The sequence below is a fragment of the Kosakonia sp. MH5 genome, from assembly GCF_009935945.1.
Lineage (GTDB): Bacteria > Pseudomonadota > Gammaproteobacteria > Enterobacterales > Enterobacteriaceae > Kosakonia > Kosakonia radicincitans.
On sequence record NZ_QODH01000001.1, the window covers coordinates 860937 to 917334 of the forward strand.

Here is a 56398-nt window from a genome sequence, read left to right on the forward strand (position 1 = left end):
AATCAGCGGCGCGGAGCCTCATTACGAAGCACCGAACGCCACGGCAAACCAGGATTATGAGCGCGACGGCAAGAGCTACAAAATCGTTCAGGATCCCTCCCGTTTCAGCCAGGCTGGCTTAGCCGCCATTTATGATGCTGAGCCGGGCAGCAATCTGACCGCCTCCGGCGAAGTATTCGATCCTATGCAACTGACGGCAGCCCATCCGACGCTGCCAATCCCAAGCTACGCACGTATCACCAACCTGGCGAACGGCCGCATGATTGTGGTCCGCATTAACGATCGTGGACCGTTTGGCAACGACCGAGTGATCTCGTTGTCGCGCGCGGCAGCGGATCGCCTGAATACTTCGAATAATACCAAAGTGCGTATCGACCCGATTATCGTCGCTCAGGATGGTTCACTTTCCGGGCCAGGCACTGTCTGTACTAAAGTCGCGCAGCAAACCTACGTGCTGCCTGCACGTCCCGATCTCGGCGGCGGTCTGGGCAGCGCCTCCTCTGCTCCGCAACCTGTACAGCCGCAGGGTAACGTTCAGGCCATCAGTAACGATTCACTAAAAAGCGACAATGCTACTGGCGCGCCGGTAAGCAGCGGCGGATTCCTCGGTGCACCGACACCGCTCGCCAGCGGCGTGCTGGAAGGCAGTGAAACAGCGCAACCGGCCGCAACCACGACCACGACGCCGGTCGCGCAAACCGCCACGCCGGTGACGCAAACCGTGATGCCAGCAACCCGCACTTCGCCGGTTACTGCGCCTGGTTCTGTTCAGGGGCACGTGCAAAGTTCTGTCGCCGCCAGCAGTGCAACAGCCGCCGCCAGCAGCGGTTATATGGTGCAGGTCGGCGCCGTCAGCGATCAGGCTCGCGCGCAACAGTATCAGCAGCGCCTGGCGCAGCAGTTCTCTGTACCGGGCCGCGTGACGCAGAACGGTGCGGTATGGCGCGTTCAGCTTGGGCCATTCAGCACCAAAGCAGACGCCAGTGCATTGCAGCAGCGGTTGCAAAATGAAGCACAGTTACAGTCTTTCATCACTGGCGCGCAGTAATTGGGTAAGATATCTGACTTTGTCAGCTTGTGTAAGCAGCATTAACAAAGTCATGCTTAAAGTCAGATGCCTGCCGATATAGCTTTTGCTATAGTAAGGCACTTTTTTTAACTCCATCACGGATGTCGTTGTTCGACCATGAAGACCACTTTTTCCGTTCGTTTTATGCAGCGCCTGGCGCTCACCACCGCGCTGACCGCAGCATCTCTTACCGCTGCCCATGCCGATGATCTGAATATCAAAACCATGATCCCAGGCGTTCCGCAGATTGATGCGGAATCTTACATCCTGATCGATTACAACTCCGGTAAAGTGCTGGCGGAACAGAACGCCGATGCGCGCCGCGACCCGGCGAGCCTGACCAAAATGATGACCAGCTATGTCATCGGCCAGGCGATGAAAGCGGGCAAGTTTAAAGACAGCGATTTGGTGACTATTGGTAACGATGCATGGGCGACCGGCAACCCGGTATTCCGTGGTTCTTCGCTGATGTTCCTGAAACCAGGCATGCAGGTGCCGGTTTCTCAGCTGATTCGCGGTATCAACCTGCAATCCGGTAACGACGCCTGTGTGGCGATGGCCGATTATGTTGCGGGCAGCCAGGACGCTTTCGTCGGTCTGATGAACAGCTATGTGAATGCGCTCGGTTTGCAGAACAGCCACTTCCAGACGGTTCACGGTCTGGACGCTGATGGTCAGTACAGCTCCGCACGCGATATGGCGCTGATTGGCCAGGCATTAATCCGCGACGTACCGAACGAATACGCCATCTATAAAGAAAAAGAGTTTACCTTTAACGGCATCCGCCAGACCAACCGTAATGGTCTACTGTGGGATAACAGCCTGAACGTAGACGGTATCAAAACCGGCCATACCGACAAAGCGGGTTATAACCTGGTGGCTTCGGCAACAGAAGGCCAGATGCGCCTGATCTCTGCCGTCATGGGCGGTCGTACCTTTAAAGGCCGCGAGACCGAAAGCAAAAAACTGCTGACCTGGGGCTTCCGTTTCTTTGAAACTGTCAGTCCGCTGAAAGCCGGTAAAGAGTTCGCTTCTGAGCCAGCCTGGTTTGGCGACAGCGATCGCGCATCGTTAGGCGTCGATAAAGACGTTTATCTGACTATTCCACGCGGCCGCATGAAAGATCTGAAAGCCAGCTATGTGCTGAACACCAGCGAACTGCACGCGCCGCTGCAGAAAAATCAGGTTGTTGGTTCCATTAACTTCCAGTTAGATGGCAAAACCATCGAGCAACGCCCGCTGGTGGTGTTGCAGGAGATCCCGGAAGGCAATTTCTTCGGCAAAATCATTGATTACATTAAATTGATGTTCCATCACTGGTTTGGTTAAAAATTGAACACTTGAAAGTGTGATTTCCGTCCCCATATACTTAGCATCTCAGAAAAACTCCTGCTCATCCGGCAGGAGTTATTATTTTTTACGCCGGAGCTGACATGAAAACCAATCTCAAAGAACTGCTTGAATTCCCGACACCCTTCACTTACAAAGTGATGGGTCTGGCGAAGCCAGAGCTGGTTGATCTGGTGGTTGAAGTGGTACAGCGCCACGCGCCAGGTGATTACTCCCCGCAGGTAAAACCGAGCAGCAAAGGCAATTACCACTCGGTATCCATCACTATCACTGCCACCCATATTGAGCAGGTTGAAACGTTGTACGAAGAACTCGGCAACATCGAAATTGTGCGTATGGTTCTGTAATCGTTTGACGTTACCCGGAAACATTCGGGTAACGTCTTCGCTGTGATATACTCCCCCCACTCTTTTCTCCGCCGGAGATGCCGTTTTGTCTCAGGACACCATTCTTATCCGCAATCTGGGCCTGCAATATTACGAGCCAGTGTCCCAACAAATGCATGACTTCACCGATACCCGCGACGATACAACGCCCGATGAAATCTGGCTGGTAGAGCACTACCCGGTGTTTACTCAGGGCCAGGCCGGTAAAGCTGAACACGTTCTGGCGCCCGGCGATATTCCGGTGATCCAGAGCGATCGCGGCGGCCAGGTGACCTATCACGGGCCAGGCCAGCAAGTGATGTACGTGCTTATCAACCTGAAACGCCGCAAAATTGGCGTACGTGAGCTTGTTACGTTGCTGGAAAATACGGTGATCAACACGCTGGCGACGCAGGGTATCAATGCGCAAGCGCGTGCTGATGCGCCGGGCGTTTATGTACAAGGGAAGAAGATCTGTTCGCTGGGTTTGCGTATCCGTAAAGGCTGTTCATTTCATGGGTTGGCATTAAATATCGACATGGATCTGGCGCCGTTTATGCGCATCAATCCGTGTGGCTATGCCGGGATGGAAATGACGCAGGTCAGCCAACTGACGGAAAATATTGAGGTGGATAAAATAAGGCCAATTCTTGTTCAGCAATTTTTAGCGTTACTAAACAATCCACCCCATCAATATATAGGTGCTTAATATATCATGTATTTTGGCCCGCATTTCGTGCGGGTCGTTATTTAATTGGCATGTTAGCGCTTTACAACAGATGCCTTATTCTCTATTTTCAACCTACCTGCCTTGTCTGGCTAATATGCATTACGGTGCTATTCCGGGCTTCGTATGCGTGCTTCAGGCCAGCCATTTTGAGCGCAATGTTCGCATCACGGTGAAAAATCTACGTAATGATGATGCAGGACAGGATGTTAACTCAAATTAATAATCAACTAAAAAAACAAATTCAACTATCATTCATATTGCGAATGATTATGGAGCACAAGCGTGGATAATAATAACCAACCGGAAAAGCGAATAACCGTGCGCCCTGAAGATGATAAGCCGCAAATCTTCCGGACGCTGCGCAATATTGATCTCAACTTACTGACGATTTTTGAGGCAGTATATGTTCATAAAGGGATCGTTAACGCGGCAAAAGTGCTTAACCTCACGCCTTCAGCTATTAGCCAGTCGATTCAGAAACTGCGCTTAATATTTCCAGATCCGCTTTTTATTCGTAAAGGCCAGGGCGTTACGCCGACCGCCTATGCATCGCATTTACATGAATATATCAGCCAGGGGCTGGAGTCGATCCTCGGCGCGTTGGATCTTACCGGTAGCTACGACAAACAACGTACCATTACGATTGGCACGCCGCCGTCCATCGGCGCATTAGTTATTCCGATTATCTTTCAGGCTATTAAAGAAAACGCGCCGCATCTGATGATGCGTAATATTCCGGTAAACGACGCAGAAAGCCAGCTTAGCCAGTTCCAGACGGATTTGATTATTGATACGCACATTGCCAGCTCGCGCACGCTCAATCATCACGTGTTGTATAGCGACCGGATGATGCTGGTGTGTCGTAAAGGGCATCCTTGTCTGAATGGGCCGATCAACGAAGAGGTTTTGCAAAAGTATGAGCACACGCTGCTGATGCTGGAAGGGCAAAACCTGAGCGGGCTACGTCAGCGTGTACAGGATCTCTTTCCGGAACGTCAGGTGAGTTTCAGCAGTTACAATATGTTTACTATTGCAGCACTGATCGGCAACAGCGATATGCTCGGCCTGATGCCAACACGTTTGTTCAAACTCTTCAGTGGTTGCTGGCCGCTGGTCGAAATCGATTTTCCGCCGCTTAGCAGCGAACGTCTCGATATCTCCCTGTATTACAATAAATTGAGTTTGCGCGATCCAGTGCTGGAGAATGTCATCAATGTTATCCGACGGGCTTTTTAACGCCCGTTCACCCCTGGTGAAAGTACTAACGCTTGCTGGGCGTTTGGCACAAAACAACAACTATTTTACAAATTGCCCCGCTGTCAGGCTGCTTTCTACTCGCCGATAATGGTATACTGCGTGCACGTTAATTCAAAAATAGTTGATAAATACAACATTTCCTTGAATTGAAATACTTACTTCGTTATCCGCAACTGGAACACGCACGCTATGAGTAAACCCATTGTGATGGAACGCGGTGTTAAGTACCGCGATGCCGATAAAATGGCTCTTATCCCGGTTAAAAACGTGGCAACCGAGCGCGAAGCTCTGTTGAGAAAACCGGAGTGGATGAAAATCAAACTCCCGGCAGACTCTTCCCGTATCCAGGGGATCAAAGCAGCCATGCGTAAAAATGGGCTGCACTCTGTGTGTGAAGAGGCATCGTGCCCGAACCTTGCTGAGTGTTTCAACCACGGAACGGCCACCTTTATGATCCTCGGCGCCATCTGTACACGCCGTTGCCCGTTCTGCGATGTGGCGCACGGCCGTCCGGTGGCACCTGACGCTAACGAACCACAAAAACTGGCGCAGACAATTGCCGATATGGCGCTGCGTTATGTGGTTATCACCTCCGTTGACCGTGACGATCTGCGTGACGGCGGTGCACAGCATTTCGCGGATTGCATCACCGCAATCCGTGAAAAAAGTCCGTCCATCAAAATTGAGACACTGGTTCCGGACTTCCGCGGTCGTATGGATCGCGCACTGGATATCCTCACCGCAACGCCGCCAGACGTGTTTAACCACAACCTGGAGAACGTGCCGCGTATCTATCGCCAGGTACGTCCAGGTGCGGATTACAACTGGTCACTGAAACTGCTGGAGCGCTTTAAAGAAGCGCATCCGGAGATCCCAACCAAATCAGGTTTGATGGTAGGGCTTGGCGAAACGAACGCTGAAATTATCGACGTGATGCGCGATCTGCGCCGCCACGGAGTGACGATGCTGACGCTGGGGCAGTATTTACAGCCTAGCCGCCATCACCTGCCGGTCCAGCGCTATGTCAGCCCGGACGAGTTTGACGAAATGAAAGAAGAAGCGCTGGCAATGGGCTTTACCCATGCGGCGTGCGGCCCGTTCGTTCGCTCTTCCTATCACGCGGACCTGCAGGCAAAAGGCATTGAGGTGAAGTAACACCTGCTTACACTCCAGACAAAAAAACCGGCCTCTACGCCGGTTTTTTTTCGCCTGTCGGGGCGGCTCACTCTTTGTGAGTGAGTTTTTCTGCTGTCACTTCGTCAGCGTCTTTCTTCGCAGCATCGTCATCATTCATGGCTTTTTTGAAGCCTTTGATGGCCGCGCCCAGATCGCCGCCCAGCGTACGTAACTTCTTGGTTCCAAACAGCAGAACAACCAACGCGGCCACGACCAGCAGCTTGGTAATACTAATTTCACCCATAGATACCTTCTTTCGTAAAACAGGCTGTATAAAACGTCATTATAACCTGACTTCATTAACGGTCATTCGACGCGCGCACACAATAGCAATCTGTAACGAGATGAATCAAGCATTGTTTAAAAAAACATCACAGGAGTTGCGGCGGCGCAAAGCGTCGGTTCTGTAAAACAGGAAGTTTCTCTCGCGTTTGCGCCACGCGGTCTGCAGTGACATCCGCATAAATTAGTTGTGGTGCTTCAGCTGCCGCAGCAATAGTTACGCCTTGCGGATCGATAACCCGACTCTGACCAATATTCTTGTTGCCACACTCCCCGGCGGCCACCATGTAACAGGTGGTATCCAGCGCCCGCGCAGACAGTAATGTCGCCCAGTGCTGCTCTTTTAGCGGCCCTCGCACCCATGCGGCAGGCAGAACCAGCAGTTGTGCGCCAGCAAGCGCCAGTGCCAGCGCCAGTTCCGGAAACCGCAAATCATAACAGGTCATCAACCCGACCTTCATTCCGTCAATCTCAATCAGCGGTGGCAGAATGTTGCCTGCATCCACCCGTGCCGACTCCTGCATACTAAATGCATCATAGAGATGGAGCTTTGCATACTGTGCAATGATTTCCCCCTGGTATAACGCCACCAGCGTATTGACTGCCCGTCCTTCCGAGGAAGGCACATGCACCGTCAGTATGGTGGTCATACTGTTCCGACGACTCTCTTCAAGTAGCAAATGCAGGAAGCCACCATCCAGCCTCTGCGCCGATTTTACCGAAAGATGGGGGTCTGCATCATCCCGGGCCAGTAACGCCTCTGGCAGCACAAGCAGCGATGCCTGTTGCTGTGCCGCTTGCGCCATCAATTCGACACAAGTTAATGCATTAGTTTTCCAGTCCGGTGTAACGGCAAACTGCCCGGCTGCAACAATCATCGTTTTCCCTCCGCTGTGCCGTCATAGCCAGAAAGTGGCTGCGGCGCTAAACTCAACACTCTAGCAAATCAAATAGCAGGATTTCACGGTGTTACAACTCCTTTTAGCGGTATTTATCGGTGGCGGTACAGGTAGCGTTGCGCGCTGGATGCTCAGCATGAAGCTAAACCCGGCGCATCAGATCATTCCCCTTGGCACATTAACCGCCAACCTGATGGGCGCTTTTATTATTGGCATGGGGCTGGCGTGGTTCAATCGAATGACACATATCGATCCGGTGTGGAAAGTGCTGCTTACCACCGGCTTCTGTGGCGGGCTGACGACATTTTCCACCTTTTCGGCTGAAGTGGTGTTTTTGTTGCAGGAAGGTCGTGTCAGCTGGGCGTTGTTGAACGTAGCAGTTAACCTGCTGGGATCGTTTGCGATGACTGCGCTGGCTTTCTGGCTCTTTTCGGCCGTTAATGCAAACTGAAGGCAAAAAAAACCCGCCTTATCAGCGGGTTTTGGAATTCTTGCTTACGTAGCTGAATTAAACAGGCATTACGTTTGCAGCAGAAGGGCCTTTGGCACCGTTAGTGATTTCAAACTCAACGCGCTGACCTTCAGCCAGAGTTTTGAAACCATTGCTCTGGATTGCAGAGAAGTGTACGAACACGTCTTTGCTGCCATCTTCCGGAGTAATGAAACCGAATCCTTTGGATTCATTAAACCACTTAACGTTACCTTTAATCTTAGACATCAAAATTACCTTTACATGAAAAAACGACACAAATGCTGTGTCGGGTATCAGTACATCAATTGTGGCGACCTTTGTCCAGTCGTTATTCGCTAAAAAGTGATAAATGTCGCTAAGTTTTGTTCTTTGACGCTTTATTCCGCATTTTTTGTACTGCTTAAGAACTGTGCAGAGCATCATCCGCTGGCCAAATCAGAACTGAAAGCGCATCCACGCGAAGTAAACGTTTCCGTTATTGTAAGTTCCTGGGATGTAGGTCATCTGGAATGTTGCCGGCCCATAGCCAATTGAAGCCAGCGGTAACAGCACCGGAATCGGAATGTAATGCCAGTTATCGCGTGCAGTCACGCCTGCGGTGTAACCGAGTCCGAGACGAAAATTATCATCCGCCAGTGGTCGCCAGGTTTTCTCCCAGCCATAGCCGCCAATCGGTTCCCATTTGTTAAACGAATCTTTAAAGGCCATCAGGTACAAGCCGTGCCAGTTGCCTTTCTCATCCCAGCGATCCTGACCAAATCCGGCGCCCCATGGGCGTTCGTTATAACGGTCGGTTTTCTCCTTGTCATAAGCAAAACGCGCATGCCAGGTAATAGCCGGTACATAGAGATCGTAATGCTCTGGCGCTTGCCAGGTTTGCTTTACGTTGTCGGTAAAATCGGAGAACCAGGACTGCTGGGCTGCGTGCGTCAGGGAAACCACCGAAAACTGACAAAATATAGCGAAGAGTGTGAAAATTTTATTTTTAACAGACACCGTATGCATTCCATTTTACGTATTGACGTATAGTCTGTAGCAGGATATCTGAATAAACTCTTAACGAAATCAGATTAATTCTGAAAACATAGCGAAAATTCCTTATTCCGCTAATCATTTTCAGGTTAAATACAATATGTTACGCCGCAACAATATTGCGGCGTACATTTTCTTAGCGTCGACGATGCAACAAGTAATACACCGCCGGAATGACCAGCATCGACAGTAATGGCGCAGTGACCATACCGCCGATCATCGGCGCAGCGATACGGCTCATGACCTCTGATCCGCTGCCACTGCCCCACATGATGGGCAACAATCCTGCCATAATAGTCGCGACAGTCATCACCTTCGGCCGCACACGCAATACGGCCCCCTCATGAATTGCCCGCAGCAACATCTTATTTCCTCCCTGCGGATCGCATTGACGATATTTATCCAGTGCGTGGTTCAGATAGAGCACCATAATAACGCCGAACTCCGCCGCAACACCGGACAGCGCAATAAATCCAACGGCCCCGGCAACGGATAAGTTATATCCCAGTAGCCACAATAACCAGACACCGCCAATCAATGAGAAGGGTAATGTCCCCATTATTAACAGGGCATCGGTGACACGTTTGAAGGTAATAAACAGCAAGACAAAGATAATCATTAACGTTACCGGCAAGACGATCTTCAGCTTCGCCGTTGCACGCTCCAGATATTCAAACTGACCGGACCACGACAGTGTCACACCTTGCGGTAGCTTAACCTGCTGCGCCACTCGCTGCTGCATCTCTTCAACGGCGGATTTTAAATCTCGTCCGCGCAGATCGACGTAAATCCAGTTGGACAGGCGCGCATTTTCGCTTTTCAGCATCGGTGGCCCTTCCGTAACTACGATATCGGCCAGCTCACCAAGTGCAATCTGGCTGCCATTCTCGGTTATTACGGGTAATGTGCGCAGATCATCGACGTTATCGCGTATTTCACGCGGATAACGCACATTAATCGGGAAGCGTTCACGACCTTGCAGCACTTCGCCAATATTTTCCCCACCCACCAACGTGGAAACCAGTGATTGCAGCTCTTTCACCGAAACGCCATAACGCGCGGCCTGCGCCCGGTTGATGTTGATATCGACATAGCGCCCGCCCGCCAGCCTTTCCGCCAGTGCCGAAGTCACTCCCGGCACGGTTTTCACAACCTGCTCGATTTGCTGCGCCACGCGCTCGATATCGGCGATGTTATTACCGTTCACCTTTATGCCGACCGGGCTTTTAATACCGGTCGCCAACATATCCAGGCGGTTACGGATCGGCGGTACCCAGACATTCGCAATCCCCGGAATACTCACGGTCTTATCCAGCTCATCAACCAGTTTCTCCGGCGTCATTCCAGGGCGCCACTGGTCACGCGGTTTAAAGCGGATGGTCGTTTCCACCATGGTGAGCGGCGCAGGATCCGTTGCCGTCTCCGCCCTTCCCGCTTTACCAAACACGCTTTCCACTTCCGGCACGCTTTTGATCAGCCGATCGGTTTGCTGCAACAAACGGCTGGCTTCACGGGCGGAAATCCCCGGTAGCGTCGAGGGCATATACAATAAATCGCCTTCATCGAGCGGCGGCATAAACTCACTGCCCAGACGACTTAACGGCCACAGCGTCGCCACCAGCAACAGCAGCGCAATGCCCAGCGTCGCTTTCGGCCATGCCAGCACTTTATCCAGTAGCGGCTCGTACAGACGGATCAGAAAGCGGTTAATCGGATTTGCTTTTTCATCGGGGATTTTGCCGCGAATAAACAACCCCATCAGCACCGGTACAAGCGTGATCCCAAGCCCTGCCGCAACCGCCATCGCCCAGCTTTTGGTAAATGCCAGCGGGGAAAACATGCGCCCTTCCTGCGCTTCTAGCGAAAACACCGGAATAAATGACAGCGTGATGATCAACAGGCTGCAAAACAGAGCAGGACCAACTTCCACCGCCGCCCGCTCTGAACAGCGCCAGTAATCAGCACTCGTCGGTTGACGATCGGGGTTATCATGTCGCCACTGCTCCATCACCTTATGCATGTTCTCGATCATCACAATCGCGGCATCCACCATGGCGCCAATGGCGATGGCAATCCCTCCAAGCGACATTATGTTGGCGTTGATGCCCTGATAGTGCATCACAATAAACGCGCCAAGAATCCCCAGCGGCAACGAGACGATGGCCACCAGCGCAGAGCGGAAGTGGAACAAGAACAGCGTACAAACCAGAGCAACAACGATAAACTCTTCAATCAGTTTATGGGTGAGCGTCTCAACCGCATGCTCAATCAGCGTTGAACGGTCATAAACCGGTACGATCTCCACCCCGGCGGGCAGCGTTTTCTGTATTTCACCCAATTTGGCTTTAACGGCGTGGATAGTATCCAGCGCATTTTTGCCGTAACGCATGACGATAATACCGCCTGCAACTTCCCCTTCGCCGTTGTACTCCGCCACGCCGCGTCGTAGTTCCGGCCCCAACCGCACCGTCGCCACATCTGAAAGCATCACCGGCACGCCCTCGCGGCTGGCGATCACTATCTGACGAAAATCCGACAACTGCCGCAAATAGCCGGTTGTACGCACCATGAACTCGGCTTCGCCCATCTCCAGCAGCGCGCCGCCGCTCTCCTGGTTCGCCGCCTGCACCGCATTGACAATCTGTTCATGGGTAATATTCAGCGCCCGCATTCGTGCCGGATCCGGCACAATCTGATACTGACGTACCATCCCGCCAACACTGGCAACTTCCGCCACGTTCGGCACCGTTTTTAGCTCGAACTTCAGCGTCCAGTCCTGTAAAGCGCGTAGATCCGCCAGATTGTGCTTACCGCTGCGATCAACCAGCGCATACTCATAAATCCAGCCAACGCCGGTAGCATCCGGCCCCAGCCCGACGTTCACCCCGGCAGGCAGCGAGGACTGGATCTGGCTTAGATTCTCCAGCACCCGCGATCGCGCCCAGTAGAGATCGGTATCGTCCTCGAATAAAACATACACATAGGAATCGCCGAACATCGAATAGCCACGTACCGTTTTTGCGCCCGGCACGGAAAGCATGGCAGTGGTGAGCGGATAGGTGACCTGGTCTTCAATAATTTGCGGCGCTTTGCCCGGATAGCTGGCGCGAATAATCACCTGCACATCCGACAAATCCGGTAGTGCATCGAGCGGTGCGCGTTGAACCGCCCAGATCCCCCAGCCGGTCAGCACCAGAGCGGCCAGCAGGATCAACAAGCGGTTGCGCAGCGAGGCACGAATAACGGCAGCGATCATTTCATCTCCTCCTGCATCGGCATCAGGTGAGTGATAACTGCGCCCTCTTCATCATCCAGTACAAAGCTGAACATCACTGTCTCGCCCGGCTTGACACTGGGATCGGGTTGTTTGAGCACGAAGTCCATCGTCATCGCTCCCCAGTTCAGTGCCGGAATGGGTTGGTGCGACAGGGTAATACTGCCTGCTTCGATGGCTTTCACCACGCCGGTTCCTTCATAAGTCTCGACTTTTTTCGCCGCTGGCTGTTGTTGCGCCTGCTGTTCCGGCAATGCACTGCGCAAACTGGCTTCCGAATCAATCAGGAACTGGCCGGAAGTGACCACGTTGTCACCTTCCTTGACGCCGGACAGCACTTCAGTCCAGCCTTGCGCCGTGCGCCCGGTCGTCACGTTTGCCGCCTGGAAGTGGCCATCGCCCGTAGCCAGCAGCACACGGCTGGCAGCCCCCGTTGCAATCAGCGCCTCTTCCGGGATCGCCAGCACTGCCGGTTGCCGTGCAGATTCCGGCTGCGTTACGGTGAGAAACATACCGGGTTTGAGTTTTTGCTGCGGATTATCGAGCACAATGCGCGCTTTCAGCGTACGGGTGGTGGTCTCCAGTTGCGGCAACAATTCGCTGACGCGGCCATGAAACTGCTCGCCCGGCCAGCTTGCAGAAGTTGCTATCACTTCGCTGCCTGCACTGAGCGCCTGTGCCTGGCTTTGCGGATAATCGACAACCAGCCACACCGGATCGAGGCTGGCGAGCTCAAACAGGGTTTGCGTGGCGGCCACTTGCGCGCCTTCACGGGAATCCAGCTTGACCACGTAACCGTCGCGATCGGCGCGCAGCGTCAGGCGGGTTTGTGGTTTCCCACTGCGCTCGACAGCGCGAATAATCGCTTCCGGCATAAACTGCAATGCCAGACGTTCGCGGGCAGCACGCGTCAGTTCGCCATCTCCCAGGTGGCGTACCGCCAGATACTCCTGCTGAGAAGTCGTCCATTGTGGGATCCACAACTGTGCCAGCGCTTCGCCTTTTTTCACCCACTGCTGCGGCGCACGGACAAACAGTTTTTCTACCACGCCCGCCGCCGGAGAAGGCACGCTCTGGATGCTGCGCTCATCGGTCGTTACTGTGGCGAACGCAGAGAAGGCGCTGCCGAGAACGCGTTTTTCCACTTTTGCCGTGGTCATGCCGAGATTCTGCTGCTGCTGCGCACTCACGCTCACACCGCCGCTGGCCGGGGCTTCATCGGCATAACGCGGTTTGAGCGGCATATCCATAAACGGTGATTTACCGGGTTTGTCAAAACGCTGATCCGGTACCATTGGGTCGTACCAGTAGAGCACTTTGCGTTCCTGCGCTTGTTCGCCGGATGCGGCAGGCGCGGTGTGTTGCCGCCCGATAAAATAGCCTGCGCCCGCTGCGAGACATGCGGCGATCGCGACAGCCAAGAGGGTCTTCTTCATCACATCAACTCCTGCGGGATCAACCAACGGATCGCGGCCCATTTCTGCGCCATCTCTTTCTCGGCCTGATTAACGGCCAGCTCGCTGTCGAGGACGTTACGGCGCGCTTCCAGCAGCGCCGACAAATCCGACTGCCCGGAACGATACTGGGCTGCCAGCAAGGTGGCGCGCTGACGCACCATCGGCAGCACTTCATCGCGCTGGCGCATCCACAGCGTTTGCGCCGCGTTGTACTCAGCAATCAGGGAATGCAGTTGCGCCATATGATCCCGCTCGGCCAGCGCCAGTTGATCGTTGGCCTGCATGGTGCGCGAGACATCCGCAGCGTGATCTTTATCCTGACGATGGGACTGGAACAGCGGCAGGTCGACGGTGAACATCACCCCGGCCATATCCTCGTAACCTTCAGCGCGACGTCCGTACCACACTTCAACTTCCACATCCGGAATGGCCGCAATCGCTGACTCCGCCGAACGCGTTTTCGCGCTGTTGGCGGCGCTGGCGGCAGCGACAATGTCAGGATGCTGAGCAATGCCCTGCTCCAGCGTTTTTTCATCGGCAGGCAAGCGTTGATAACGAGGAAGATCGCCAGAAACGGCAGTCACCGTCTCGCCGGTAAGCTGCATCAAGCGGGTTTGCGCCAGTTGCACATCACGTTCGGCGAGGGTGACTTTGTCGCGCATCGCGCTTAAGCCCACGCGAAATGCCAGCACGCTGTCCGGCGCGGCATTACCTGCGCCGACGCTGGCGCGCTGTGCGCCCTGCTGGCGTTCCGTTTCTGCCAGCAGCTTACGCGCGGTTTGCAGCGCCTGTTCTGACAACGCCAGATCGAGCCACGCCTGCGCGGTATCACGCTGTAAATTAGCGCGCACCACTGAGGATTTGGCACTGACGCTCTGCGCTTCGGCCAGCAGGGTTTCGGCTTTGCGGTCGCGTTTTTCCGCGCTGACGTACTGCTGCATGATGCCGATCCGCTGCATAGTCATTCCCTCACGGGTTAAGCGGCGGTCATTGTTGCCCTGCACCGGCACGTTTTCGATACCAAATTTCAGTTTTGGATCCGGCAACTGGCGGGCGGAATCCGCCATCGCATCCAGTGCCTGCGCTTCATTACGGTTGGCGGAAAGTTCGGCAGAGTAGCGTTCCGCGGCGGCCAGGGATTGCGTCAGCGTCAATGGCTCCGCCTGCACGGCGGAGCACATCAGTCCGAGCAATACCCCACCGAGCCGCAGACTCAGTGAGTATCGTTTCATTGTCGCTCCCGGTTATTTTTGTGGCGTCAATGAAACGAGCTGGTAACCGCTCTCACTCTGAACAAAGGTGAAGCTCACCTCGTCGCCCACTTTTACCGCAGGCAACGCGCTGCCCTGCGCCAGTGCAAATTGCATGGTCATTGGCGGCCAGTTCAGCGCCGGAATAGCAGCGTGAGCGATGGAAACAGAATCGGCGGTGAGTTTTTTGATGGTACCCTGGCTCTGGTATTCCTGAGCCTGAGCCTGCATTGCCGCATGTTGCGACATATCGTGCATGCCGTGCATCGCATGCATATCTTCCGCCTGAACAGCGGAAACGGAGAACAACAGCACGCCAGACAGCATGCACAGTACATAAGAACGCATAATAAGACTCCTGTTAATCATAAATTAAATAAAATTCAATGAATTAACAGTTGTCTACTCCCTGAACCGGCAAAAACGGATCGTTGCCGGCGGGCCTGCGGCGGGCGGGGTTAATGACCAACCCTCATCGACGACGGGGGAACAAACCGGCGTAACTTCAGCCAGCGTCAGTGAAACCGGCAGCGCCACCAGAGGCGGGTGGCCGCTATCCTTCTGTGCTGCATCCGGCACGCAATGCTTTTCGCACAGCGGGGATTTCATCATGTCCATACGCGGTGTCGTATCCGACATCATCATATGGCTTATGTGCTGGGTTACTGCTCGCGATTCGTCAACCTGCAAGTCGCAGTGATGAGAAGCAATCGCCACCTGACTCTGGATTAATAGCCAGCCGAACGCCATCAGCAGCATCAACAGATGCCGCTTCATAAAGCGAATTCGGTATAGCCATTCAGCGTGCATAAAACACCAGGTCCGTGGGAAATTAACGGCGAGTATAAGCAGCACTATTTTTATTTTTAAAGATATTTTTAGCAAATTTACGTCTGGCGCTGTATTGAAACCTAAATAACCAAACTAATTAACTAGTTTTTATCATTTAAAATACAAAATTATCGTAATGCATTCGCTTAACTTATCAACCAGCCATTATTTATTCTGTAGATTGATAGCAAATTCCCGCGATATTTCCCTCAACATCACGCTTCATTGATTTTAATCATCTACGAACCGCACGTTATTCGGCACATTGCGTTGCTGATTTTTTTACTTACTTATCTTTCAGGTCAACCTCCGGGACCAATAACATGACTTTAACATTGATCGAACTGCTGATCGGCGTGGTGGTGATTGTCGGCGTTGCGCGCTATATCATCAAAGGCTATTCCGCCACCGGCGTGCTGTTTGTCGGCGGTCTGGCGTTATTAATCGTCAGTGCGCTGATGGGGCACAAAATATTACCTGGTAGCGCCACCAGTACCGGTTACAGCGCCACGGATATTGTCGAATACATTAAAATCCTGCTGATGAGCCGCGGCGGCGATCTCGGCATGATGATCATGATGCTGTGCGGCTTTGCCGCCTATATGACGCACATTGGTGCGAACGATATGGTGGTCAAGCTGGCTTCGCGCCCGCTGCGTTTTATCAACTCACCTTATTTGCTGATGATTGCCGCGTACTTCGTTGCCTGCCTGATGTCATTGGCGGTGTCGTCCGCCACGGGCCTCGGCGTGCTGCTGATGGCAACGCTGTTCCCGGTGATGGTCAACGTCGGGATCAGTCGCGGTGCGGCAGCGGCGATTTGCGCCTCGCCAGCGGCAATTATTCTCTCGCCCACTTCCGGCGATGTAGTGCTGGCCGCGAAAGCCGCCGAAATGCCGCTGATCGATTTTGCCTTCAAAACCACACTGCCAATCTCGATTGCGGCGATTATCGCCATGGCAATCGCGCACTACTTCTGGCAGCGCTTTCTCGATAAAAAAGAGCACATTGTCAGCGAAATGCTGGATGTGAAAGACATCACCACCACGGCGCCGACGTTTTACGCCATTCTGCCGTTTACGCCAATTATCGGCGTGCTGATTTTCGACGGTAAATGGGGCCCGGAACTGCACATCATCACCATTCTGGTGATCTGTATGTTGCTGGCAGCAGCGCTGGAATTTTTACGCAGCTTTAATACGCAAAAAGTCTTCTCCGGGCTGGAAGTGGCATATCGCGGTATGGCCGACGCCTTCGCAGGCGTGGTGATGCTGTTGGTCGCCGCCGGGGTTTTCGCCCAGGGCTTGAGCACCATCGGCTTTATCCAGAGTCTGATCTCCATCGCCACCTCTTTCGGTTCGGCAAGCATTATTCTGATGCTGGTACTGGTGATCCTCACCATGCTGGCAGCAATGACCACCGGTTCCGGTAATGCGCCATTTTACGCCTTTGTCGAGATGATCCCGAAACTGGCCCATGAATCCGGCATCAACCCGGCGTATCTGTCGATCCCGATGTTGCAGGCATCCAACCTCGGTCGCACCATCTCTCCGGTTTCCGGCGTGGTGGTCGCGGTGGCCGGGATGGCGAATATTTCGCCATTTGAAGTGGTAAAACGCACATCAGTTCCGGTGATGGTTGGCCTGATTGTAGTGATTATTGCTACTGAATTTCTGGTTCCGGGGGTTGCGGTTCATTAATCAACAATAAACGCCACTTATGAAAAAGCGCCTGCCCGGCGCTTTTTTTATGCTTTAATAACTCATAGTAATTACCCGGACTCACCCATCAGGAAATGAAATGATTAAAAAGGGACTCTCCATCGGCCTGTGCGTTGCCGCCATCCAGCTCTCTTCTGCGTACGCAGCACCGCTCCAGCCCGAACAATATGGTGATTTCGATCGCTATGTGCTGGCACTATCCTGGCAGACCGGATTTTGCCAGAGCTTGCATGACCGCGGGCGTAGCGAACCCGATGAATGCCGTCTGCAAAAAGAGCCCGCCAATAAAGCGGATTACCTGACGGTACACGGTCTGTGGCCAGCTCTGCCGAAATCCATCGCCGTGCGCGGCGTCGACGATCGTCGCTGGATGCGTTACGGCTGTGCTACCCGCCCGGTTCCCAATATGCCGGAAGCCAGAGCCAGCCAGAAATGCGCCGCAGCGGAAACCGGTTTATCGCTCGAAGTGGCGAATAAACTGAATGCCGTCATGCCCGGTGCAGGCAGCAATACCTGCCTTGAGCGTTATGAATATGCCAAACACGGCGTCTGTTTCGGATTCGATCCGGATGACTATTTCGGTGCGATGGTGCGCCTGAACACCGAAATCAAAGCCAGCCCGCTCGGCGTTTTCCTCGCAGAAAATTACGGAAAAACCGTTACCCGCGATGCATTCAACGCAGCCGTCGCCAAAGCCTACGGCGAGCAAAGCGTGAAAGCGGTGAAGTTGACCTGTAGCGGCAATCCGGCGTGGCTGACGGAGATGCAAATCGCCATCAAAGCCGATGCCATCAATGCCCCGCTGGTCAGCGGTTCCTTTTTGCCGCAGCCGCATCCCGGTAACTGCGGGAACAGTTTTGTGATTGATAAAGCGGGTTACTGAGCCGACGATCGGAACATTCATAATTCCGGCAAATGTGCGCCGCATCACTTCACACCGGGCCGCGCTCTCAGTATCATCCGTTGTAGACAAACCCTCGCTGCCCGTCGGCGAGGGTTTTTCTTTGGATCAATCAAACGACATGGAGTAACTGATGTCCAGACCTGCCATTATGATTAATGAGCGAGACGCCGAGCGTCTTGACCGGTTGCTGGAGCAACCTGATTATGCCAGCCTGCCGGTCGCGGATGCGTTGAATGATGAGCTGGATCGCGCTCAGATGTGCGCGCCGGAAGCGATGCCGCACAATGTAGTAACAATGAACAGCACGGTGAAATTCCGCGAACTGAAAAGTGGTGAAGAGCGGGTGCGCACGCTGGTGTATCCGGCGCAGATGACCGACAGCGCCACGCAGCTTTCCGTGCTGGCTCCGGTTGGCGCTGCGCTGCTCGGTTTACGGGTGGGTGACAGCATTCACTGGCAGTTGCCGGGCGGCACCACCACCGATCTTGAAGTGCTTGAGCTGCTTTATCAACCCGAAGCAGCAGGCGATTTCAGGCTTTAATTCCCGCTGCTTTTTCCGCAGAGGATGCGCCCGCATCCTCTTTCCGTTCCCGCCATCATATTCTTCATATTTGCCATATACGCAGCAAAAAATTCACGCCCTTTATGGTTCAATCAGCACAACATAACCCACAGGGAGAAGCGTTTATGTATCAGACCATTATTATGCCGGTTGATGTTTTCGAAATGGCGCTGAGTGACAAAGCGGTGCGCCACGCTGAGTTCCTCGCCCAGCGCGAGGGCGTTATTCATCTTCTGCATGTATTACCCGCTTCCGCCAGCATGAGTCTGCACCGTTTTGCTGCCGATTTGCGCCGCTTCGAAGAGCATTTGCAGCAGGAAGCGCAAACCCGCCTCGACACCATGAAGACCCATTTTTCCATTGAGCCGTCACGCGTGCGCACCCATGTACGTTTTGGCAACGTGCGAGATGTGGTCAATGAGCTGGCCGAAGAACTGCTCGCGGATATGGTGGTTATCGCCTCGCGCAATCCGTCAATTACCACTCACCTGCTCGGCTCCAATGCCGCCAACATCGTGCGCCACGCGCATATTCCGGTGCTGGTGGTGCGGTAAATATTGTTGGGTTGCCGGATGGCGCTAATGCCATCCTGCATAAAAAAAGAGGCTACCCGAAGGTAGCCTCTTTTTTTTATGCAGGTATTGCTTACTTTCTTATTTTGCTTATGCAGTCTTAGTGCGAATCAGGTAATCAAACGAACTCAGAGAGGCTTTAGCGCCTTCACCGGTTGCAATGATGATCTGTTTGTACGGCACCGTGGTGCAGTCGCCTGCAGCAAACACGCCTTTCACGCTGGTTTCACATTTGGCATCAATGATGATTTCGCCCATGCGGTTGCGCTCAATCGCGCCTTCCAGCCAAGTGGTGTTCGGCAGCAGACCAATCTGGACAAAAATCCCGGCCAGCGCGACCTGATGTACGTCACCGCTGATGCGGTCACGGTACTCAAGGCCGGTCACTTTGCTGCCGTCGCCTTTCACTTCGGTGGTCTGCGCGTTCAGAATGATGTCGACGTTTTTCAGGCTGCGCACTTTATCCTGCAATACCTGGTCGGCTTTCATTTCCGGGGCGAATTCCAGCAGCGTCACGTGCTCAACAATCCCCGCCAGGTCGATAGCCGCTTCCACGCCAGAGTTACCGCCGCCGATCACCGCCACACGTTTGCCTTTAAACAGCGGGCCGTCGCAGTGCGGGCAGTAGGTCACGCCTTTGGTGCGATACTGATCTTCACCCGGAACGTTCATGTTGCGCCATTTCGCGCCGGTCGCAATGATGATGCTGCGAGCTTTCAGCACCGCGCCGGACGCGGTTTCAATCTGGTGCAGACCGCCTTCAACTGCCGCCGGGGTCAGTTTTTTGGCGCTCTGGCTGTCAATCACATCCACGTCGTAATCCGCTACGTGCGCTTTCAGTGCACCCGCCAGTTTCTGGCCTTCGGTTTTCGGTACGGAGATGTAGTTTTCGATATCCACGGTATCCAGCACCTGGCCGCCGAAACGCTCGCCCATCAGGCCGGTACGAATACCTTTACGCGCAGAGTAGACTGCCGCCGCCGCGCCCGCCGGGCCGGAACCGACGATCAATACATCGTAAGCGTCGCGTTTGTTCAGCTCTTCCGCCGCACGTTTTTCCGCGCCGGTATCGATTTTGGCGACGATTTCCGTCAGCGTCATACGCCCCTGGCCGAACTCTTTACCGTTCACGAACACCGCCGGAACGCCCATTACGTTGCGATCGGTGATTTCGTTCTGGAACGTACCGCCGTCAATCGCCGTATGTTTGATGCGCGGGTTCAGCACGGCCATCAGGTTCAGCGCCTGGACTACGTCCGGGCAGTTATGGCAGGAGAGCGAGTAATAGGTTTCAAATTCAAAGTCACCGTCGAGATCGCGGATCTGCTCCAGCAGCGCCTGCGCCTCTTTCGACGGATGCCCACCGGTCCACAGCAGTGCCAGCACCAGTGAGGTAAATTCGTGACCCAACGGCGAACCGGCAAAGCGCGGGCCGCTGGTTGAGCCTGGGTTGGTGATCAGGAATGACGGTTTGCGCACCGCCAGGCTGTTGTCTTCTTTAAAGGAGACTTTGTCAGACAGCTCAGCGATTTCGCCCAGCAGTTCTTTGATTTCTGCCGATTTCGCGCTGTCATCCAGCGTAGCAATCAACTCAACAGGTTTAGTCAGTTTCTCAAGGTAAGCCTTGAGCTGGGTTTTCATTGTGGTGTCGAGCATTCTTAATCCCTCGCTTAAAACATCATCATGCAAGCCGCGTTGTTCTGGGCTGCATCAATGCAACTTGCATCATGGTGCTGAATAAAACGGGCACCAAAAGCACCCGTTTGTAAGATAATTTCCCCAGTATTTCGCGTCAGAGCAAGGCGACCAGCCTGAAAGTACCCGGCAGCTTACATCAGTAAGTGACCGGGGTGAGCAGGTGACGCCAACGCCGTAATGACGCAGGGAAATTTAGATTTTGCCGACCAGGTCCAGAGACGGAGCCAGAGTCGCTTCGCCTTCTTTCCATTTAGCCGGGCAAACTTCGCCTGGGTGAGAAGCAACATACTGAGCCGCTTTGATTTTACGCAGCAGATCAGAAGCGTCACGGCCGATGCCTTCAGCGGTTACTTCGATGGCCTGGATGATGCCCTGCGGGTCAACAACGAAAGTGGCACGGTCAGCCAGACCTTCGTTTTCACGCATGTTTTCGAAGTTACGGGTCAGGGCGCCAGTCGGGTCGCCGATCATCGCGTATTTGATTTTCGCGATGGTTTCAGAGCTGCTGTGCCACGCTTTGTGGGTGAAGTGGGTGTCGGTAGAGACAGAGTAAACGTCTACGCCCAGTTTCTGCAGCTCTTCGTAATGGTCAGCCACGTCGCCCAGTTCAGTCGGGCATACGAAAGTGAAGTCAGCCGGGTAGAAGAAGAAGACGCTCCAGCGGCCTTCAGTATCTTTCTCGGTTACTTCGATGAACTCACCGTTTTTGAACGCCTGGTTTTTGAAAGGTTTGATCTTGGTATTAATTAAGGACATCTATACTTCCTCCGTGTTTTCGTTGGGGTGTAAGTTAACGAACTTTGTTTGATCGAGCCAATGCGTTTGCTTTATCAAATCAATAAGCGTTAGCTAACAAACCCTAACGAGCAACCATGTGAACGGCTGATTTGCCAAAAGTAAAAAGGCCACCGCGACGGGTGGCCTCGATACCTGAAATACCCGTGGGTGCTTCAGCGCCAGCAAGCTGGCTATGCGTTGCGCTCATAACCTAAAGGCCATCAAGCTGTTCGATTAGAACACTGTGGGCGGCTGACGACAACGTTTCATTTCGCGATCCTGCCGATGATTGTGATAGGTTTTCCCTAAGTCGAATATTAACCATTTAATTAGTAAGGATTTTTATGCTTAAGCGCCTGTTAATGCTGACGTTGCTGCCGCTGACCCTGCATGCTGAAGAGTTACCTGCTCCGGTAAAAGCCATAGAAAAGCAAGGCATCACCATCATCAAATCCTTCGATGCGCCGGGCGGTATGAAGGGATATCTCGGTAAATATCAGGAGATGGGCGTTACCATTTACGTCACGCCGGACGGTAAACACGCCATCTCTGGCTATATGTACGACGAGGCGGGCACCAACCTCAGCGAGAAGTTAATCACCAAAGAGATTTACGCCCCGGCGGGCCGCGCGCTGTGGCAGCAGATGGAAAAAGCCGACTGGATCCTTGATGGCAAAAAAGAGGCGCCGCGCGTGGTGTACATGTTCGCCGATCCGTACTGCCCGTACTGCAAACAGTTCTGGCAGCAGGCGCGTCCGTGGGTGGAATCCGGCAAAGTGCAGCTGCGCACATTACTGGTTGGCGTGATCAAACCGGAAAGCCCGGCGGCCGCTGCGGCGATCATGAGTGCGAAAGATCCGGCGAAAAGCTGGCACGATTATGAACAGTCCAACGGCAAGATGGCGCTGACGCTTCCGAAATCCGTGCCGCCGGAGATCATGAAAAAGCTCAATATCAACCAGAAAATCATGGACGATCTCGGTGCGAATGCCACGCCAGCGATTTACTACATGAATGAAGATAACGTGTTACAGCAGGAAGTGGGCTTGCCGGACGCGGAAAAACTGAAAACCATTATGGGCGAGAAATAACGGCGACGCAGACCGCGCCGCCGGGAAGCATTACAGCTTACGCAGGCGCTCTGCCGCTGCCAGCAGCGTCGATTCCTGTTTCGCGAAGCACAGGCGAATCAGCTTGTGCGGGAAGGGATCGGCGCAGAACACCGACAGCGGGATCGCCGCCACGCCCACTTCTTTGGTCAGCCACTGACAGAAACTCACGTCATCTAGATCGGAAACCGCGCTGTAATCCGCCAGCAGGAAGTAAGTCCCCTCGCACGGCAAAATCTCCAGCTTGCTGTTGCTGAGCGCATTCACCAGCACATCGCGACGTGCGCGGTAAAATTCCGGCAACTGGCGATAATGTTCCGGTTCGGCGCGCAGCATATCCGCCAGCGCCAGTTGCGCCGGGGTATTGACCGAGAAAGTCAGATATTGATGTACTTTGCGCAATTCGGCGCTGATGGCGGCAGGCGCGACGCAGTACCCCACTTTCCAGCCAGTCATATGATAGGTTTTACCGAATGACGATACCGCCACTGCCCGCTCGCGCAGTTGCGGATGCGCCAGCACGCTGGCATGGCCCTCTTCGGCAAAACAGATGTGCTCGTACACTTCATCGCTCAGCACGTAGATTTCACGATCGGCAATCGCCTGCCACAGCGCGGCAAAATCCGCTTTGCGCCATACCGTTGCCGACGGGTTATGCGGTGTATTCAGAATCACCAGCCGCGTACGATCGCTGAGCTGCGCGGCAAACTGCTGCCAGTCAACGCGAAAGTGCGGCGGCTGCAAAGCAATGCGTTTCAGCACACCGCCAGAAAGCTCCACCGCAGGCGCGTAGCTGTCGTAGCTCGGGTCAAAACAGATCACTTCATCACCCTGACGCACCAGCGCAGTGATCGCCGCATACAGCGCTTCTGTCGCCCCGGCGGTCACCGTAATATCGGTGTTCACATCCGGTTTATGGCCGTACAGTTCCGCCGTTTTATCGGCAATGGCTTCGCGCAGCGCCTGCACACCGGTCATCGGCGCGTATTGATTCGCCCCCTGCGCCACATGAAACGCCAGCCGCTCCTGCAAATAGCGCGGGCCGTCGAAATCCGGGAAGCCCTGCGACAAATTAATGGCGTTGTGCTGCTGCGCCAGCGCGCTCATTTGCGTGAAGATGGTGGTGCCTAAAGCGGGGAGTTTACTTTGCGGAATCAATGCGTTATTGCTCATCGTTGTGTGCCTGCTTGTAATACGCGTGTTGCTGCCACTATAACACGATGTTAGCATTTGGCAATCAAGACGCTTAGACGTCTATACGATAACAATATTCCTTATAAGGAAGGGTTATGACAGACCACCTGCAACTCCAACAACTCGTCGCCGCCTGCCACTGGATCGGCGCGAAAGGCTGGGCGCCCGCCACCGGCGGTAACATGTCCGTGCGCCAGGACGCCGACTGGTGCTGGCTGAGCGAATCCGGCAAAGACAAAGGCAGCCTGACGACAGCGGATTTTTTGCAGGTTTCCATTGCCGATAACCACGCGCCCTCCGGCCGCAAACCCTCGGCGGAAACCGGCCTGCATACTTTGATTTATCGCCTCTACCCGCAAGCGAACGCGGTGCTGCATGTGCACACGGTGAACGCTACGGTGCTCTCACGGGTGGAGAAATCCTCTGCCCTGTTGCTGAACGGCTTTGAAATGCAAAAATCCCTCAGCGGCCAGACCACGCACCTCGACACCGTGCCGGTGGCGATTTTCGATAACGATCAGGATATCGACGCGCTGGCCGCACGCATTGCCGACTATGCGCAGACGCACCCGCTGCGTTATGGTTTTCTGCTGCGCGGCCACGGGCTGACCTGCTGGGGGCGCGATGTCGCCGAAGCTCGTCGCCATCTGGAAGGGCTGGAATTTTTATTTGAATGCGAAATGCAGCGTCGCCTGCTGGAGAGACCATGATCCGCGCTATCGTTACCGATATTGAAGGCACCACCAGTGACATCCGCTTTGTGCACAACGTCCTGTTCCCGTACGCCCGCGAGCGTCTGGCCGGGTTTGTCACCGCAGAGCAGTACAAAGAGCCGGTCAGCACCATCCTCAATAATCTGCGTGAAGAAGTGGCGCAACCGGAGGCAACCGCCGCCGAACTGATCGAGGTGCTGTTTGCCTTTATGGATGAAGATCGTAAATCGACGGCGCTGAAGGCGTTGCAGGGGATCATCTGGCGCGACGGCTATGTGAATGGCGATTTTAAAGGCCATCTCTACCCGGATGTGCTGCCTGCTCTGGAAAAATGGAAAGCACAGGGCATTGATCTGTATGTATATTCCTCTGGCTCAGTGGAGGCGCAAAAACTGTTATTTGGCTACAGCGACGAAGGTGATATTACTCATCTGTTCAGCGGATATTTCGACACGCTGGTCGGCGCGAAACGGGACGTGCAGTCGTACCGCAATATTGCGACGCAAATCGGGCAGCCGCCCGCTTCCATTCTGTTCCTCTCCGATATTCATCAGGAGCTGGACGCGGCCGAAGCGGCAGGTTTTCGCACCACGCAACTGATTCGCGGCGATGATGACGCAGCCAGCCATCATCACCAGGTTAACTCTTTCAGTAACATTAAGCCGGAGCAGATCCCTTCATGAGCGCACTGACGATTTATACCGACAAAGATGCCAGCACGCCGGTGTGGCACAGCACAGAGGCCAGTGAAATTCAGCAGCAGCTAAACGCCAAAGGCGTGCGTTTTGAACGCTGGCAGGCGGACCGCGATCTGGGCGCCAACCCGACGCCAGAGACGGTGATCACCGCTTACCAGCATGCCATCGACAAACTGGTGGCCGAAAAAGGCTATCAGAGCTGGGATGTGATCAGCCTGCGCGCCGACAACCCGCAAAAAGAGGCGATGCGCGCCAAATTCCTCAACGAACACACCCACGGTGAAGATGAAGTCCGCTTCTTCGTTGAAGGCGCGGGCCTGTTCTGTCTGCACATCGGCAGCGAGATCTACCAGGTGCTGTGCGAGAAGAACGACCTGATTTCCGTACCCGCCGGCACCCCGCACTGGTTTGATATGGGATCGGAACCGAACTTCACCGCGATCAGGATTTTCGATAATCCCGAAGGCTGGATTGCGCAATTTACCGGGAGTGATATTGCGGAAGGGTATCCAAGGTTGGCGTGATTCATACCTAACACAGAATTTAGGCCGGATGAGCGTTAACTCCATCCGGCATTCTAATTTTATATAGGTTCCAACCAACTTTCATTTATCGACCGACATAAAAGGTCATTCTGATAAAAGTTGTTTAATTTATTGAAACATAATCACATCCACACTTTTATTATTTTTATCTGACATTCATTGTCCCAAGCTAAGTTTAAGATTCGGATAAACAGATATTACAGGATTTTCGACAATCCCAGGATCTTCCAATACTGTTCTAGCTTGGGAGCGAATATCGGATTTATATGTTTCAAGCTTTGGCACTAATGTATATATACTTGTAAAATCCAAAATTATTATTCTGAAATTCCCAACATCAAAAGGGATATTATCTCCCTTCCTAACAATCTGAATAACTGGTAACCGAGAGACATGTCTCAGAGCCAATTCATAAAAAACATTGGGGTTATGAAAAGAAAGATCTACAATTACCAACTTTGATCTTAATATATATTCAATGATTTGATTGGTAATTAGCCCGGGCTTATCAATAGAATCAGCTCTTACTAATTTCAACCCTAATGGTTCAATAGCTGGCTCGACAATAGAACCAAGCAACAAATCTGAATGCTTCCGATGCTCAGAGTCTTCTGCTCCAATAGGCGTAATATAAAAACATGTTGTATCAAAATTAGAGTTACCAGAAGTGACAACAGAAGAAATTTCTTGTGTCAGAGAACTATCCTGAATTCCTGGAGGTTGTATTACTTTACTTGATGTAAAAGATTTAACCTCTGATGAGATTTGTGATTCGATAATATGCTCGATACTAACTAGTCTTGCAGCTCCTGATAGGGTCTGCAAAGCACCACAAAACTCTGCGTTAACTATAAATATGTCTACGAGTGTGTCAATAGAACTGTCAAGGACTTCATTTTCTTTTAAAATATCAGCCAATACGGATTTTGCGGGTAATTTATTACCAACAAATTTCTGATACAACTGATTCAAAGGTTCAACATTCAATATAGCAATTTCAATTTTAGCTTTGATTTTGCTGATAGCATCGCTACTCTCACTGAATAATGCAACCCCAGCAGCAGTTAATTCTAAATATTCTGCCTGATATCCTCCTTTTATTAAGCCATATTTATTTGTATTCGATATTAAAGTTCTGGAGGGACCACTATCTGGAGAACGATTGATTTGATCAAAAAGAGTTACTCTTCTGACCTTATGTCCCATGCCTAACTCATAAATAGAGGCAGCAAGCTTAAAACATTCCTGTACTGGGCACAGTGGATATGGAACAATTTTACGTGTCCTTTTTTTTTGACTTTCTTTAGCTTCAACATTAACTTTTTCCGGCTGATTCGATTCTGACATATCGATTTCCTTTTAAATAAAAAAATTAATATATTCTGAAAAATCGCCATGCAATCAATACTAGCCACCTTCTATGATTAAGTTTCCATACTGGGGACTTTAATAACCTATATGATAAAAAATTTTTGCAATTAAACTCACAAAAAGAAAAACTAGCTCCTATAAAATTAAAGGCAATTCTATATATCATGTTTTAGAACATGTCATAAAAATCAAATTTACTAAAGCCATATCCACATACTATATGCCACTATAACCACACCATACCTTATATCTAATAATTCATGTAATATGATTTTCTTTATCTTTCTCGCTTAAGATCTATACTTCGGCGATCCAACTCCCTGCGCAACAGCCGCTTAATCCACCCTGCTTTGTTGTCATCACCATCTTCTTTCATCGCGATAGCCAGTCTTTCTGATAGATCAGCATCCAGACGGAGTTGCACAACGTGCCTTTCTTTTTGGTTGTCTTTGGTTGACATTGGTTGCCGCTCCTGTATATTTTACATGCTGGTGTTCAATGTACACCAATGTAGTGAATTTAAAAAGCAACGCCCCGAAGTGCGGGAACACTGTCGAGGCGTCTAACCACATCATTACTGGAGGTAATGTATGGCTGTTGCCAATGGTACCACGTACGGATATTTAAAGCCCAACCCCTTCTCTCTTAACGCTTTTGTTTGCCTGTCTGTTGTTCGTCTCTCCGCTTCGCGGGAGGTGCGCAATGCTGCCTGACACCGATATCCTCTCCTCTGAACTGCGCGATATTTTCCGGAAACTGGATCTCTCGCAGCTCAGCGCGGAAGAGACTTTTCAACTGGCGAACGGTTGTGAAGAACACATTGCCGGGCTTTGCCATGGTCTGCACTTTCTGGGCAAAACCTTTGTCTCGTTTGCAGACAGCGACGTCCTGGAGTTTTCCCGCGAAAGCCTGTGCCAGTTGGGCCACGGGTTAAAATCCGCCGCAACCCTGCTCCCGGCGTTGATGGAACTTCATCAAATCACTGAACGAAAAATTATCGCAGAGGATTATCTGCTCTAACCCGACATGGCTCCCACGGCGCGCAGTCAACGTTTTTGGGAGCCTGCTCGGTTTTTCATTTCACATCCCTTGCGACAGATACCTGGTTTGAGTTGCAATTCGCGCTGTCTGATCTTATCGTTATGTACGGATTTTATCCGTACGTAAACTGATAAAGATTATTGGCTGGTCTGTATAAATTCAGGCCGCCGGGGAGAGAACCGCTATGCCCGCACTGAAAAAACAGCGCATAGATCTGCGACTAACGGATGAGGATAAGAAAATGATCGAAGAAGCGGCGGCAATGACCAATCAGACGGTCACACAGTTTCTGGTTAACAGCGCTTCTGAACGCGCCGCGGAAGTGATTGAACAGCACCGTCGCCTGATTCTCAGCGAGGAATCATGGAACAGGGTTATGGATGCTATCGAAAACCCACCAGCACCGAATGACAAACTTAAACGCGCCGCAAAACGTCTGCAAAACATGGAGTGAATCGTGGACAACCTGACCATTGAGATGTTCTCAGGAGAGACAGAGTATGAAACAGGAGGTTTTGATTGTGGTGAGGTATCGCTCAACGCTTTTTTAACCAACCATCTCAAACGCCAGCATGATGGCAAAATTTTACGTGCCTGGCTCCTTGTGACGAAAACGCCCAGGCCGCGCATTTTAGGCTATTACACCTTGTCTGGCGGCAGTTTCGAGAAAGAACAACTGCCCACGAAAACGCAGCAAAAAAAGGTGCCTTATCACAATGTCCCCTGCGTCATATTAGGTCGGCTCGCTATTGATAAATCACTCCAGGGAAACGGCTGGGGAGAAATCCTGGTGGCTCATGCTATGAGGGTGGTTTACACCGCCTCACTTACCATCGGCGTATATGGATTATTTGTCGAAGCACTCACTGGCAACGCCAAAAAATTCTATGAAAAGCTGGGCTTCATTCCGTTAGCCGATGGCAACCAGCATTCACTGTTCTATCCAACAAAGTCTATTGAACGCCTGTTCGAAGAGTAAGCTATCTCCAGCGGCAGTGGGTAACGCCGTTCGTTAACGTATCCCCTGCAATATATCCCCTGGCTCCAGGCCCACCAATCTCGCCAGATGCACAAACTCAACCACATCTAACCTTCTTTCACCACTCTCAATTTTGGCGATAAAAGATTGCGGGCGACCAAGCGCTTCGGCAAGTTGCGCCTGAGTAATGCCTCGTTCTTTACGGGCTTTTTTGAGCGCGATGATCACGCGCTGGTACTCTTCTGAATAGACGGATGCCATTTGCTCCACTCTTTTTTCACTATTGCGAAATCTCATTTTCATGAGCGCCTTTTACCCCAAATGAAACAACCAGTCAGAGAGGCCTCTGTTTTTACCGCGGCGCTTTCTGCGTATTTACGGTAGCTAATCGTTTCTCGCAATGCCTTTCGACCAAAAGGTGTGATCCGCGCAGAATACACCGCGTAGCCCGCTGGCAATCTCCCCCTCCACCAGCAACACTCCTTAAGCCAACAGACAAAAGGAGCGAAACATGTCGGGTGATTTTTACTGGATCAATGAACCGCAGCAGTGGCGCGAAGCGCAGGGCAAAATCGAGGTGCTCACCGATGGCAACACCGATTTCTGGCGCAAAACCTGGTACGGGTTTGAGCGCTTCAGCGGCCACGGTTATGTGCGTGATGTAGCGGGCGATTTCACCTTTCAGGTGCGGATCCAGGCGCATTTTTCCGCGCTGTACGATCAGGCGGGCGTGCTGTTGGTGGCGGATGAGCAGAACTGGTTAAAAGCCGGGATTGAGTTTAATGACGGCGCGCCCGCCATCGGCAGCGTACTAACGCAGGGCTTTTCGGACTGGGCGACCGGTATTTTCACTGGCGACGCGGGGGATTTCTGGCTGCGGCTGAGCCGCAAAGGCGACGCATTGCGACTGCAATACTCCACCGACGGACGCGTCTGGCCGCTGCTGCGGCTGTGCCATTTTCCCCATCCGCGCTGTGCGGTCGGCGTGATGTGTTGCACGCCGGAGCGAAGCGGGCTGGCAGTGAGTTTTACTGAAATGGCGTTAACGCCGCTGCTGGAGAAAGATCTTCACGATCTCAGCTAATGTTTTGCCCCGCCTTCTCTGCTCACAAAATCCGGCCAGTCCGGTTTCCCTGAATAACGTAGCTGGCCGGTAACACGCTTCTCTAAAAAGCACTCAGCGCATTACCTGCCGATGGATAATCAGGTAGCGTTAATCATTATTTTTATACTGCACCTTAATTATATTTCAGTAACGCTACATTGGGTTGTTAGTAATATGTAAAGATGTAGAATATATTTATCAAAAGAAATCAAAAACACGAAAAATATATTATACAGGCGACACCGTAAAATCCTCCCGGACATATTTACCCTTTGTATTATATGGTTTTTTTTAATCGTTAATCAGGAATAAAACAAAAACGATTTTTTATTTTTTTAACCATGAAGATTTCCCTTTAGTCGCCGATAAAAATAACATCACCCCTGGAAATGGAATGTATCTGAGGACGTTATGACTATTTTAAAAAAACTGCTATTTGTTTTTGCCATTACCTTTGTCGCCATGCTTCTGCTCGGCGGCTTGAGTATTCGCGCATTAGACAAAGCTCAAGAACGCTTTGATTATGTTATTGATAATAGTCTGCCAAGTATCAGTAAACTCAGCGAGGCACTACAGCATCGCGAAGAGGCAAGGCGGCAAATTCTGATGTCATTGCTGCTTAATGATGAAGCCGTTTTTACTAAACATATGGCGCAAGCGAAAGATGAGTTGAATAAAACCAAAGCGATATTTGAATATTACAAAGCGAATTTAATCAGTGATGATACTGATGCCCGGCAACTGGCCAGCACACAACAATCTTTTGCTGATTATGCGCAGAAATTAGAATCGATGACAGGCGTTTACCACCGTGACGGTATCGAGGCTGCTCGGCAGATGGTGTCGGATGGTGGAATTATTGCCAAGGCTTCCTCTGCATTAAGTGCGAATATCACGGAAATGTTGAAGCGCAATTATAATATCGCTAAGGAATATGCGGCGAATAACCATACGCAGTATCAAAATACGTTCTGGTTATTAATTTCAACGATTATCTTTTTATTAGTACTGATTGCCGTATTTGCCTCACTCATTCTTGGCTATCTAAATAAAGGATTGAAAAACCTACAAACCAGTATGGGCACTATCAGCGAATCACTGGATTTAACCCTGAAAGTGGATCTCGATAAAAAAGATGAACTGGGCGCGACTGCGGCGAGTTTTAATGGCCTGATGGAAAAAATCCGCAATGTATTGAGTAGCGTGAAAGAGGCCAGCAGTGAAGTCGATACCGCCGCCAGTGAAATCGCCAAAAGCAACGACGATCTCTCTTCACGCACAGAATCACAGGCGTCCTCGCTGGAACAGACTGCCGCCAGTATGAACCAGCTTTCAGCGACGGTGAAACACAATAAGGACAACGCACAGGAGGCGAATGTCTTTATTGGCCGTCTGCAGACGATGATGAACGAAAATCATCGCGAACTGAGTTCCCTGCAAAAATCGATCGACGATATTTCCGCTTCATCGGCGAAGATCTCTGAAATCACCGACATTATTGACAGCATCGCCTTCCAGACCAACATTCTGGCGCTCAATGCGGCGGTGGAAGCCGCCCGCGCGGGCGAACAGGGCAAAGGCTTTGCCGTTGTGGCGGGCGAAGTGCGTTCGCTGTCGCACCGCTCATCCGTTGCGGCACGGGATATTCGCGGGCTGATCGATGAAGCGATTAAGAATGTCAGTGAAGGGGTCAGCTATGCCTCCAGTGTTACTACGCGGATGAATAATGCGCTGGGTGCAGTGGATGAAACCACATTGCTGATTAATCAGGTGAATAACTCATCCAGCGAGCAGAGCCACGGTATTGAGCAGGTGAATATTGCCGTCAGCCAGATGGAAGGTAACCTGCAACAGAACGCCGCAATGGTCGAACAGATGGCTACCGCCGCCAATTCGCTCAGCCATCAGGCCGGGAAGCTGCTGAATGATGTGAATGCGTTCAGGTTGTAGCCGAAATGCCGGGTGGCGCTCGCGCTTACCCGGCCGGTTGTACTCAGAATACGGGGTAACAGCAGTGCAGAAGATCGGGTTACTTTATTGTCGCGAAGCCACCAGCACCTGCAAGTATTTCAGGCAACTGCCGCCCCATTTCATTTCCATATCGCGGTACAGTTCTTCCGCCAGCCGGTACTCTTCTTCGCTGAGGGGAGCATCCGCTTCAATGAGGTAATCGCAGATCGTTTCAAAAGCCAGCCCGCTTTCGTTGTAATCCACATAATCGATGGCAAATTGCAGCCTTTCAGCGTCCACACGCCCGAAAAAGCGCGCGCCAAAGGCTTTCACTCTTACATCCATCATCGCACTTCTCCGCCTTTATTCGTCACCAGTGCCGCTAACGCCGGAACCGACACCGCAATCAAAAACAATACAACACTGATAGCCTGGCTCCCCCTCTCGCGCCAGTTGCCGAGCAGCACCGAGAGCAGAAAAAACGCTGCGCCGCAAAATAACATCGTCACACCAAATACGCGGTTCGCCCGATACCAGGCCGCTTCATCACGCAGCGTAAGCGCCGTGCGCACACCGTAAAAACGGTTCGGTTTAATGCGCTGCCACGCCAGCGGGATCGCCAGCGCCATCAGAACCAGGCAACCGATGCTCAGGTAAACAAAGGTCTCGTTCATGGGTGAAGCTCCTTTCCCATTGCGGGCTTTTATCGTTATCCCGACAAAGGGATAAAACCCTTAATATCCCCAGGTCGGGATATTGCGCCCTGGATGACGAAATAAGAACCCACAAATCCTGGTGGGTGAATTTCACAACACGCACGGCTGTCACTGCAGCCGACAGTAGCAGATCGACTGCTGTGCAAGAAAGGCGTTGCCGGATGGCGCGCTTATCCGGCAAACCGGGTTACGCTTGCTGTTCCCGCTGGCGATGAATTCCCATTGCCAGCACCTGCGCCGGGTCAAACAGCGACAGGCTCTCAACCTGCGATAACAGCAGCACTTTGCGGAAATCCAGCGCCGGGCGCGGCCCGGAAGCCAGCTCGATATTGTGTTCGGCGTACCACGCGCTGTAGTTGTGCTCGACATGCAGATCCAGCGTCTTTTCATCGCGATAGCCGCTCAACATCGGGATCAGCACAATGTTGTTCGCATCGCCGCTGTCAAACGTAGCAGTGTGGATCATACCGATGTAAATGCGCTGCGACTTAAGCGTTATCCACGCCAGATCGCCCGTTTCCATACATTGATAAATCAGCCCTTCCACGCCGTTGGCGCGTGACAGGTGTTTATACAGTTCACGACGCCCGGAGCTGTCCAGCCGCGCGCTGCCGGACCAGTTTGATCGCCAGAGACAAAACAGAACGGCAAAAGCCAGCATAATCACCACCGGCGCCTGAATGCCTAAAAAGCTCCAGTTCATAAAACTCATGTGCAAGTGATGCTGTTCGGCGCCAAATTCCGCAGGCAGTTGGTTCATCACGGTGGAAGCGATTAACAGACACAGCCATAGCAGCGCCGTGGCCAGAATGCCCTGCAGGACAAAAACGCAGCCATAAAGCGCCACCAGAAAATAGACATCCCAGCCGAAGCTACGTTTGAATTTAAAGCGCGTGGAGAGATCGTGCGAGGTATACCAGTAGCCGCAAACCATTAATACCATGAAGATGGCGGTTCCCATATTTACGCCCTCTTCAATGCGTCAACATGACGTTTAAAATCGTCCTGCACCTGCTGACAGTGAATATTCACCGAGGTATTACCGTCGGCATCAACAACAATACGATCGCCATCTTCAATCGAATCCTGGATCTCGCTATGGCTCATCACCTGCAATAACCGATCGGGACTGGCAAACAACGAATACAACATTTTTTTCATTCATCACCTCCGCAGTCAGTATAGAAACCGACTGCGGATTATGTGTTTTTTTATCCGAACAGAAGCAAATAGGGCGTGATGAATGACCAGCAGTGCGCCGGACGCTTACGCCATGAATAGCGGATTAACATCGCCGATGTGCGAAGTAGGGGTGCAAATTCAATAGCCGCTTTTTGAAATAAAAAACCGGAGGACGCTCCCCTCCGGTCTGCCATTTACTGGCCGTAATAGGCGTGCGAACCGTGCTTACGCAGATAGTGTTTGTCCATCAATGCCTGCTGCATATCCGCAAGCTGCGGGGACAGTTGGCGTGAGAACAGCCCCATGTAAGCGCACTCCTCCAGCACCACCGCGTTATGCACTGCATCCGCCGCGTTTTTGCCCCACGCAAACGGGCCGTGCGAATGCACCAGCACCGCCGGGATCTGCATCGGGTCAATATCGCGCTGTTCAAAGGTTTTGATGATCACTTCCCCGGTTTCATACTCATATTCGCCGTTGATCTCCTCTTCGGTCATCAGCCGCGTACAGGGAATAGCGCCATAGAAGTAATCGGCGTGCGTGGTGCCCCATGCCGGCAGATCCAGCCCGGCCTGCGACCAGATAGTGGCATGGCGCGAATGCGTATGCACAATGCCGCCAATCTGCGGGAAACGGCGGTACAACGCCAGGTGCGTCGGCGTATCGGACGACGGTTTTTTGCTCCCCTCCACCACGCGCCCGCTGGCAATCTCCACCACTACCATATCGTCGGCAGTCATCACCTCATATTCCACGCCAGACGGTTTGATCACCATCAACGTGCGCGTGTCGTCCACGGCGCTGACATTGCCCCAGGTAAAGGTCACCAGATGATGAGCGGGCAGCGCCAGGTTGGCGGCCAGCACCTCGGCTTTCAGTTGTTCTAACATGCGAATCCTCCTTCCTGCATACGCGCTTCAATCCAGCGCCGCGCCTGAATAATCTCCAGCACCGGCTCTTTGGCTTTTTCGGTCCACATCTCAATCAAAAATGCGCCGCGGTAGTTCAGTTGTTGCAGCGTGCGGAACACGCCGACAAAGTCGACGCAGCCTTCACCAAACGGCACATCACGAAACTGGCCGGGGCTGTCATCAGTCACCGGCTGTGTGTCTTTCAGGTGAATGGCGGCAATACGGTCGATACCCAGCGACAGTTCGGCACTGACATCGTTGCCCCACGCGCTGAGGTTGCCGACATCCGGATAGACGCTGAACCACGGCGACGCGAGCATCTCATCCCACTTTTTCCACTTACTGATCGAGTTCATAAAGGCGGTATCCATGATCTCGACCGCCAGCATCACTTGCGCGGCGGCGGCCTGTTCCACCGCCCACGCCAGCCCTTCGGCAAAACGCTGCTGCGTGCCTTCGTCATGCTCTTCGTAATAGACGTCGTAACCGGCAAGCTGAATGGTGCGAATACCCAGATCGCGCGCCAGACGAATCGCTTTGCGCATGATGTCGCGCGCCCGCTCGCGCACCGCTTCATCGCGGCTGCCAAACGGAAAACGCCGGTGCGCAGAGAGGCACATCGAAGGAATTGCCACGCCGGTTTCCAGCATCGCTTCCACCAGCGATGCCCGCTGCGCAGTGCTCCACTCCAGCCGTGATAAGCGCTCATCGGTTTCATCCACTGACATTTCGACAAAATCGAAACCGCAGCTTTTCGCCAGCACCAGCCTCTCCGGCCAGCTCAGCTCTTTCGCCAGCGCTTTTTCATAGATGCCTAACGGATGCGTACGCATTAGTTATCTCCCCAGATGGCGCGAATTTGCGCGTGGAAATCGCTCGCGGTCTGTGCCGGATCCGCCGCGCCGGAAAGCGCACGCCCGGCAATAAAGGCTTTGACGTTAATATCTTTAAACAGCGGCAGATCGGCAGGCTGCAGGCCACCAGTCACCGACAGTTCAAGGCCGATATCCGACAGCGCTTTCATCCGCGCCAGATCGGCCTCGCCCCACTGCTGGCCGCTGGCCTGCGCATCGCGTCCACGGTGGTAAATCGCCTGACGCACGCCAATGCGGTACCAGTCTCGGGCATCATCAAACGTCCAGTTGCCGAACAGTTCGATCTGAATTTCGCCGTTATGCGCCTGCGCCACGGCGTGGCCTTTCTCAATGGTCGCCAGCGGCGCAGCGCAGATAATGGTCATCCAGTTCGCGCCCGCGCCCAACGCCTGTTGCGCCAGTGTTTCTCCGGCATCGGCCACTTTCCAGTCGGCAACGATAATCTTCTCCGGGCACTGCGCACGCAGGGCGCGTACGGCGTTTAGCCCCTCGCTAAGGCACAAAATGGTGCCGGCTTCGACGATGTCCACGTGATCCTGTAACAACGCCACATCGCGCCGGGCAGCCGCAAGGCTGGTATGGTCGAGCGCCAGTTGCAGTAATGGTCGGCTCATAACGTCTGCTCCTTAATGCGGGCGTGAAAGCCCTGTAGTGCTTCAATCAAAAACTGGTAATGCGCGTATTTGCGCTGGTAGGCGGCGTGCGCGGCCATATCGGGAGTGAGCGTACGAATGTCATGCTTCAGCGTTTGCTGCGCGTGGTGAAAATCGCGGAATACGCCGGTGCCAACCAGCGCCGCCAGCGCCGCGCCGAAGCAGCCGGTCTCTTCCACCTGCGGTAATTCCACCGCTAAGCCGCTGACATCCGCCAGCATCTGCATCCACACGTCGGAGTGCGCCGGGCCGCCAGTGACCCGCAACGCGCGTACCGCGGTAAAGCGTTCCCGCATGCGATTGAGGTGAGTCATATGGCAGAACACCACGCCTTCATACACCGCCTGCAACAGATGCGCGCGGGTGTGCAGCGCCTGCATGCCGTAAAAACCGCTGGTCATCTCCAGCCCGGCGTTGCTGCCGTAGAGAAACGGCAGGAAGAACAGCTCGCTGCCTGCTTTCGGCAGGCTGGCCACCGCCTGGTTGATCTCGTCGAAAGAGATGTCTCCCCACTGAGCGGTGAGCCACTCAAGATTGCCCGAGGAAGTCGGGCTGGCTTCATGCACGATGTACTGGCCGTCATTGACGTAGCGACCGTAAACATAAGGATGCGCTTCGTGATCGCGAAGCCCGTTGGCAATGCCGCTGGTCACCGCCCATGTTCCCATTACCGCATTGAGCCGCTGCTCATCCTGCAATCCGGCGCAGAGTGCGGTGGAAACCACATCAAACAGACCGCCAACGACGGGCGTACCCGCCGCCAGACCGGTTATGGCGGCTGCCTGAGCGGTGATTTCCCCGCAAATTTCGGCGCAGCGGACAATCGGCGGCAGCGCGGCGTCAATTTCCTGAATACCCAGCCACTGCGACAATCGTGCGTCGTAGCGCTGGCTTTCCATGTTGTAGAGATTGGATTCGGAGATATTGCTCTCTTCGCAGCCTTTGCGACCGGTCAGGCACCAGCGTAAATAGTCGTGCCCCATCATCACGCAGCCAATCTGTGCATAACGGTGTGGTTCGTTCTCCTTCATCCAACGCAGCAGCGAAACCGGGTGCCCGGTCCATAACGTCTGGCGGGTAAGCGGATAGAGTTTTTGCGGGATGTCATCAGCACGCCAGCGGCGGACAATATCCAGGGCCCGGCGATCGGAGGACAAGATCGCCGTTCCCAATGGCTGGTCGTTTTTACCGAGCAGAAATAATCCTTTTCCCTGTGCCGAAATCCCCACGCCGCGAATAAGTTTCCCTGGTGTGTGGGTCTGTTTTAGCAGGCGGGAAATCGTTTCGGCACACGTCGTCCACAGCGCGTGCATATCGCGCTCGGCATAGCCTGGTTGCGGGCTGAGCGTTTTCAATGGCTGGCGCTCAATGCCGTGCTCCCGGCCCTGGCTGTCATATAAACCGGCTTTCAGATAAGTACCGCCACAATCGATACCCAACCAGAAGGTCTCTTTTTCACTCATCTTTATGCTCTCGTTGTTATTGCCGCTTATCTGTATGCCCGGTAAGCACCGCGCCACCGGGCATCGCGGTCAGGCTTCGCGTTTGCGCGCGCCGAGCGGGTTAACGGCTGCGTTTCCCGCATCGCACTTCGCTGGCAGCAACAGCGCCATCAACGCGGCGAGCGCCAGGGAAATCGCCAGGCAATAGACCCCGGCATCTTTGCTGTAGAGGTTGATCAACACACCCACCGCATACGGGCCGCAGAAACCGCCAAGGTTACCCAGTGCGTTAATCACGCCACGCGCGCCACCGGCCATTTCCGCGCTGAACAGCCGCGCCGGAATGGTCCAGAACACGCCCGCCGCCGATTGCAGGAAGAAGCCGCAGCCAACCAGCGCCGTATAGGAGAGCCAGATGCTCTCTTTCAGCGCCACCGACAAGAACATGCACAGTGCAAACCCCACCAGTGGCAACGAGACAAACAGCTTGCGTTTACCGGTACGGTCAGAGAGGGAAGAGAAGATAAACATCCCGGCAATTGCGCCGATGTACGGCAGAATGGCCAGCATGCCCACCTGCCCCATGGTGCTGTGAGTAAGTTCTTTCAGAATGGTGGGCAGCCACAGGGTGTAGCCGTAGATGCCGGTCTGGTAGAAGAAGTTGAGCGCAATCAGTTGCCACATGGTTCTGTCGGAGAGCACGGCGCTCAGCGAGGCGTTCTTCACCTCTTTCCCGGCAATCGCGCGCTGCTCTGCCGCCAGCGTCTCAACCAGATATTTTTTCTCGCTCTCCGAGATCCAGCGCGCTTCCTGCGGACGGTCATAGATAGTCATCGCCCACAGCACCAGCACCACAATGGAGAGCAGCCCTTCGATGATAAACAGCCAGCGCCAGTCCAGCGCGGTAATGATCCAGCCGGAGAGCGGCGCGGTGACGATACCGGCAATCGGCACAAACATGATCACAATCGCGTTGGCGCGGCCACGTTCCGCATCCGGGAACCAGTTGCTGATCATCGTCAGCACCACCGGCAGCATGCCGCCTTCCGCCACGCCGAGTAAAAAGCGCAGTGCCAGTAACTGATACTGGTTGGTGACCAACCCGGTCAGTACCGAGATCACCGCCCAGGCCACCAGCGACCAGCCGATAAATTTCTTGCCGCTACCGTGCACAGCAATTTTGCCGCCAGGCACCTGCAAGAAGAGATAACCGATAAAGAAAATTCCCCCGGCGAGACCGGCCATCGACGCGGTAATACCGAGTTCCTGATCCATCCCGCCGGGCATGGCAAACGCGATATTCACGCGGTCCATATAGGAAATAATGCAAGCGATAAGAATCGGGGGAATTATTCTTAACCAGCGCTGATGCGGAATATCCGCAGGTGTAGAGTAAGAGGATGTATTCATAATTAGCATCTCGTTAAAAGTAACAGGTATGCGATGACAGAGTTTGTTGTATTTATTGTCTGGCTTTATTTAATGCGGTAATGCCGTCGCGTAATATCGCGACGCGATGGTCAACACTGGCCCTGGCATCAATTTCCAGTAATTTAATGCCGCTGAATAATAAATTATCGTTTGCCGTGGCGTTAAATAACGCGCTGGCACGATCGACCGTTAATAAACTCTCGGCGCAAAACGGAGCAAATGGCGCGTGCAAATCCTGCCATTCACCGTACGCGCCCTGCTGCGTGGTGCCGGAGAACATCAAGCCGCGCAGTTTCCCGGCCTGTTGCGCCCGTTGCGTATGGCTGAGCGGTAGTGTCGTATTGCGCCCTTCAATAGCGGAGCGCGCCCAGTTAATGCACACGCCAACCTCCACGCCCGCCAGCGTTTCCAGTACATTTTCCAGCGGCAAAAAGCCTTTACGCGGCGCGGGCTGGTTCATGGCATCGCAATGTTCGAGCACCAGCTCGCAATCCCAGTCCCAGCGGGCAATTTCCGCGATTGATCGGGCAAATGCGTCGGTAGCTTGTTCCACGCTGGCATTACCCGCCAGCGGCGCGGCCTGCATCTCCAGCGCGATGATTTTGCCGGGAAAACGGGCATTGACCGCGCGGATTTTGTTATGCAGATGGCGGTAATAATCAACGCAGGCGCGGCGCTGTTGTTCATCGCTGGAGGCGAGGCCAAAACCGCCGTTCGACGCGCGGCGACGCATGGTTTCCATCACCGCTGTCACCACTATCTGCCACTCGCCCGGCGTGTGTTTCAGCAGCCACTCATCGCCAAGCGGGTGCAGATTCTCCAGACAAGGCTGTTCCAGCCCGGCAATGTGCGGCGTATCCGCCAGTTGCCGCCAGAAATCCCGTTCCTGCTCTTCACCCTGTTGGTGAAACGACGGCGCGCAGGGATACGCACCGATAATATAACCGGCATTATTATTCATATTTCGCTCCTGCTCAGTGGCAAATTAATTCAATGCAGCAATCGCCACCTTCACAACAATTTTACGAATAGCCGTTGCGCGATGTTTATTACAGGCCGGACGATGAACATCCTGCGGGAAAAATATCGCGTAGCTGCCTGGGACCATTTCAAAAAAGGATTCGTTTTCACTGCCCTGGTAATAAATAATATCGCGCTGGGCCAGTAGTTCTTCCCGAATAACGTTATTTCCGCGGTCAATGGCAATACCGATCTCTTCTTCGCCCCACGCCAGAAACTGAATATCCAGATAGCGGCGGTGAACTTCCGGTTTCTGCTGCTCCCTGGGCTGGGTGGTCAGGTCAAGAATCTGCGCAAAGACCGTGCGCCCGTCAATTTCCACTACACCAGGTTGCAGGGTGCGGAAATCGGTGGTGCGCAGAAATTCGAGTGCGGTTTCAATCGCTGCCGGTAAGCGGCAGGGATTGGGCTGTGAAATATGGCCGAAGATCATCGTTCCTCCTTACAGCGCCTGGATTTTGGCCCACACGCTGTCATCCACGGTGATGCCATTGTGACGGTTCTCTTCCAGCAGGCGAGTAAACTCGTGGCCCGGCAGGCGAACCGGCGCATTTTCATCAGCGCGTTCCGCGGTGGTGATGTAATCCATAATGCGTTGCAGCTTGGCATCGCGCGAAGCGCCGTCTATCAGCTTATCGACTTCAATGGCGATAAAGACCTGAGAAATACCGTATTCGTCGCTGTTATCCTCCGTCACTTCCGCGACAGATGCGCCATCAGAAAGCAGCGTGGCAATCATATCCAGCACAATCGACAGGCCAGAACCTTTCCAGTAACCCATCGGCAGAATGCGACGATTTTTCTCAATCACACCCGGCTCTTTCGTCAGGTTGCCATCATCATCGAAGCCGCCATCCACCGGGAGCTTGCGCCCGGCCAGCCGGTTCACTTCCAGCATGCCGTAGGAAAACATCGACATCGACATATCCACCATGGTGATCGGCGTGGAGGGAATGGCGACGATCAGCGGGTTAGTGCCAATACGACACTCTTTTGCGCCCCACGGCGGCATCACGGCGATGGAGTTGGTCCAGCAGATACCGATATAACCTCTCTCCGCCGCCTGCCAGCCATAACTGCCGCCGCGCATCCAGTGGTTGGCGTTACGCACCGCCACCAGGCCAATGCCGTGATCCGACGCCAGTTCGATAGCGCGATCCATCATCTTTTTCGCCGTCAGATTGCCAATCGAGCGCTGTGCATCCCACTGTTCAATCGCGCCAAGATTGGCGATGCGCTTAGCCTGCGCCTCCGGAATGATGTCGCCGGCATCCAGTTGCTGAATAAAACGCGGGAAGCGGTTAACGCCGTGGGAATAAACGCCGGATTCGGTGGTGCGGGCGAACATTTCTGCACAGGCATCGGCAGTCTCTTCACGCACCTTGCGGGAAAGCAGCACGCGTTTGAAAGCGTGTTTCAGCTCTTCGAAGGTTACCTTCATTTTTTTCTCCTGATTGCATCGAACATCTGTGCTTTTTTTATACCCCTGAATTTCAAAATACGAAATAGCATTCCGTATAGTAAAATTCAGATATGTGATCATCGCGTCACTTTAAATTTCCAAGTTTATTACTATCAATGAGTTACAAACGTACCGCGATTTTGTGTGGCCCGTTCCATTTTGCGTTAGTATTGAAGCTGGCAAATTTAACGGGTCCGTAAGTGGCAGGAAGCGAGAGCGCATCAATGCAAGAAGAAAAAGAGAAACCGTCGGGTAGCCAAAGCCTGTTTCGGGGATTACAACTGCTGGATATTCTGAGTAACTACCCAAATGGATGCCCGTTAGCGCATCTTTCTGAGCTGGCGCAGTTGAACAAAAGTACGGTGCACCGCCTGTTGCAGGGGCTGCAATCCTGCGGCTATGTCAAACCCGCACCGGCGGCAGGCAGTTACCGTTTAACCACCAAATGCATCGCCATTGGGCAAAAGGCGTTGTCGTCATTAAACATCATTCATGTTGCCGCGCCGCATCTTGAAGCGCTGAACCTGGAGATCGGTGAAACCATCAACTTCTCCACCCGCGAAGATGATCACGCGATCCTGATTTATAAACTTGAGCCGACCACCGGCATGCTGAGAACGCGGGCATATATCGGCCAGCACCAGGAGCTGTATTGCTCGGCGATGGGCAAAATCTACCTGGCTTATGGCCGCCCGGAGTATGTTGTCGAGTACTGGACAAACCACCGGGAGAGGATCAAGCCGCTCACCCGCTACACCATCGATAAGCTCGATGTGATGCAGCAGGAGTTGCAGGAAATTCGTGCGCAGCAGTGGGCAAAAGACAGGGAAGAGAATGAGTTAGGCGTCTCCTGCCTCGCGGTGCCAGTGTTCGATATTCAGGGCCGCGTGCCGTACGCCGTCTCCATTTCGCTCTCCACCTCGCGGCTGGAATTGTTAGGTGAAGCACGTCTGCTTGCGGCGCTGAAAAATACCGCCAGAGCGATTTCCCAGGAACTGGGCTACGAAGAAAAAACAGCCTGATTGCACGACGCCGGAAAGCCACGACTTTCCGGCCGATCGCAGAAGATCCTTCGCATCATGCCTGGTAACGCGCCAAACATCAGCAGGTGCATCTTCAGCACCGCGCTTTTTGTCGCCGTAGTTCAGTTGCGTCAGCACGACAAAATTCCAGGAAATGGCTAACGTTACTGCTACCGAATAGATATCTCATAGATGGGCATCACTTAACCCGCAGATAAAAACAGGTTAATACGCGGATATATTGCCACGGAAATATTAGCAGGCAACATCGAGCTGCCAGTAATAACCCGATACTTCAGGTAAGTTGCCGGTTTCTTTGTTTTCTTCGCCAGTAATTTTATTTCCATTTCTGGCAAAATGGATCAACCGAAGCAGAAAAGGCCATAACATTGTCACGACCATCAGAATGGTGAGTAATAAGGGGGTTAATTTCAGTTTAGCAATAAAAATGCAGTATCCGCGCCGCAATCAACCCAAACAGGTTAAATTTTTGAGGGTCATTGTTGGTGGCAACAACATCACTGGTAAAAAGCTGATCACAGCCACCGCGCAAAAGAACATAAATTAGATATAGAACAAGCCAATAAATTTAACGACATCCATTGATATTTTTTTATAAAAAAAGACAAAAGTAGCTATGATTGCAATTAAAATTAATGCAATCCAGAAGGTGATGATTAGTTTGCTGTGTGAGTCAGTAAAAACAAAAAATATAATTAACATGCGCTAATTAAGCTCTGCGCAATTTCATTATCACTACTAATTAATAATAATATTAAAACATACCCAGTGGCTTCACCAGCGCTTTTAAAAATATAGGATTTTCCTTGATTCTTTATTACGATGAGTTCGCTGTGCCATGTTGGCTTATCAGGTAAGGAAGAGATGGATAACAGAATACAGGCAGCGATCGCGCTGCGAAAACAGGGCGAGTACGAACAAAGCCGCCAGGCGCTGAAAGTGCTTGTCGCGGAACCGACGCTACGCGCGCTGGCGTTGCTGAATATCGCCTGGTCGTATGATAACGAAGGTAATGAGCAGGAAGCAGAGCAGTGGTACCGTGCCGCACTGGAAGCTGGGCTGACAGGCGAAGATGAATTTGAAGCCCGCTTTGGCCTGGCCTCAACACTGCGCTGCCTGGGGCAGTACGCGCAGGCGAAAATCCTGTTTGAAGAGATCCTTACCTGCTGGCCGCAGGCTACAGAGGTAAGGCCATTGTATGCTTTGTGCCTGCACAATCTCGGCGAACATCAACAGGCGGTCAGCTTGCTGCTTAACTGTATTGCGCAGCACCCGGATGCGCGCACCGCGCCTTACGCCAGAGCGCTGCGCGAATACGCACAACGCCCTGAAGGTTGAGCTACCGATGCTGTTTCTGCGCTTGCCACAGCGCCATGACGCTGAGGAATACCGTCACCATCAGATACAGCCCCGGAGCGAAGTGGCTACCAGTGGCGCTGATCAACAGCGTACAGATAAACGGTGCGAAACCGCCAAACACCGTTACCGCCACGTTATAGCTGATCGACATGCCGCTGGCGCGGGTCGATACCGGGAAGATATCGGCCATCAGCGACGGAATGGTCGAGAAGTAAATCGATTTCAGCAGCGCCATCCAGCCTACCAACAAGGCCAGTGACAGCGGCGTGACGTTCAGGCTGGTCAGCCAGAAAGCGGGCAGTAGCGTGAACGCCATCAGCACCAGCGCCACCCATAGCAACTTCACGCGACCAACACGTTCAGCCAGCAGGCCGCCAATTGGCGTTACCACTGTCAGGATCACCCCGGCCAGCAGCGTGGCGCTATACGCGGAGGACGGCGGCAAACCGAGGCTTTTCGTCGCCCACGTCGGCACGTAGTTGAGCATATAGTTGATCGCCGTCGAAACCACCATCAGGCCAATCGCCAGCAGCACCAGTCGCTTCTGCGCGCCGAGCAGCAGTTTCACCGGATGGGCAGGTTTTTCTGCCTGAGCGTAGGCTGCCGGTTCATGAACATGACGGCGGATCCACAGCCCGACCGGGCCAATCAGCAGGCCAAAGGCAAACGGAATTCGCCAGCCCCACTCCTGCAACTGCTCCGTTGTCAGCCACTGCGCCAGCCCCAGACCAAACGCGGAGGCCAGCAACGTGCTCGCGCCCTGCGTGGCAAACTGCCAGCTGGCGATAAAAGCTTTGCGTTCGGGAAAGTGTTCCACCAGAAACGCCGTCGAACTGCCAAACTCACCGCCCGCCGAAAAGCCCTGAATCAACCGTGCGACCAGAATCAACAGCGGTGCGGCAACGCCCAGCGTGGCATAGCCGGGCATAAACGTGATCATCGCGCCGCCGAGCATCATCAAATTGATCGACAGCAGCAGCGACGCTTTGCGCCCGTGTTTGTCGGCATACGACCCCAGCACAATCGCGCCCAGCGGGCGGATCAGAAAGGCGACGCCAAAGCTGCCAAAGGCCAGCAGCAGTGATACTGTCGGGTTAGCGGTCGGGAAAAAGACATGGGCGATATAGCTGGCAAAAAAGCCGTAAACCGCAATATCAAACCACTCCAGCGCGTTGCCAATACAGGTAGCGAAAAGAGTTTTATAGAGGCTCGGACGGGTACCGCCCTGATCCATTTCTCGAGCCAACGTACTCATTGCGCACCTCCGGCCTGATGTAAACGGTGGCGCGCCAGCAGCTCTGCGCCCTGCTCGCCTAAATCCCAGAATAAACGCGTCATGATCGCCAGCCCTTCGCGGGCGATGGCGACCGGCAGATGCTCATCCGGCGCATGCTGGCCACAGGCCGGATAAGAGTGCGGCACCCACAGCGTCGGCAGACCTAAAATCCCGGCGAACACATCGTTGGGCAAGGAGCCGCCGAGGTTTGGCAGCAGCGCCGGTTTGTTGGCGCTGGTCTCCGCCATCGCCTCCAGCACCCAGTGCACCAGCGGATCGGTCGGGTCAAAGCGGGTTGCTGGTGTACCACGCACTTCACTGAGGGTGACCATCGAAAAGCCGTGCGCATCGAGATGCGCGCGCAGCGCATGTTCCAGTTGTTGCCAGTCAGTGCCAACAACAAAACGTAGCTGGCAGACCGCCGTCGCGTGGCCGGGAATAGCGTTCATCGGCTGCGCCGGGTTGCCGGTGAGAAACGACAGCACTTCCAGCGTGTTCCAGCCAAACAATTTCTCGGCAGCAGTTAAGCCCGGCTCACCCCAGTTTGCATCGGTCGCCGGATCGTTTTTACCGCTCGCAGGCGTGATATCCGCGAGGATCGCTTTCAGTTCCGCTGTCAGCGCGGGTGGTTTCAGCGCGGCAATCTGGATTTCGCCTTTGCCGTCCACCAGGCTGGCGATGGCGTTCGCCAGTTGCGTTCCGGGGTTGCTCAGCAAACCGCCCCAGTTACCGGAGTGGTAATCTTTGGCGCGGGCATGAATGGTCAGACGGAAGTTGGCGCAACCGCGCGAGCCAAGAAACAGCGTCGGGCGATCGGCGCTCAGGCGCGGGCCATCAGAGGCGATAAACAGGTCGGCGTTAAGGCGCGTTTTTAACTGCTTGCACACCTCCGCCAGCCCCGGCGAGCTCATCTCTTCACCCATCTCGCACAGCCAGACGCAGTTAAAACCCAGACGCCCGTTACGCGCGTGATACACCTGCGCCAGCGCCGCCAGATTCACCGAGTGCTGGCCTTTGTTATCCGCCGTACCACGCCCATACCAGTTGCCATCGCGCTCGGTCAACGTCCATGGCGAAAGCCCTTCGGCCCAGCGTGCATCATCGCCAAACACCACATCGCCGTGGCCGTAGCACATCACCGTCGGCAAGGCGGGATCTTCCTGATAGCTGGCAAGCAAAAATGGCCGCGCGGCGTTCACCGGATTCGCGATGATCTCGGTTTGAAAGCCCATTTCGTGAAACGCCGGAATAAACGCCTCGTCGTAGTAACGACGTAATGCTTCGTCGCGATCGGTGCGCTGGCTCTCACTGGGGATCGCCACGCGTGCGGCAAGCGTTTCTTTGAAGTGGCCGCTATCAAACCACGCCAGCGCCTGCGCAATAATTTGTTGTGTTGTCATGTTGTTTGCCCTGTCTGATTTGCTGCCGATGGCGCAAATATCTGTTGTTGTCTTTTTGTTCTAAACCAGAACAGAGCGTTGCCACAATAATAATAATTGCAACTTAGCGTTGCCTTTTTGATAAGTGTGAGTTGCACAATTCCAGAGCAATACAGGAAGGGGTTTAAGTAAGAGAAATGCCTGACAAAGAGAATAACGCCATCGCAAAGAGGGCTAGTTTCACTGCAAACATCCGTTCCATGTGCCTCTACGATCCGGGGTAAGATGCCCCCTAATAGCTATCGATAAAACTGCCCTGAATTCTGGCTCCAGCCGATCCAGCGAAGCGGCTTTTTTTTCAATGCATCTTGCTGCTACGGGCATCTCATCGAAGCAAAGCAGATCCGAATCTTCATCTGTTCCTCTGTCGATACGATATCCGTCGCCAAAATCCATAATAAAAACATCATATCCACCATCGCTATATTTGTGTGGAATCCCGTACTTCGCCTTTATCATCTCCTTATTGGCTTCCCACCAGGCTATCTGTCTGCTTTTCAAATACCGTCAATCTCATCCCGCCACATAAAACCACCTCATCCGTAAGGTTATTGTTGGCGATAATACTTCAATATCAGACAGATGAAAAATAGCCAGCAAGACTTTGCCGCCAAACTGTGCGCTGGATTCAGGAACCTCAATCCGACAAATCCGGGCGGGGCGGCATCCTTTCGCATCCGCTGGTTCAGGCCTGTTCCCCCCGGTTTTACTCGCCCTGTGCGGCCCGTTGATATCAGTACAAAAAACAACTTTAACGTGCAATATTCTTCCTTTCCCCAATGGAGCCTTATCGCAATGCTGACCAATGAACTGCGCTACTTTTTCGCGGTGGCGACCTCCGGCTCGCTGAGCACCGCCAGCGAGCAACTGTTTGTCGCGGGTTCCGCTATCAGCCGACAGATTCAGAAGCTGGAAGCTCGCCTTGGCGTCACGCTGTTTGAGCGCCATGCGCGCGGGATGGTGCTGACCGATGCCGGGCAAATTCTGGCTAATCACGTGCGTAAAAGCATGCGCGATATGGAGTTTGCGCTGGCAGAAATTCAGGGGCTAAAAGCGGTACGCAAAGCACTGGTGCGCATAGCCTGCACCGACGGCATGGCGTTTGATCTGCTGCCCGGCGTGCTGGCGCGCTTTCGCCAGCAGCATCCCGGTGTCAATTTTGATTTGCAGGTTGGCACAGCATTGCAGGTGGCGCAGTGGATCCGCCATAACGAGTGCGATGTCGCGTTTCAGTTCAGCCTGGCGCCTGAGCGCGAGGTGGAGATCATTGCCGCATGGCCTGCGCCGGTCTTGCTGTTGCTCGATGCCGGACATCCGTTAACGCAGCAGGCGAGCGTCACCCTCGACGCGCTACATCACTACCCGTTGGTGCTGCCGGAAGCCGGAACAACGATTCGCCAGTTGTTCGATCTCTCCTGCCGGATGGCGAACACCTTTCTGGAACCGGCGTTCAGCAGCAATAACTTCTCCGCGCTGTACGAGTTTACCCGTCATACCGCGCAGGCAATTACTGTATGCAGCCATTTCAGCGTACTGTGGCGCGCCCGGCTGGATGCAATGACACTGAAAGCCATCAATAACACCTCGCTCAGCCAGCGCTCGTTACAGATTCAGGTACCGGGCAGCCGACACCGCCCGGCAGCGGTAGAAACTTTTCTGCAAATGGCCACGCAGATGCTAGGCGAGGAGCACAGCAAATGGATGGCGCAACTGGCGTAACGATCAGTGCGCCGCGTCGGTTAGCCCGTCGATAATCACCTGCTTCATCCCCTGCGAACAGGGTTCCACGCGCCCGCGCACGCCATAGACCTGTGCCAGACTTTGCGGGGTGATCACCTCATCAGGTTTGCCGTTGGCTAACAACTCACCCTGCTTGAGAATCAATGCATGGTCGCCATGGCGCAGGGCGATATTGATATCGTGCACCACCACCACCGTGACAATGTTGCGTTGCTGCGTTTCGCGCTTCACCAGATCCATGACATGGAACTGATAGTTGAGATCCAGCGCACTCAGCGGCTCATCCAGCAGCAGCAGCGACGGCTGGCGGATCAGCGACTGCGCCAGCCCCACTAACTGTTTCTGCCCGCCGGAGAGCTGATCGAGAAAATGCAGCGCCAGATGCTCGATTCCGAGCTGGCGCAGCAACGTCATCACTTCCGCCTGTTTTGCCGCGCTGTGCAGGCCGCCAGAGGCGCGCTGGGCGACGATGATCGACTCCAGCACATGCAGATGCACGCCCGCCGGTAACGACTGCGGCAGGTAGACCACCTGCTCCGCCCGTCTGGCAAACGGCTGGCTCAGCAGATCGACATCATCCAGCAGCAACTCGCCCTCAGCTTTGTTCAACCCGGCCATTGCCCGCAGCAGTGTCGATTTCCCGCTGCCGTTCGGCCCCAGCAGAATGGTGACTTTGCCGCGCGGCAGTTCAGCGATATTAAGATCGTGAATAATCTGCCGTTTGTGATAGCCCGCGCCAAACCCGCGCAGGCTCAGACCGCTGTGGCTCATACACTCCCCCGGTGACGCACGATGATGGTGATAAAGAACGGTACGCCCACCAGAGAGGTGACAATGCCGACCGGGATAATGACGCCGGAGATCAGGTTTTTCGAAACGATGGATGCCAGCGACAGCACCAGCGCGCCGATCAGCGCGCTGGCCGGCAGATAAAAGCGGTGATCCTCGCCAAACAGCAGACGCGCAATATGCGGCGCTACCAGGCCGATAAAGCCAATCGGCCCGACAAATGCCACCGACAACGCCGACAGGATACTGATACGCAGCAGCGTTGCCAGACGCAGACGGCGCACGTTAATCCCGAAGCTGATGGCCCGGTCTTCGCCGAGGCGCAACGACGTGAGTTTCCACGAGCTAAGCATTGACAGCGGCATAATCACCGCCAGCGCCAGCAGCAGAATGCCGAGTTTCTCCCACGACGCGCGGGCAATGCTGCCCATCGTCCAGAACACCAGTCCCTGCAAGGTATCTTCGTTGGCAATAAATTGCAGCATCGACACCAGCGCATTAAAGGTGAATACCAGCGCAATGCCGAACAGCACCACGCCGGAGGTCGCCACCTGCGTCCAGCGGGTGATGCCATCCAGCAACAACGCCGCCAGCAGCGCGAAAATAAAGGCATTTGCTGAGATAAACCATTGCGCCGGAATGCCCGGAATACCAATACCGAGCACAATCGCCAGCGCCGCGCCGAACGCCGCCGCCGACGAAACGCCAAGCGTAAACGGGCTGGCAAGCGGATTATTGAGGATGGTTTGCATCTCCGCACCAGCAAGGCCGAGCGTCAGGCCGACGATAATCGCCATCAGCGCGTACGGCATGCGAATATCCCAGACAATCACCCGCGTCCCGGCATCAACGCTGGCCGGATCGATCAGCGTATGCCACAGCGTATCCAGCGGCAGGCCCGACGGACCAAGGGTAAAATCGAGCAACATCGACGCCACAATCAATACTGCAAGCACAACCAGCAGGCTGACGCGGCGGCGCAAAATCGCGCGGTAGTTGAGCATCAGGCCGTCGGTCTGTGACGCCCCCGGTTCAATAGTAGTACTCACGGTTATTTACTCTGCTGCCAGCTAAAGACGAAATTGTCGTCCGGCAGTTTGGTGAAGTTTTTGATGATGTGGTGATACGTCGCATCCGGATTGAGATCCGCGAAAGCCTGCGGATAGATATCTTTCGCCAGATACTCCATCCCCACAATGTTATATGGATGGTTGTAGAAGTGGTGATAAACGCCATAAACGTGTTTCGCCGCCACCGCCGGGATCTGGGCGACGCCGGTACGCTGCAACAATACCTGCGCCTGAGCATTCACCTCCTGCGGCGAGGTTTTCAGCCCCAGCGGCAGTACCTGGCTGTTACCACGTTTCGAGCCGGTCATGATGTAAACATCCGGGTTTTCGCTAATCACCTTCTCCAGCGCGATAAAACCGCTGGCGCCTGGCAATAATTCAGAACCGATATTTTTCGCGCCGACGGCTTCAACCAGCCCGCCCCAGCCGCTGTGGCCGTGGGTAAAGCAGCAGGCATCGGTATTACCGGCCAGCGCTTCAACAAACACTTTCGCCTGCGGTTTGATGGCCGCGGTTTTCTGTTCGATGGCGGTTAACTGCTGGCGATAGTAGGTGGTATACGCCGCCGCATTGCTCTCGCGATTCAGTACTTTTCCCAGCAGATCGACGCTGGAAGCGGTATCTTTCACCGGATTGACTTCATAATCGATAAACAGCACCGGAATATGCAGCGCCGCCAGCTTGCTGAGCACACCGCTATCGGCGAGTGCCGGTTTAGCCCGTAGCTGGGCAACCATCAGATCCGGCTGTTTGGACAGCACACTTTCCAGATCGACGTTACCTTTATCGCTAAAGCCCATATCCATAATGCTGGCCGCTTCCGGCCACTGGGTTTTCAGCATCTCCCAGGTGGCAACATCCTGTTTTTTCGCGAGGTTATTCCACGCCACCAGGCGTTTAAACGGATCGTCACGATCGAGCAGCGCCATCGCCATAATGTCGCGGCCATCCTGCAAAATCACGCGCTGTGGCTCGTGCGCAATGGTCACTTTTTGGCCGGAAAAATCGGTCACTGTCAGGGGATATTGTGTAGCGTGAGCCAGCAGCGGAACGGCGAGAAAAGCGGCGAGAACGAGCTTGCTGATGGATTTTCCTTGCATAAAAAACAACCTTGCTGAGAGTTGGATTGTAATGATTTTGATAATTATTATCATGTTAAACTAAATGAATCATATACAACACCAATAATTCGTTGTACCGCAACCCCGCTTTAACATCCTGATCCGTTTTCTGTTTCGCTGACATAATTTATTACGGATTATCATCAGGCTGATGATTACCCTCGTTTTTTTTCTTAATTCCCGGAAACACCCTATGAAATATTCACCCTTGTTGCTGCTTGCCTTCCTCACCACGGCGCAGGCTGAAGACAATGCCGTCCGGCTTAACTGCCCAACTCGCGGTAATATCACGATCTCCTTTTTCAACTACCATCTGATCACCATGAAATGGGGCGACCATTTTCAGGTCGCGGCGGGCAAGGAGCGCAACCATACCAAAGCGGGCGTGGCATTCTGGAGCACCACCTTTGGTAACGGCGACGATTTGGCTTTTTTCCCGGATTCGGGCCAGTACTACCTGTTTTATGCCGGGTCGGAAGATCCGGAGCCGTGCCGGGAAACCAGCCGTTTTGTCTATCCGGTGATCACTCCGCCACGCTACGACAAGCGCAGTAACGAGCCGGAAAACCAGGTGCAAACTACCGATAATGATGTGATAGTGCAGCGCCCGGAGGCATGAATTAGCCACCGGGCATTATGTCAAATAGCGCTAACGCTTATCCGGCTGGCGAGTGCTCCGCCAATGCGTTATTTCGTCTGGAACACGCCGTTTGCCACCTCCGCAGGCGTCACCACGCCGCTGTCGAGCACCCAGCCGCTGATAAGCGCCGCAGGCGTCACATCAAACGCCGGGTTGTAGACCTGCGCATTCTCCGGCGCCCATTGCACCGCGCCGAAACTGCCCGCCACGCCAGTCACTTCCGCAGCCGCACGCTGCTCAATCGGAATCGTATCGCCATTCGGACACAACGGATCGAGCGTGGTTTGCGGCGCGGCAACATAGAACGGAACATGGTGGAACTTCGCCAGCACCGCCAGCGAATAGGTGCCGATTTTGTTCGCCACATCGCCGTTGGCAGCAATACGATCAGCGCCGACCCACACCGCATCCACCTGCCCTTTCGCCATCAGGCTGGCGGCCATCGAATCGGTAATCAGCTGATAAGGCACGCCCAGTTCGCCCAGTTCCCAGGCCGTCAGACGACCGCCCTGCAGCAGCGGACGGGTTTCATCCACCCAGACATTCGCCACTTTGCCCTGCTGATGCGCCAGCGCAATCACGCCGAGCGCCGTGCCGACACCTGCTGTCGCCAGCCCGCCGGTATTGCAGTGCGTCAGCAAGCGGCTGCCAGGAGTAACCAGCGCGCTGCCCGCCTGCGCGATGCTGTCGCACAGTTGTTTGTCTTCATCAATAAGCCGCAGCGCTTCGGCGCTTAACGCGCTAACAAAGCTCTCCTGCGCCAGCGCTCGCTTCATACGATCAAGGTTGTTCATCAGATTGACCGCCGTCGGACGCGCCGCGCGCAGCGTTTCCAGCGCCTGCGCTAACTGGTCGCGGTTTGCGCCCTGTTCGGCCAGCAGTGCCAGCAACAGGCTGGCGGAGAGGCCAATCAACGGCGCGCCGCGCACGCGCAAAGCGTGAATATGGCCGACAAGTTCCGCTACCGTATCCGCCGACAACCAGCGTTTCTCCTGCGGAAGCGCCTGTTGGTCGAGAATAAATAAGTGATTGTCGGCGACTCGCAGGCTGGTGGTCTGTAATGCGTGCATATCGTTAAATCCCTGTTGCGTTGTTGTATCGTATTGTGTCAGGATGACGTTCAGATGTATAGACGTCTAAATGGCTTAATCAGCAAAAAGAGGATCGAGGCAATGTCGCAATACCGTACCTTCTCCGCCCGTGATGCCGTGGCGTATGCACAACAATTTGGCGGTCTGGACAATCCGTCCGAACTGGTGGACGCGCAGGAAGTGGGCGACGGTAACCTCAATCTGGTGTTTAAAATTTTCGACGCGCAGGGCGTCAGCCGTATCATCGTGAAACAGGCGCTACCTTATGTGCGCTGCGTCGGCGAATCCTGGCCATTAACGCTGGACAGAGCCAGGCTGGAAGCGCAAACGCTGGTGGAACACTATCAGCACAGCCCGCAGCACACGGTGAAAATCCACCACTTCGATCCGGAACTGGCAGTGATGGTGATGGAAGATCTCTCCGACCATAAGATCTGGCGCGGCGAACTGATCGCCAATGTCTATTACCCGCAGGCGGCCGCGCAACTCGGCAACTACCTGGCGCAAACCCTGTTCCACACCAGCGATTTCTACCTGCATCCGCATCAGAAAAAAGCGCAGGTGGCGCAGTTTATTAACCCGGAAATGTGCGAGATCACCGAAGATTTGTTCTTCAACGATCCGTATCAGATCCACGAGCGCAACAACTATCCGGCGGCGCTGGAAGCGGATGTTGCCGCCCTGCGCGACGACGTTCAGCTCAAGCTGGCCGTTGCGGCGCTGAAGCACCGTTTCTTCTCTCACGCCGAAGCGCTGCTGCACGGCGATATTCACAGCGGCTCGATTTTTGTGGCCGATGGCAGCCTGAAAGCTATCGATGCTGAGTTTGGTTATTTTGGGCCGATTGGCTTCGACGTCGGCACGGCGATCGGCAACCTGCTGCTCAACTATTGCGGTCTGCCAGGGCATCTGGGCATTCGCGATGCCGCTGCGGCACGCGAACAGCGCCTCGCCGATATTCAGACGCTGTGGACCACGTTTGCAGAGCGCTTCCAGGCGCTGGCAACGGAAAAAACCCGCGACGTGGCGCTGGCGCAGCCCGGTTATGCTTCGGCTTTCCTGAAAAAAGTGTGGGCCGATGCGATTGGTTTTTGCGGCACCGAACTGATTCGCCGCAGCGTCGGGCTGTCGCACGTGGCGGACATCGACACCATTAAAGATGAAGAGATGCGCCACGAATGTCTGCGCCACGCTATTTCGCTCGGCAAAGCGCTGATTGTGATTGCCGAACGCATCGACAGCGTGGAAGAGCTGATCGCGCGGGTGCGCCAGTATTCGTAAAACCATCCGGCAAATATTGTTCCCCAATATTAAATGCCGGGTGGCGGCTACGCCTTACCCGGCCTACTCAGTCTCGGCTCTACAGCAACGCATTCGCTATTTCCAGGCACATCCCTTACAGCAATGGGGTTGACCCCCCGCTCGAAATCGGCGAACCGGAGCACAGATGACAAGGTCTGGACGCCATGGATGGCGGCCAGAGGCGAGTCGAGACACGACGTCGAGTCGAGCCGACCGCGGGCAGATGTGCGGGAGGTGAGCGCAGTGCGCAGCACCGATTTCCCGCGGGGCCGCGGGGGATTGAAAAGGGGGAGCGCGGCGGCGCCCCCTTTTCCCGTTCACGTTCCACATAGATTATGTGTCTGCCAAACGTCTGGTGAACGGAATCCCTTCTCATACGCCGAATTAGCGGTTTTGCCGAATGGCGGCTTCGCCTTAACCAGCCTGCGTTTTACCCCAGATACTCAATCACCGACAACCCGCCGTTGTAATCGGTGCTGTAGATAATCCCCTGCGCATCAACAAACACATCACACGACTGGATCACGCGCGGGCGTCCTGGCCGGGTATCCATCATTTTCGCGGGCGCAGCAGGCACCAGTGCACCCGTTTCCACCGGGCGATACGGGTTAGAAATATCGTAAGCACGGACACCGGCGTTCTGGTAAGTGGCGAAAATCAGCGTCGAGCTGATAAAACTGCCGGGACGGTTTTCGTGCAGGTTGTGCGGGCCGAAATGCGCCCCTTTCGCCACATAATCCGTCTCGTCCGGCTGCGGAAACGTTGAGATGCTGACCGGGTTCGACGGCTCGCGAATATCAAACAGCCAGATCAGCTTCTCGCCATCTTCCTGATTGTCGAGCACCGCTTCATCCAGCACCACCAGCAGATTGCGATCCGGTAAGGGCAGCGCGGTATGCGTACCACCGCCAAACGGCGGGCTCCAGTTCCGATGGCTGATCAGCTTCGGCTGGGTACGATCTTTCACATCCAGCAGCGTTAAGCCTCCGTCGCGCCAGCTTCCGTAGGCGGTGTCACCACTGATAATCGCGTGGTGCAGCGCATAGCGTTTGCCTTCCGGCCATGCGGGCGTTTCGCCGGCCTGCTGGTTCATGCCCGGTAGCCACCAGCGCCCGGCGACCTGCGGCTTGCGCGGATCGGCCAGATCGATGGTCAGAAAAATGTAGTCGGTAAAACCGTCGATCAGTGCCGATACATAAGCCCAGCGCCCGCCAACGTACCAGATGCGGTGGATACCAATGCCATTGAGCGACAGGAAGCTGATTTCGCGCGGTTTATCCGGCGTGGAGATATCAAAAATGCGCAGCCCAGCGCTCCAGCCTTTATCCTGCACGTCGCTGACCGTATCGCCTACCGAGCGGGTGTAGTACACCTTTTCATCGGCAAAACGCGCATCGGCGAACAGATCGCGGGCGTTAATCACCAGCAGCAGATCGTCATGCGCCTGTAAATG

At 53.9% G+C, this 56398-nt stretch carries 60 protein-coding genes (2 of these 60 only partly in view); 25 read left to right on the plus strand and 35 right to left on the minus strand.

Translation table 11 applies throughout. The features are described 5' to 3' along the window. From rlpA to lipA, 6 genes are all read left to right on the plus strand, one after another. A protein-coding gene (rlpA, locus tag DK872_RS04090) for an endolytic peptidoglycan transglycosylase RlpA (protein ID WP_007373849.1) crosses the window boundary here: on the plus strand, positions 1 to 1048 show its 3' portion. It extends 125 nt beyond the left edge of the window; the window shows 1048 of its 1173 coding nt (coding positions 126-1173); the start codon falls outside the window, past its left edge; the stop codon is at positions 1046 to 1048. 138 nt (positions 1049 to 1186) lie between these two features. Continuing rightward, positions 1187 to 2398 carry a D-alanyl-D-alanine carboxypeptidase DacA gene (gene dacA / locus DK872_RS04095; RefSeq protein ID WP_007373848.1) on the plus strand — a complete coding sequence of 404 codons (1212 nt, stop codon included), beginning with the start codon at positions 1187 to 1189 and terminating at the stop codon, positions 2396 to 2398. 104 nt (positions 2399 to 2502) lie between these two features. Further along, positions 2503 to 2766: a DUF493 family protein YbeD gene (ybeD, locus tag DK872_RS04100; protein WP_007373847.1), complete on the plus strand. Its 264-nt coding sequence runs from the start codon at positions 2503 to 2505 to the stop codon at positions 2764 to 2766. 85 nt (positions 2767 to 2851) lie between these two features. After that, complete coding sequence (lipB, locus tag DK872_RS04105) at positions 2852 to 3493, plus strand: lipoyl(octanoyl) transferase LipB (protein ID WP_007373846.1); 642 nt, start codon at positions 2852 to 2854, stop codon at positions 3491 to 3493. A 303-nt stretch (positions 3494 to 3796) separates the two neighbouring features. Next, complete coding sequence (locus DK872_RS04110; protein ID WP_161518048.1) at positions 3797 to 4750, plus strand: YbeF family transcriptional regulator; 954 nt, start codon at positions 3797 to 3799, stop codon at positions 4748 to 4750. 210 nt (positions 4751 to 4960) lie between these two features. Continuing rightward, positions 4961 to 5926 (plus strand): lipoyl synthase, encoded by a 966-nt coding sequence (gene lipA, locus DK872_RS04115; RefSeq protein WP_035885995.1) that lies wholly within the window; start codon positions 4961 to 4963, stop codon positions 5924 to 5926. Positions 5927 to 5993: 67 nt separating this feature from the next. Here lipA and tatE read toward each other — a convergent pair whose 3' ends face one another. Both tatE and DK872_RS04125 read right to left on the minus strand, forming a co-directional pair. After that, on the minus strand, positions 5994 to 6191 hold the full coding sequence (gene tatE, locus DK872_RS04120) for a twin-arginine translocase subunit TatE (protein ID WP_007373842.1): 198 nt from the start codon (positions 6189 to 6191) through the stop codon (positions 5994 to 5996). Between the two features lie 127 nt (positions 6192 to 6318). Next, on the minus strand, positions 6319 to 7107 hold the full coding sequence (locus DK872_RS04125) for a deaminated glutathione amidase (RefSeq protein WP_161518049.1): 789 nt from the start codon (positions 7105 to 7107) through the stop codon (positions 6319 to 6321). A gap of 88 nt (positions 7108 to 7195) precedes the next feature. Here DK872_RS04125 and crcB point away from each other — a divergent pair, with 88 nt between their 5' ends. After that, the gene (gene crcB / locus DK872_RS04130) at positions 7196 to 7579 is read left to right on the plus strand and encodes a fluoride efflux transporter CrcB (RefSeq protein ID WP_007373840.1); all 384 of its coding nucleotides are present in this window, start codon (positions 7196 to 7198) and stop codon (positions 7577 to 7579) included. Between the two features lie 57 nt (positions 7580 to 7636). Here the strand turns inward: crcB and cspE are convergent, their stop codons facing one another. The 7 genes from cspE to DK872_RS04165 form a co-directional block, all read right to left on the minus strand. Beyond that, a complete protein-coding gene (cspE, locus tag DK872_RS04135; protein WP_007373839.1) occupies positions 7637 to 7846 on the minus strand; it encodes a transcription antiterminator/RNA stability regulator CspE in 210 nt (69 codons plus the stop codon). Positions 7847 to 8035: 189 nt separating this feature from the next. Continuing rightward, a complete protein-coding gene (gene pagP / locus DK872_RS04140; RefSeq protein WP_090397292.1) occupies positions 8036 to 8605 on the minus strand; it encodes a lipid IV(A) palmitoyltransferase PagP in 570 nt (189 codons plus the stop codon). Positions 8606 to 8768: 163 nt separating this feature from the next. Then, the gene (locus tag DK872_RS04145; RefSeq protein WP_035885996.1) at positions 8769 to 11888 is read right to left on the minus strand and encodes an efflux RND transporter permease subunit; all 3120 of its coding nucleotides are present in this window, start codon (positions 11886 to 11888) and stop codon (positions 8769 to 8771) included. After that, positions 11885 to 13342 carry an efflux RND transporter periplasmic adaptor subunit gene (locus DK872_RS04150; protein ID WP_161518050.1) on the minus strand — a complete coding sequence of 486 codons (1458 nt, stop codon included), beginning with the start codon at positions 13340 to 13342 and terminating at the stop codon, positions 11885 to 11887. The genes DK872_RS04145 and DK872_RS04150 overlap by 4 nt, the downstream gene beginning before the upstream one ends. Then, positions 13342 to 14595 carry a TolC family protein gene (locus tag DK872_RS04155; protein WP_071920481.1) on the minus strand — a complete coding sequence of 418 codons (1254 nt, stop codon included), beginning with the start codon at positions 14593 to 14595 and terminating at the stop codon, positions 13342 to 13344. Before DK872_RS04155 ends, DK872_RS04150 begins: the two co-directional genes overlap by 1 nt. Before the next feature lie 12 nt (positions 14596 to 14607). Then, positions 14608 to 14961 (minus strand): copper-binding protein, encoded by a 354-nt coding sequence (locus DK872_RS04160; RefSeq protein ID WP_227135838.1) that lies wholly within the window; start codon positions 14959 to 14961, stop codon positions 14608 to 14610. A gap of 54 nt (positions 14962 to 15015) precedes the next feature. Next, positions 15016 to 15423: a hypothetical protein gene (locus DK872_RS04165; RefSeq protein WP_007373833.1), complete on the minus strand. Its 408-nt coding sequence runs from the start codon at positions 15421 to 15423 to the stop codon at positions 15016 to 15018. 344 nt (positions 15424 to 15767) lie between these two features. Between DK872_RS04165 and dcuC the strand changes: the two genes are divergently transcribed. The 4 genes from dcuC (at position 15768) to uspG (ending at position 19185) form a co-directional block, all read left to right on the plus strand. After that, a complete protein-coding gene (gene dcuC / locus DK872_RS04170) occupies positions 15768 to 17144 on the plus strand; it encodes an anaerobic C4-dicarboxylate transporter DcuC (RefSeq protein WP_035885999.1) in 1377 nt (458 codons plus the stop codon). 100 nt (positions 17145 to 17244) lie between these two features. Next, positions 17245 to 18048 (plus strand): ribonuclease I, encoded by an 804-nt coding sequence (rna, locus tag DK872_RS04175; protein WP_161518051.1) that lies wholly within the window; start codon positions 17245 to 17247, stop codon positions 18046 to 18048. A 151-nt stretch (positions 18049 to 18199) separates the two neighbouring features. After that, on the plus strand, positions 18200 to 18610 hold the full coding sequence (gene rnk / locus DK872_RS04180; RefSeq protein ID WP_035886000.1) for a nucleoside diphosphate kinase regulator: 411 nt from the start codon (positions 18200 to 18202) through the stop codon (positions 18608 to 18610). Between the two features lie 146 nt (positions 18611 to 18756). After that, on the plus strand, positions 18757 to 19185 hold the full coding sequence (gene uspG / locus DK872_RS04185; RefSeq protein WP_007373828.1) for a universal stress protein UspG: 429 nt from the start codon (positions 18757 to 18759) through the stop codon (positions 19183 to 19185). 108 nt (positions 19186 to 19293) lie between these two features. On the opposite strand, the gene ahpF is transcribed toward uspG, so the two are convergent. Continuing rightward, the gene (gene ahpF, locus DK872_RS04190) at positions 19294 to 20859 is read right to left on the minus strand and encodes an alkyl hydroperoxide reductase subunit F (protein ID WP_007373827.1); all 1566 of its coding nucleotides are present in this window, start codon (positions 20857 to 20859) and stop codon (positions 19294 to 19296) included. 234 nt (positions 20860 to 21093) lie between these two features. After that, positions 21094 to 21657, minus strand: coding sequence for an alkyl hydroperoxide reductase subunit C (gene ahpC / locus DK872_RS04195; RefSeq protein ID WP_007373826.1), 564 nt, complete (start codon positions 21655 to 21657; stop codon positions 21094 to 21096). A 365-nt stretch (positions 21658 to 22022) separates the two neighbouring features. Here ahpC and dsbG point away from each other — a divergent pair, with 365 nt between their 5' ends. After that, positions 22023 to 22769 (plus strand): thiol:disulfide interchange protein DsbG, encoded by a 747-nt coding sequence (gene dsbG / locus DK872_RS04200; RefSeq protein WP_007373824.1) that lies wholly within the window; start codon positions 22023 to 22025, stop codon positions 22767 to 22769. A 30-nt stretch (positions 22770 to 22799) separates the two neighbouring features. On the opposite strand, the gene DK872_RS04205 is transcribed toward dsbG, so the two are convergent. Continuing rightward, a complete protein-coding gene (locus DK872_RS04205; protein ID WP_071920476.1) occupies positions 22800 to 23960 on the minus strand; it encodes a pyridoxal phosphate-dependent aminotransferase in 1161 nt (386 codons plus the stop codon). 116 nt (positions 23961 to 24076) lie between these two features. Here DK872_RS04205 and DK872_RS04210 point away from each other — a divergent pair, with 116 nt between their 5' ends. From DK872_RS04210 to DK872_RS04220, 3 genes are read left to right on the plus strand one after another with little or no spacing between them, the layout of a single operon-like run. Next, the gene (locus DK872_RS04210) at positions 24077 to 24691 is read left to right on the plus strand and encodes a methylthioribulose 1-phosphate dehydratase (protein WP_035886003.1); all 615 of its coding nucleotides are present in this window, start codon (positions 24077 to 24079) and stop codon (positions 24689 to 24691) included. After that, complete coding sequence (gene mtnC / locus DK872_RS04215; RefSeq protein WP_071920475.1) at positions 24688 to 25377, plus strand: acireductone synthase; 690 nt, start codon at positions 24688 to 24690, stop codon at positions 25375 to 25377. Before DK872_RS04210 ends, mtnC begins: the two co-directional genes overlap by 4 nt. Continuing rightward, positions 25374 to 25916, plus strand: a complete 543-nt coding sequence (locus DK872_RS04220; RefSeq protein WP_071920474.1) for an acireductone dioxygenase — start codon at positions 25374 to 25376, stop codon at positions 25914 to 25916. Before mtnC ends, DK872_RS04220 begins: the two co-directional genes overlap by 4 nt. Positions 25917 to 26093: 177 nt before the next feature. Here DK872_RS04220 and DK872_RS04225 read toward each other — a convergent pair whose 3' ends face one another. Both DK872_RS04225 and DK872_RS04230 read right to left on the minus strand, forming a co-directional pair. Next, a complete protein-coding gene (locus tag DK872_RS04225; protein ID WP_161518052.1) occupies positions 26094 to 27284 on the minus strand; it encodes a hypothetical protein in 1191 nt (396 codons plus the stop codon). Positions 27285 to 27585: 301 nt separating this feature from the next. Then, a complete protein-coding gene (locus DK872_RS04230) occupies positions 27586 to 27768 on the minus strand; it encodes a hypothetical protein (protein ID WP_071920473.1) in 183 nt (60 codons plus the stop codon). A 242-nt stretch (positions 27769 to 28010) separates the two neighbouring features. Between DK872_RS04230 and DK872_RS04235 the strand changes: the two genes are divergently transcribed. The 3 genes from DK872_RS04235 to DK872_RS04245 all read left to right on the plus strand — a co-directional run bounded on the left by DK872_RS04235 (position 28011) and on the right by DK872_RS04245 (position 29328). Beyond that, on the plus strand, positions 28011 to 28328 hold the full coding sequence (locus DK872_RS04235) for a hypothetical protein (protein ID WP_064567913.1): 318 nt from the start codon (positions 28011 to 28013) through the stop codon (positions 28326 to 28328). Between the two features lie 205 nt (positions 28329 to 28533). Continuing rightward, positions 28534 to 28803: a DUF1778 domain-containing protein gene (locus DK872_RS04240; protein ID WP_007373817.1), complete on the plus strand. Its 270-nt coding sequence runs from the start codon at positions 28534 to 28536 to the stop codon at positions 28801 to 28803. Positions 28804 to 28806: 3 nt separating this feature from the next. Continuing rightward, positions 28807 to 29328 carry an N-acetyltransferase gene (locus DK872_RS04245; protein WP_071920472.1) on the plus strand — a complete coding sequence of 174 codons (522 nt, stop codon included), beginning with the start codon at positions 28807 to 28809 and terminating at the stop codon, positions 29326 to 29328. A 33-nt stretch (positions 29329 to 29361) separates the two neighbouring features. On the opposite strand, the gene DK872_RS04250 is transcribed toward DK872_RS04245, so the two are convergent. Beyond that, a complete protein-coding gene (locus DK872_RS04250; protein ID WP_071921839.1) occupies positions 29362 to 29589 on the minus strand; it encodes a helix-turn-helix domain-containing protein in 228 nt (75 codons plus the stop codon). A 250-nt stretch (positions 29590 to 29839) separates the two neighbouring features. Here DK872_RS04250 and DK872_RS04255 point away from each other — a divergent pair, with 250 nt between their 5' ends. Together DK872_RS04255 and DK872_RS04260 are read left to right on the plus strand one after the other, a co-directional pair. Next, positions 29840 to 30412, plus strand: a complete 573-nt coding sequence (locus tag DK872_RS04255; RefSeq protein ID WP_071920471.1) for a DUF1349 domain-containing protein — start codon at positions 29840 to 29842, stop codon at positions 30410 to 30412. A 432-nt stretch (positions 30413 to 30844) separates the two neighbouring features. After that, the gene (locus DK872_RS04260) at positions 30845 to 32383 is read left to right on the plus strand and encodes a methyl-accepting chemotaxis protein (RefSeq protein ID WP_161518053.1); all 1539 of its coding nucleotides are present in this window, start codon (positions 30845 to 30847) and stop codon (positions 32381 to 32383) included. A gap of 84 nt (positions 32384 to 32467) precedes the next feature. Here DK872_RS04260 and DK872_RS04265 read toward each other — a convergent pair whose 3' ends face one another. From DK872_RS04265 to yiaK, 12 genes are all read right to left on the minus strand, one after another. Then, positions 32468 to 32731 carry a MafI family immunity protein gene (locus tag DK872_RS04265; protein ID WP_007373812.1) on the minus strand — a complete coding sequence of 88 codons (264 nt, stop codon included), beginning with the start codon at positions 32729 to 32731 and terminating at the stop codon, positions 32468 to 32470. Then, positions 32728 to 33057: an SdpI family protein gene (locus tag DK872_RS04270; RefSeq protein ID WP_071920469.1), complete on the minus strand. Its 330-nt coding sequence runs from the start codon at positions 33055 to 33057 to the stop codon at positions 32728 to 32730. Before DK872_RS04270 ends, DK872_RS04265 begins: the two co-directional genes overlap by 4 nt. A 229-nt stretch (positions 33058 to 33286) precedes the next feature. Beyond that, complete coding sequence (locus DK872_RS04275; RefSeq protein ID WP_007373810.1) at positions 33287 to 34060, minus strand: hypothetical protein; 774 nt, start codon at positions 34058 to 34060, stop codon at positions 33287 to 33289. A gap of 2 nt (positions 34061 to 34062) precedes the next feature. Then, positions 34063 to 34260 carry a hypothetical protein gene (locus DK872_RS04280; RefSeq protein ID WP_007373809.1) on the minus strand — a complete coding sequence of 66 codons (198 nt, stop codon included), beginning with the start codon at positions 34258 to 34260 and terminating at the stop codon, positions 34063 to 34065. A 215-nt stretch (positions 34261 to 34475) separates the two neighbouring features. Further along, positions 34476 to 35171 (minus strand): L-ribulose-5-phosphate 4-epimerase, encoded by a 696-nt coding sequence (araD, locus tag DK872_RS04285; RefSeq protein ID WP_007373808.1) that lies wholly within the window; start codon positions 35169 to 35171, stop codon positions 34476 to 34478. After that, the gene (locus DK872_RS04290) at positions 35165 to 36025 is read right to left on the minus strand and encodes an L-ribulose-5-phosphate 3-epimerase (protein WP_007373807.1); all 861 of its coding nucleotides are present in this window, start codon (positions 36023 to 36025) and stop codon (positions 35165 to 35167) included. Before DK872_RS04290 ends, araD begins: the two co-directional genes overlap by 7 nt. Then, the gene (gene ulaD / locus DK872_RS04295; protein WP_007373806.1) at positions 36025 to 36681 is read right to left on the minus strand and encodes a 3-keto-L-gulonate-6-phosphate decarboxylase UlaD; all 657 of its coding nucleotides are present in this window, start codon (positions 36679 to 36681) and stop codon (positions 36025 to 36027) included. Before ulaD ends, DK872_RS04290 begins: the two co-directional genes overlap by 1 nt. Then, positions 36678 to 38183, minus strand: coding sequence for an FGGY-family carbohydrate kinase (locus tag DK872_RS04300; protein ID WP_007373805.1), 1506 nt, complete (start codon positions 38181 to 38183; stop codon positions 36678 to 36680). Before DK872_RS04300 ends, ulaD begins: the two co-directional genes overlap by 4 nt. 69 nt (positions 38184 to 38252) lie before the next feature. Beyond that, on the minus strand, positions 38253 to 39572 hold the full coding sequence (locus tag DK872_RS04305) for an MFS transporter (protein ID WP_149289017.1): 1320 nt from the start codon (positions 39570 to 39572) through the stop codon (positions 38253 to 38255). A 52-nt stretch (positions 39573 to 39624) separates the two neighbouring features. Next, the gene (locus tag DK872_RS04310; RefSeq protein WP_072438390.1) at positions 39625 to 40554 is read right to left on the minus strand and encodes a DUF4862 family protein; all 930 of its coding nucleotides are present in this window, start codon (positions 40552 to 40554) and stop codon (positions 39625 to 39627) included. A gap of 24 nt (positions 40555 to 40578) precedes the next feature. Continuing rightward, entirely contained in the window at positions 40579 to 41046 is a 468-nt protein-coding gene (locus DK872_RS04315; protein WP_072438388.1) for a YhcH/YjgK/YiaL family protein, read from the minus strand. A gap of 9 nt (positions 41047 to 41055) precedes the next feature. Further along, positions 41056 to 42054, minus strand: a complete 999-nt coding sequence (yiaK, locus tag DK872_RS04320) for a 3-dehydro-L-gulonate 2-dehydrogenase (RefSeq protein ID WP_090397312.1) — start codon at positions 42052 to 42054, stop codon at positions 41056 to 41058. A gap of 245 nt (positions 42055 to 42299) precedes the next feature. Here yiaK and DK872_RS04325 point away from each other — a divergent pair, with 245 nt between their 5' ends. Then, on the plus strand, positions 42300 to 43097 hold the full coding sequence (locus tag DK872_RS04325; protein WP_035886018.1) for an IclR family transcriptional regulator: 798 nt from the start codon (positions 42300 to 42302) through the stop codon (positions 43095 to 43097). 885 nt (positions 43098 to 43982) lie between these two features. Beyond that, positions 43983 to 44456 carry a tetratricopeptide repeat protein gene (locus tag DK872_RS04330; RefSeq protein WP_161518054.1) on the plus strand — a complete coding sequence of 158 codons (474 nt, stop codon included), beginning with the start codon at positions 43983 to 43985 and terminating at the stop codon, positions 44454 to 44456. A 1-nt stretch (position 44457) separates the two neighbouring features. On the opposite strand, the gene DK872_RS04335 is transcribed toward DK872_RS04330, so the two are convergent. From DK872_RS04335 to DK872_RS04345, 3 genes are all read right to left on the minus strand, one after another. Then, complete coding sequence (locus tag DK872_RS04335; RefSeq protein WP_007373795.1) at positions 44458 to 45732, minus strand: MFS transporter; 1275 nt, start codon at positions 45730 to 45732, stop codon at positions 44458 to 44460. Then, entirely contained in the window at positions 45729 to 47153 is a 1425-nt protein-coding gene (locus DK872_RS04340; RefSeq protein WP_072438384.1) for a M20 family metallopeptidase, read from the minus strand. Before DK872_RS04340 ends, DK872_RS04335 begins: the two co-directional genes overlap by 4 nt. 219 nt (positions 47154 to 47372) lie before the next feature. Beyond that, positions 47373 to 47693 carry a DUF943 family protein gene (locus DK872_RS04345; protein WP_237656151.1) on the minus strand — a complete coding sequence of 107 codons (321 nt, stop codon included), beginning with the start codon at positions 47691 to 47693 and terminating at the stop codon, positions 47373 to 47375. 294 nt (positions 47694 to 47987) lie between these two features. Between DK872_RS04345 and DK872_RS04350 the strand changes: the two genes are divergently transcribed. Continuing rightward, positions 47988 to 48911: a LysR family transcriptional regulator gene (locus DK872_RS04350; protein ID WP_007373791.1), complete on the plus strand. Its 924-nt coding sequence runs from the start codon at positions 47988 to 47990 to the stop codon at positions 48909 to 48911. A gap of 3 nt (positions 48912 to 48914) precedes the next feature. On the opposite strand, the gene DK872_RS04355 is transcribed toward DK872_RS04350, so the two are convergent. Genes DK872_RS04355 through DK872_RS04365 form a run of 3 tightly spaced genes read right to left on the minus strand, consistent with a single transcriptional unit; the run spans position 48915 to position 51891 of the window. Next, positions 48915 to 49703, minus strand: a complete 789-nt coding sequence (locus tag DK872_RS04355) for an ABC transporter ATP-binding protein (RefSeq protein WP_161518055.1) — start codon at positions 49701 to 49703, stop codon at positions 48915 to 48917. Beyond that, positions 49700 to 50728 carry an iron ABC transporter permease gene (locus DK872_RS04360; protein WP_161518152.1) on the minus strand — a complete coding sequence of 343 codons (1029 nt, stop codon included), beginning with the start codon at positions 50726 to 50728 and terminating at the stop codon, positions 49700 to 49702. Before DK872_RS04360 ends, DK872_RS04355 begins: the two co-directional genes overlap by 4 nt. A gap of 44 nt (positions 50729 to 50772) precedes the next feature. Beyond that, entirely contained in the window at positions 50773 to 51891 is a 1119-nt protein-coding gene (locus DK872_RS04365) for an ABC transporter substrate-binding protein (RefSeq protein ID WP_107146333.1), read from the minus strand. Positions 51892 to 52105: 214 nt separating this feature from the next. On the opposite strand from DK872_RS04365, the gene DK872_RS04370 reads away from it, so the two are divergent. Then, positions 52106 to 52531, plus strand: coding sequence for a hypothetical protein (locus tag DK872_RS04370; RefSeq protein WP_161518056.1), 426 nt, complete (start codon positions 52106 to 52108; stop codon positions 52529 to 52531). A 68-nt stretch (positions 52532 to 52599) separates the two neighbouring features. Here the strand turns inward: DK872_RS04370 and mtnA are convergent, their stop codons facing one another. Then, positions 52600 to 53622 carry an S-methyl-5-thioribose-1-phosphate isomerase gene (gene mtnA / locus DK872_RS04375; protein WP_161518057.1) on the minus strand — a complete coding sequence of 341 codons (1023 nt, stop codon included), beginning with the start codon at positions 53620 to 53622 and terminating at the stop codon, positions 52600 to 52602. 102 nt (positions 53623 to 53724) lie between these two features. Here mtnA and mtnK point away from each other — a divergent pair, with 102 nt between their 5' ends. Continuing rightward, the gene (gene mtnK, locus DK872_RS04380) at positions 53725 to 54924 is read left to right on the plus strand and encodes an S-methyl-5-thioribose kinase (protein WP_035886027.1); all 1200 of its coding nucleotides are present in this window, start codon (positions 53725 to 53727) and stop codon (positions 54922 to 54924) included. 451 nt (positions 54925 to 55375) lie between these two features. Here mtnK and DK872_RS04385 read toward each other — a convergent pair whose 3' ends face one another. Then, positions 55376 to 56398, minus strand: partial view of an LVIVD repeat-containing protein gene (locus tag DK872_RS04385; RefSeq protein ID WP_161518058.1) — the 3' portion only. 222 nt of this gene lie beyond the right edge of the window; the window shows 1023 of its 1245 coding nt (coding positions 223-1245); the start codon falls outside the window, past its right edge; its stop codon occupies positions 55376 to 55378.

Excerpts from the sequence above, each read along its gene's own strand:
- DK872_RS04155 (WP_071920481.1), bottom strand. The coding sequence starts at position 14,595 with ATGAAACGATACTCACTGAGTCTGCGGCTCGGTGGGGTATTGCTCGGA.
- DK872_RS04150 (WP_161518050.1), bottom strand. The coding sequence starts at position 13,342 with ATGAAGAAGACCCTCTTGGCTGTCGCGATCGCCGCATGTCTCGCAGCG.
- mtnA (WP_161518057.1), bottom strand. The coding sequence starts at position 53,622 with ATGCACGCATTACAGACCACCAGCCTGCGAGTCGCCGACAATCACTTA.
- rnk (WP_035886000.1), top strand. The coding sequence starts at position 18,200 with ATGTCCAGACCTGCCATTATGATTAATGAGCGAGACGCCGAGCGTCTT.
- DK872_RS04240 (WP_007373817.1), top strand. The coding sequence starts at position 28,534 with ATGCCCGCACTGAAAAAACAGCGCATAGATCTGCGACTAACGGATGAG.
- mtnK (WP_035886027.1), top strand. The coding sequence starts at position 53,725 with ATGTCGCAATACCGTACCTTCTCCGCCCGTGATGCCGTGGCGTATGCA.
- pagP (WP_090397292.1), bottom strand. The coding sequence starts at position 8,605 with ATGCATACGGTGTCTGTTAAAAATAAAATTTTCACACTCTTCGCTATA.
- mtnC (WP_071920475.1), top strand. The coding sequence starts at position 24,688 with ATGATCCGCGCTATCGTTACCGATATTGAAGGCACCACCAGTGACATC.
- DK872_RS04270 (WP_071920469.1), bottom strand. The coding sequence starts at position 33,057 with ATGAACGAGACCTTTGTTTACCTGAGCATCGGTTGCCTGGTTCTGATG.
- dsbG (WP_007373824.1), top strand. The coding sequence starts at position 22,023 with ATGCTTAAGCGCCTGTTAATGCTGACGTTGCTGCCGCTGACCCTGCAT.
- DK872_RS04255 (WP_071920471.1), top strand. The coding sequence starts at position 29,840 with ATGTCGGGTGATTTTTACTGGATCAATGAACCGCAGCAGTGGCGCGAA.
- DK872_RS04145 (WP_035885996.1), bottom strand. The coding sequence starts at position 11,888 with ATGATCGCTGCCGTTATTCGTGCCTCGCTGCGCAACCGCTTGTTGATC.
- DK872_RS04280 (WP_007373809.1), bottom strand. The coding sequence starts at position 34,260 with ATGAAAAAAATGTTGTATTCGTTGTTTGCCAGTCCCGATCGGTTATTG.
- DK872_RS04250 (WP_071921839.1), bottom strand. The coding sequence starts at position 29,589 with ATGGCATCCGTCTATTCAGAAGAGTACCAGCGCGTGATCATCGCGCTC.
- DK872_RS04265 (WP_007373812.1), bottom strand. The coding sequence starts at position 32,731 with ATGATGGATGTAAGAGTGAAAGCCTTTGGCGCGCGCTTTTTCGGGCGT.
- rna (WP_161518051.1), top strand. The coding sequence starts at position 17,245 with ATGATTAAAAAGGGACTCTCCATCGGCCTGTGCGTTGCCGCCATCCAG.
- DK872_RS04230 (WP_071920473.1), bottom strand. The coding sequence starts at position 27,768 with ATGTCAACCAAAGACAACCAAAAAGAAAGGCACGTTGTGCAACTCCGT.
- DK872_RS04300 (WP_007373805.1), bottom strand. The coding sequence starts at position 38,183 with ATGAGTGAAAAAGAGACCTTCTGGTTGGGTATCGATTGTGGCGGTACT.
- DK872_RS04225 (WP_161518052.1), bottom strand. The coding sequence starts at position 27,284 with ATGTCAGAATCGAATCAGCCGGAAAAAGTTAATGTTGAAGCTAAAGAA.
- tatE (WP_007373842.1), bottom strand. The coding sequence starts at position 6,191 with ATGGGTGAAATTAGTATTACCAAGCTGCTGGTCGTGGCCGCGTTGGTT.
- ahpF (WP_007373827.1), bottom strand. The coding sequence starts at position 20,859 with ATGCTCGACACCACAATGAAAACCCAGCTCAAGGCTTACCTTGAGAAA.
- DK872_RS04205 (WP_071920476.1), bottom strand. The coding sequence starts at position 23,960 with ATGAGCAATAACGCATTGATTCCGCAAAGTAAACTCCCCGCTTTAGGC.
- dcuC (WP_035885999.1), top strand. The coding sequence starts at position 15,768 with ATGACTTTAACATTGATCGAACTGCTGATCGGCGTGGTGGTGATTGTC.
- DK872_RS04350 (WP_007373791.1), top strand. The coding sequence starts at position 47,988 with ATGCTGACCAATGAACTGCGCTACTTTTTCGCGGTGGCGACCTCCGGC.
- yiaK (WP_090397312.1), bottom strand. The coding sequence starts at position 42,054 with ATGAAGGTAACCTTCGAAGAGCTGAAACACGCTTTCAAACGCGTGCTG.
- lipA (WP_035885995.1), top strand. The coding sequence starts at position 4,961 with ATGAGTAAACCCATTGTGATGGAACGCGGTGTTAAGTACCGCGATGCC.
- DK872_RS04325 (WP_035886018.1), top strand. The coding sequence starts at position 42,300 with ATGCAAGAAGAAAAAGAGAAACCGTCGGGTAGCCAAAGCCTGTTTCGG.
- DK872_RS04210 (WP_035886003.1), top strand. The coding sequence starts at position 24,077 with ATGACAGACCACCTGCAACTCCAACAACTCGTCGCCGCCTGCCACTGG.
- DK872_RS04310 (WP_072438390.1), bottom strand. The coding sequence starts at position 40,554 with ATGAATAATAATGCCGGTTATATTATCGGTGCGTATCCCTGCGCGCCG.
- DK872_RS04290 (WP_007373807.1), bottom strand. The coding sequence starts at position 36,025 with ATGCGTACGCATCCGTTAGGCATCTATGAAAAAGCGCTGGCGAAAGAG.
- DK872_RS04355 (WP_161518055.1), bottom strand. The coding sequence starts at position 49,703 with ATGAGCCACAGCGGTCTGAGCCTGCGCGGGTTTGGCGCGGGCTATCAC.
- ybeD (WP_007373847.1), top strand. The coding sequence starts at position 2,503 with ATGAAAACCAATCTCAAAGAACTGCTTGAATTCCCGACACCCTTCACT.
- DK872_RS04330 (WP_161518054.1), top strand. The coding sequence starts at position 43,983 with ATGGATAACAGAATACAGGCAGCGATCGCGCTGCGAAAACAGGGCGAG.
- DK872_RS04160 (WP_227135838.1), bottom strand. The coding sequence starts at position 14,961 with ATGCGTTCTTATGTACTGTGCATGCTGTCTGGCGTGCTGTTGTTCTCC.
- DK872_RS04165 (WP_007373833.1), bottom strand. The coding sequence starts at position 15,423 with ATGCACGCTGAATGGCTATACCGAATTCGCTTTATGAAGCGGCATCTG.
- uspG (WP_007373828.1), top strand. The coding sequence starts at position 18,757 with ATGTATCAGACCATTATTATGCCGGTTGATGTTTTCGAAATGGCGCTG.
- DK872_RS04235 (WP_064567913.1), top strand. The coding sequence starts at position 28,011 with ATGCTGCCTGACACCGATATCCTCTCCTCTGAACTGCGCGATATTTTC.
- DK872_RS04315 (WP_072438388.1), bottom strand. The coding sequence starts at position 41,046 with ATGATCTTCGGCCATATTTCACAGCCCAATCCCTGCCGCTTACCGGCA.
- DK872_RS04370 (WP_161518056.1), top strand. The coding sequence starts at position 52,106 with ATGAAATATTCACCCTTGTTGCTGCTTGCCTTCCTCACCACGGCGCAG.
- ahpC (WP_007373826.1), bottom strand. The coding sequence starts at position 21,657 with ATGTCCTTAATTAATACCAAGATCAAACCTTTCAAAAACCAGGCGTTC.
- DK872_RS04305 (WP_149289017.1), bottom strand. The coding sequence starts at position 39,572 with ATGAATACATCCTCTTACTCTACACCTGCGGATATTCCGCATCAGCGC.
- DK872_RS04340 (WP_072438384.1), bottom strand. The coding sequence starts at position 47,153 with ATGACAACACAACAAATTATTGCGCAGGCGCTGGCGTGGTTTGATAGC.
- cspE (WP_007373839.1), bottom strand. The coding sequence starts at position 7,846 with ATGTCTAAGATTAAAGGTAACGTTAAGTGGTTTAATGAATCCAAAGGA.
- DK872_RS04125 (WP_161518049.1), bottom strand. The coding sequence starts at position 7,107 with ATGATTGTTGCAGCCGGGCAGTTTGCCGTTACACCGGACTGGAAAACT.
- ulaD (WP_007373806.1), bottom strand. The coding sequence starts at position 36,681 with ATGAGCCGACCATTACTGCAACTGGCGCTCGACCATACCAGCCTTGCG.
- DK872_RS04275 (WP_007373810.1), bottom strand. The coding sequence starts at position 34,060 with ATGGGAACCGCCATCTTCATGGTATTAATGGTTTGCGGCTACTGGTAT.
- DK872_RS04220 (WP_071920474.1), top strand. The coding sequence starts at position 25,374 with ATGAGCGCACTGACGATTTATACCGACAAAGATGCCAGCACGCCGGTG.
- DK872_RS04365 (WP_107146333.1), bottom strand. The coding sequence starts at position 51,891 with ATGCAAGGAAAATCCATCAGCAAGCTCGTTCTCGCCGCTTTTCTCGCC.
- dacA (WP_007373848.1), top strand. The coding sequence starts at position 1,187 with ATGAAGACCACTTTTTCCGTTCGTTTTATGCAGCGCCTGGCGCTCACC.
- DK872_RS04335 (WP_007373795.1), bottom strand. The coding sequence starts at position 45,732 with ATGAGTACGTTGGCTCGAGAAATGGATCAGGGCGGTACCCGTCCGAGC.
- araD (WP_007373808.1), bottom strand. The coding sequence starts at position 35,171 with ATGTTAGAACAACTGAAAGCCGAGGTGCTGGCCGCCAACCTGGCGCTG.
- DK872_RS04260 (WP_161518053.1), top strand. The coding sequence starts at position 30,845 with ATGACTATTTTAAAAAAACTGCTATTTGTTTTTGCCATTACCTTTGTC.